This window comes from Flavobacterium sp. LC2016-23, assembly GCF_009674775.1.
Taxonomy (GTDB): Bacteria; Bacteroidota; Bacteroidia; order Flavobacteriales; family Flavobacteriaceae; genus Flavobacterium.
Map to the genome: position 1 here is coordinate 57,672 of NZ_WKKE01000023.1, position 49,198 is coordinate 106,869.

A 49,198-nucleotide genomic window follows, 5' to 3' on the forward strand; every position below is an offset into this window, starting at 1 on the left:
TCTTTTTATTTCAACAGTGGCGATCTTAGTAAAAGAACCCGGAGCTTTATCTGTGGTGGAAGCGTAAACATCTAAATTATTACTGGAGTCAAATATTGATTTTTGTGCGTTTAAGATTAATTGCATTCCGCCGCTGTAAAAAGACAAATCAACTGCCGGAGCAATTGCCCAGTTTTGCTGTGCGCGCCCAAGAGACTCAAGAGTTTCCATATTGATATTATAAGTACCTAATATCTTGTAAGTGCCTTCTATCGGAGCATAATTTTCATCTACCTGAAGATCGGTACGCGTAATCCAATTAACGGCATCTCCATCCCTATCTAATAAAGTCCAGTCAGACACATCCGAATCCTCAAAATCATCTTCCCATATAGTAAACTGAGCAGATGCGATTCCGGAAACAAGCATAAAAGCTAATACAAGTAATTTTTTTTTCATTTTATAATAGTTAAAAACAAAGGCTGCCTAAAAAGTGAGGACAGATGCATACCAACACTGCACACGAACATATCCTCCTTTTTAGTAAAAAAACAATAAACACACTTTTTAGACAGCCCCGTTAGGTTATTTTATAATTATACTACTAATTAGAAATTAGTAAATTTTGTCCAGGTGTCTGTCCAGTTTTGCTCTGTCTTAAATGCACCTGTAGCTCCTGCTAAGTTTAAGGTACCAAGATTAAAAAATGGTTGTGTTAAACCCCATGAATCAGCAACAGCAGCAGTAGATGAAGGAGAACTTCCTAAACCTAAAGATGTTCCAACAGGCAATACAGGATTTGTAAAAGCATGTACTGATAAAAGGGCTCTTGTCGAGTTAGCAGGTAATGAAGGAGATTCCCATCTGATTCCTGTAACATATCCTGTAACCGTAACATTTCTAAGATTGATTTCTCCTAATCTGCGTACGTGAATAGCATTTTCATAAAGTGCTCCACCTGTAATTGAGTTTGCTCCTATAATAGATAATTCAGAAATTACAGGTTTTGTGATAAGCGTAGTAGATGTACCTGTTGCGTTATTATCTAATTCGATACCGTTTGAATCCGGGTTTCCACCGCTTAAACTGTGTGTAGAATTTGTATCAGCAATAGCGATTGCTTTAGAAATAGTACCTGTGTAACCAAAATCAAAATCGAAGTTGTCATCATCCGGTGCAAAAGAAACTAAATGGCTTGCATTTACTGTTCCTCCGAAGAATTCAAATGAATCGTCTCTTCCGTAAGATACCTGAACGTGATCAATAACAGTACCGCTACCAACACCACCACAAGTTAAACCATTGATTTCAACACCTGTAGCTGCATCTAAGATACGACCTGCATACTCGATACGAACATAGTTTAAAGCTCCTGCATTATGAGCGTTGTTTGTTCCTCCATAATAAAAATCAGACGGTGTTGGCTGATCTCCTAAACCTTCAATAATATTAGTAGTTACACCTGTATTTACCTGAGCATCTCCTAAAAGAACAACTCCGCCAAAATCTCCGGGAGTTGCTGTTGTAGCAGCATTTCCGTCTAACAAATTATAACTTGTAAAGATAACCGGCGCTGTTGCAGTACCCTGAGCATCAATCTGACCTGTTTTAGTAATTACTACTACTCCTGTAGCTCCACCGCCTGCTAATACTTTAGCTTTAATGAAAGTTCCAGGCTGGATAGTTAATTTTGCTCCTATTACACGAACTACTCCACTTACTTCCCAAACTCTGTCGTTTGTCCATGTAGTGTTAGTCGTAATGTTACCACTTACAGTCTGTACTGTAGTTGGATAACCTGAATAATCTGCGCTGGCAGATTTCATTGCAAATGAAGAATCAGCACTTGCTTCATCATTTTGACAAGAATTGAAGAAAATAATGGCAATCGCGAACAAAAAAACTTTTTTCATGATAACTGAATTTTGATTAACTTTGCTGCTTATATTTTACACTTGAGGTCTTTGGGGAGAGCAGCAAATTTTCTTCCCTCTGACCTTTCCTTTTGGTAAAGTCTTTTATAATAAGCTTCCGCTTTACCGCCGGAAACTTATCCCTGGTTATTCTTCTTTCACTTTAGGGATCAGGTGAAAGGATTCTTTCTCTTCTAATTGGAAACAAATACTACCGCAAATATTAGAGAACGTGAAAATCTATTGTACCATTCTGATCCGCTTTCCGGTCTGGTTTTTTTCGCAGATTATGTACGTCTGAAATGTTTAGTAACTACCTGTAACCTTTTTTCAAAGAAATTAATCCGGAGAATGATTTTATTGATATTAAAAAATCTGTCGCCCTTTATATACATTAGATTTCAATAGCCGAAAAAATCACATCAAAATTTATCCTTAACGTTTTCTTAATTTTAATAGTCTTTTATTGTTGAAATCGGCAATCTAATGTTACTAAAAAGAATAATTCATAGAAAAGCTGATGGTTCTTCCGCTCCAGGCCTTAAACTTTTTTTGATCGATAAAAGGATCGTATTTATCTGTTGCTCCTGCACCAAGCCCTCTTTGATCTCTTGGATTGGATCCAAATTCGACATCATTAATCTTCGAATAACTATTGAAATTATTGTAGGTCTCGATAGCCGTATCAAAAAGATTTTTAACGCCTAATTTGATTTCTAAATTCTTTTCTTTAAACAACTTGTAACTAACCTGAGCATCTGTAACCGCATAAGGCATGCGTATTTCCTCTGCCTGATAATCAAATCCCACTAAAATATACTGATCGCCAATCGCATTGTGTCTCACACTAAATCCAAAACGTTCTCCTATATAATCCAGACCCAAATTATAATTGTAAGGCGCCTGACCGTATAAAGGCCGGTTTGCTTCATAAAGTCCTCCCGTACCATCAATGTTTACATATCCGGTAACCTTCGTATCATTGAATGCCGCATTCCCGCACAGGAATATTTTCTTTAAGAGATCACCTTCACCCAGAAAGGACAGGTTTTTATAAATTTCAAACTCCACTCCGAAAAGTTTAGCGCTTTCGGAATTCATATTGAAAATGGTACGTGAACCTCCGTCGTTTCCAATTTGTGTAACGCCTTCTATTGGTTTTTTGATGTTTTTATAATAGATTCCAAAGGAAAGTATCTCGCCCTGGGAAGGAAACCACTCGGTCTTGAAATCATAATTATCGACTATAGTCGAAACGATACCGCTTGTATAATTCAGCACTTTTGCATCGCGCAACGGATCGTAATACGGCATGTTTAATCGCTCTGAAAATTGCGGACGCAGTACCGATTTGTTATAACCCAGCCTCACATTCATTTTATTGGTCGGGCTTATCGTTAGATTTGCCGAAGGAAGATATTGCCAGACATCATCGTCTTTTTGTACGGTTTCAAAACTCCCCGAATTATCAGACTGGCTGGCAATCTGGGTGTATACATAGCTTTCGGCACGCATACCCCATACGAATCGTATGTATTGGCTAATTTTGTTATCGAGCATTAAAAAAGGAGAATGAATTTTAACATCTCCTATATATTCGTTACCGTAACTGGCAATTCTGTTCCAGCCGAAACTGCCCCATCGATAATACGAGCCGTCGAGCAGTTGTGAAATAGGAAAATCAACAATAGCTTTGTCAGTTCCCTGCCCTACTACATTCAATGCGGAAGATTCCTGTTGATTGGTCGCTTTTTTATAGGTGCCGAAATAACCTGCCTTAACATTATTTTTAATAGATTCTCCAATAGCAAAAGCATAATTAAAATTGATCCCTACGTTATAATCTTTTTCATTGTTGGTGAAATTGGATCTTTTAAATACATCCGGGTCAGAATTATAGATTTGCTGGTACAGCTGCACGTCATCACCCACTTTTCTTCTGTTACTGGTCAGGAAAGTAGCATCTTTGGTATCTTTTGAAGTATTGGCATATGCTCCAAACCAATTGATTTCGAAGTTTTCAAAACGATGATTTCCTTCTATTTTATTTTGAATGAAAGTCTGGTAAATCGGATAATCTGTTTCTTTTGTTAAAGGCAGATATGTTCCGTTTACAATTCCTTCGATATTTCCGGCATAGAAATTCCAGCCCGTAATTTGCGTCAGCTGATTGTCATACATATGCATGTAGGTATTACGGGTGGTAATTTTATGTTTTCCCAACTGAATCCCCGCATTAAACATCCCCCCCAGCGTAGAATTGAAGTTATACGAAGCACCTCCATTTTTATATCCGTATCTTTTGAAAGTCGAATACCCGTTGTCTTTCTCCGGTGTAAATTCAGAATTGGTCATATAGGTTCCTCTTTCGGTATGATCAATTTTTAACTGGTCCTGGGTATTTTTAAAAATCAGGGAACCCACAAAACCAAATTTGTTATTGTCCTTTAATTCATAGACACGGCCTAGTGCAAATTGCATTGAAGTTCCCGGTGCTGCATACGTCTTATAGGTTGTAAAATTGTCCTGCGTAAACCTTTTGGATTGTTCTAAAAAGGGTCCTGACGCTGCTTCAGTAGTAGGCACAGCGATATTAACCAAACCGGAGGGATAGGTTCTGGTACCATCATCAAATCCGATATAATCATTTGCTCCTTCCTGTTTGGTCAGGCGATCCTTAAAAGTGCTTCGGCTGTTGTAGGAAGTTCCGATACTGAATGTCATAAAATCTTTCTTCGGAATATCTTTGGTTTTTACCTCTACATAACCGCCGGCAAAATTGGCATTCATATCCGGAGTCGCATTTTTGCTGACCACAACACTTTCTACCATCGCGGTCGGAATAATATCAAAATTAAACTGTTGCTGGTTTGGATCGGTACTCGGAAGATTCACCCCATCCATAACCGCCTGGTTCCAGCGTTCCCCCATCGAGCGCACGACTACATATTTATCATCAATTGTCGTGACGCCCGTAATCCTTTTTAAGGTACTTCCGACATCTTTGTCCGGGGTTCTGGCAATTTGTTCTGCAGAAATACCATCCGAAAATTGAGCTGCCTTTTTTTGCTGCAATAGCATTCCTTCTGTAGAAGCAGTCGCTTTCTGAAAGGTTTGAGTGATGACTACTTCGTTCAGTGATTCAGCATCATCTTTTAGCACTACATTCAATACGGCATCCGATTCAGCGGAAACTTTTATATCTGTAATTTTCTGCGTCTGAAAGGAGACATAACTGATTTCCAGTGTATACGCTCCCTCTTCTAAGCTAAAAGAGTAATTTCCATCAAAATCGGAAACCGTGGTATTTCCCGTCTCCACTACTTTTACCGAAGCGCCCGGTAAAGCAAGACCATTTTTATCGACCACTTTTCCCGAAATACTGCCCACTTTTTTGGTGGAAGCTATTTTTTTATTGACGGCAATATTGGTGTTGTTTCTTCTGAAATTTAAATTGGTTAGTACCTGAAGTTCCTGTAGTATAGCATCGATAGTGACATTGTCTTTTTTAAGCGTGACAAGCGGTTTACTAAAATCGATGTCTTTTTGATAAATAAAGCGATAAGGTGTCCGGGATTCTAAATTTTCAAAAATATCTTTTGGTGACGCATTTTTGAAATCTACTGACACAGTGCCAGATTGTGCATATATCTCTGCTGTACCGAGAAACAGGCTGAAAAACAGAATTTGTACGGCAATTGAAAATTGCCTGAAAAAATCGCTCATAAGTAATTAATTTGTTTTAGGTGTGTATCGTTTATTTTAATAAGATGTAGTTTTCTTGTGCGGAAATTGCAGATTTATCTGCTCATGATATAGGTGTTATTACCAGCAGGTTTTATGGTTACTTCTAAAGCAAAAGCAATGGTCTGTAGTATTTCCGGAACGCCCTGTCTGGTATCCAGGGTTCCTTTTAGCTGCAGTAATTTTAAATTTTCACTGGCATATTGCAGCGTAAAAGCGTGATCTGCCTGCAGCTTTTGTATAACAGTAACCAGACTTAATCCGTCAACATCCAGAAGTGCTTTTTTCCATTCCGGTTCCAAAACCGTTATTCTGTGCTTTTTGAGCGTCTTATTTTCCGAATTAAATAAGGCTGCATACCCTCTTTCTAAAAAAACAGCATTTTGGGAGCTTTCTACTTTTACTTTACCCGTCCTTACATTTACTTCCGCTATTTTTCCGTACGCTTTCACATCGAAAGAAGTACCCAGAACAGTCGTTTTAATAGCACCGGAGCTAATAATAAAAGGCCTTGTGGTATCCCGGGCCACTTCAAAAAAAGCTTCTCCTTTTAATTTTACGATTCGTTCGTTGGCGGCAAAATGTTCCGGATATTCAATTTGGGTATTTTCATTGACCCAGACTTTTGTTCCGTCCGATAAACGCAACAATCTGATATCCTGAGGAAACGTCTGAGTGACCACTTTTGGAGCTGTAGAAAAATCTAATGCAGAAAAAGACTGATAGCCTGCAATAGAAATAAAAAGAATAATACAGGCCGCAATTGCTTTTTGATAATTACGTCTTCGTTTTTTAATTGTGGCATTCTGAATCCTGTTCCACATCCTGAATTTTATTTCATCAGAGAATATCCCTTTCTGCGGCAACGCATCCCATTCTTCACGTAGTCTGTTCGATTTCATTATGTATCCGTAAAATTAATTGTACAGGGAAAATCCTCAATAGCTCCTGCTTAACTACATTAGATTATTCTGCTTCAAAAAATCACGGGGGTATACCACACTTAACGTTTTGTTAATGATTAAAAAAGACAAATACAAACAACCCGTTAATAAACAGCTACTTACTAAAAAAGGCTTCGGAATTAGTTACATTTAATTTACATAGGAGCCACTATTTTAAACCATTGCCTGATACTTCATACGGGAATAAAACAGGGAGGTGAAATAAAAGTAATTTCTTAATACTGATTGATGAATAGTAAAGCAAACCAGTAGAGTTCATAGCTTTTTACCGAATTCTTTTTGAGGTATTGCAGTGTTTTGGAAATCTGATTGGCCACGGCACTTTGGGACATGCCCATTTCCAGTGCAATTTCCTTATAACTCATTTCTTCAAACTTATGAAGGGTAAAAATTTTTCTTCTTTTCTCAGGAATCTGCTGTAAGAGCATTTCTAATTTTTCCATTTTCACGGAAATATTCTCGTCAACTTCATCCGAACTGTCCAGTTCTTTTACCAATTGCAGGTACTCAACCGAAATAATTTTATTTTGTTTTTTATACCATTTTGAAATTTCCTGTTTACTGCTCTTAAACAAAATAGCATCCAGGGCTATTCCCGGTTCAATTTTAGCACGATATTTCCAGAGATGAATAAAAACATTTTGGGTAATATCTTCGGCATCTGCGAGCTGGGCTGTATATTTCTTTACAAAACAAAATACCTTGAAATGATATAGCTCATAGATTTCCTTAAAACAAGAATCGTCTCCATCGCGCAATCCGGTGATCAAAATAGTATTCATAATGCAGTTTTAAAATAGGTAAACAATCCTTACAAAATTATCTTAAACTAACATCCGTTATTTTACCCGCTTCGTCATTTAATGATTTATTAATATTTGATCGCGAACGGGCACTCATTTTATAACACAAAAATAATTTGTCCTGCTTCCGTAAAAAGAGCTTTCTAAACTGCTGCGTTTTATGCGACTTTTCCTTTAATTTTATTGGGATTCCTTCTTTATTTGATAAAGATTTAAAGCCCGGGCTTAATTGTTTAATATTCCAACCTTTTTGTCTAATTTAGCACGACATAAGCAATACAGCGTATTTTCTTGTAGTATTGTGAACAACAGCACACTAATAATTTAGTTAATTTGAAAACTATGAACACATTTGATTTTGGCATTGTCGGTCTCGGCGTAATGGGCCGTAACTTACTTTTAAACATTGCCAGCCAAAAATTTGCTGCAGCAGGATTAGATTTAGATCTGGAAAAGGTCAATTCTCTTCAACAGGAAGCTGATGCGGAACATACACTTGAAGCAACAACAGATGTCAAACATTTTGTCGGACTTATACAGCGTCCAAGAGCCATAATGCTATTGGTTCCTGCCGGAAAACCGGTTGACAGCGCCATTCAGAGCCTGCTACCTCATCTTGACGAAGGCGATATTATAATTGATGGCGGTAATACTTACTTTACAGATACGGATCGCAGATTCCTCGAATTATCGACTAAAGGAATCCACTTCTTCGGTATGGGAATTTCCGGAGGTGAAAAAGGAGCCCGATTCGGTCCAAGCATGATGCCCGGAGGCGATAAAAAAGCCTACGAAAGACTTCGCCCAATTTTTGAAGCTATAGCAGCCAAAGTGGAAGGAGAACCTTGTGTAGAATATTTAGGAAACGGATCCGCAGGGAACTACGTTAAAATGGTTCACAACGGAATCGAATACGGAATTATGCAGCTCATTTCTGAGATCTATGACCTTATGAAAAGAGGGTATAAACTCGATGAAGATACGATTCAGAAAACTTTTGAAGAGTGGAACGAGACTGATCTTAAATCTTACCTGATTGAAATTACAGGCCATATCCTGAAACAAAAAGACGATAACGGTCAAAGACTGATCAACCAAATATCGGACTGGGCGAAATCAAAAGGAACCGGAAAATGGACTTCCCAGAATGCCATGGACCTGCAGGTTCCAGTGCCGACCATTGATGCTGCCGTAGTAATGCGCGACATGTCTAAAAGCAAACCTGAAAGAATTGAAGCAGCAAAGAAACTGATCTGGGATAATGATCCGGCAGCTTTAAATACTGCAGAAGCTGTTGCTTCACTAAAAGAAACTATGTTTTTTTCTATTCTGATTACGTATGCTCAGGGACTGGCTCAGCTGAGAACAGCATCTAAAGAATACAATTACGAATTAAACCTTGAAACGGTTACCAAAATATGGCGTGGCGGCTGTATCATTCGTGCCAATGTGCTGGAGGATTTCCGAAAAGCATTTGCAGGAGATGCCAACTTGCCCAACATCCTTTTAGATGACAATATTGCTGCAAAACTGAATGAGAGCCAGGCCGGAATCAGAAAAGTGATTCAGTTTGCCGTACAGAAAGGATTACCTGTAGCCGGACTTATGAATTCTCTGGCTTATTTTGATGCTTACCGATCTGAAAATCTTCCTACCAACCTAATCCAGGCGCAGCGCGACTATTTTGGAGCGCACACCTACGAACGTATTGATGCCCCTGGTGTCTTTCATACGGAATGGAACGATTAAGAACCTTTAAGCGACGCAAAAATGAGTAATATAAAAAAAAGCAGCCCTACTATTATTGTAATTTTTGGGGCATCGGGTGACCTCGCCAAAAGAAAACTCTTTCCTGCCTTTCAAAATTTGTTCCTTGATGGAAGAATGCCAAAAAAGTTCGAGATTATAGCACTGGGGAGAGCTGAAAAAAGCGATGAAGAATTCCGCAATTACGTCCTGGAAAATTTAAACACGTTTTCAAGAAAAGCGGCAAGCTCCTCTGAAGAAACTAAAAATTTCATTTCACATATCACGTATCTAAGACATGATATCGACAAGGAAGAATCTTATCATGAATTAAATTCGAAATTAAATACTATTGATCAGCTTTTCGGGATCCGTGCCAATCGTCTTTTTTACCTGTCGATTGCACCTTCCTTTATCAGTACCATTTCGGTTTATATCAAGAAAATAGGATTGACGCCTAATGTCGATCAGGACCGCATTATTATTGAAAAACCCTTTGGTTACGATAAAACTTCTGCGATTGCACTCAACGAAATGCTTTCACAAACGTTTAAGGAAGAGCAGATTTACCGCATAGATCACTACTTAGGCAAAGAAACCGTTCAGAATATCCTTGCGTTCCGTTTTGGAAATTCTATGTTCGAGCCTTTATGGAACCGCAATTTCATTGATTTTGTCCAGATTACCGTGGCCGAAGAAGTGGGCGTTGAAGAACGCGGCGGATTTTATGAAGGAGTCGGCGCTTTGAAGGATATGATACAAAACCACCTGCTTCAGATTTTATGCATGACGGCTATGGAAGCGCCGGCTTCATTAGGAGCCGATGATATCCGAAACCGTAAAGCAGACGTTTTGCGCTCTATTCGACGCATCAAACCGGAAGAAGTGGATCATTATACCGTAAGAGGCCAATATGATGCCGGTTTTATAAAAGGGAATCCTGTAGCGGCATACCGTCAGGATAAAGGAATTGCACCGGATTCGAATACGGAAACGTATGTGGCCATGAAAATATACCTGGACAACTGGAGATGGCAGGGAGTTCCGTTTTATCTGCGTTCCGGAAAAAGAATGCAGGAAAAACAGTCTTCGATTATCATTCAGTTTAAGCCTGTTCCCCATTCCTCTTTTTCGTATGGCAATGAAGGAATGACGCCTAACCGACTTATTATTAATATTCAGCCGGCAATGGATATCAAGCTGCAATTTATGACCAAAAAACCAGGCCTGTCGCTTTCGTTGCGACCTGCTGAAATGGTCTTTGATTATTTTCAGTGTTCTACGATGTCACCGGAAGCTTATGAAACACTACTGTCCGATGCGTTGGCAGGAGATCCTACCCTATTCATGCGTTGGGATCAGGTAGAACAGGCATGGGATGCAATCGATACGATTCAGGAAGTGTGGAAAAATAATGCCCCTGTTGATTTTCCGAATTACAAAGCCGGAAGCTGGGGTCCTGAAGCTGCAGATGAATTGCTGGCCAGACAAGGACATGCGTGGGTTTCGAATACAGCAACCGAAAACGAAAAAGTTTAAAATGATACAGATATTTGATACTATAGAAGAAATTAATAGCGCAGCAGCAGACATTTTTGTAACGTCTGCTCAAAAAGCAATACAGGAAAAAGGTCAATTTTCGGCTGTACTTACAGGAGGTTCATCGCCAGCTGGCATTTACCGCTTATTGGCTTCACCTGATTATAAAACAAAAATAGACTGGAGCAAAGTTTATATTTTTTGGGGTGATGAACGCTGGGTTCCGCTTGACGATAATCTTAGCAATGCAAAAATGTCTTTTGATACGCTTTTAAGCCATGTGCCAATTCCGCAGGAAAATATATTTACCATGTATGAAGATGGTATTTCTGCTGAAGATTATGCCGTGAAATACGAACAATCCATCAGAACTATTTTAGGCTCTGAGGGAAAATTTGACCTGATTTTACTGGGAATGGGAGACGATGGCCATACAGCCTCACTGTTCCCGGGCGAAGCCGTTTTAAATGAAAAGGAAAAATGGGTAAGCGCCTACCGTCTTGAATCCCAGAATATGCATCGTATTACGCTGACTGCCCCGCTGATCAACAAAGCAGAGCAGATTGTCGTAGTTGCTTTTGGTGAAAAGAAAGCACATGCCCTGAAAGAAGTATTGCACGGAGCATACAATCCAACTACCTATCCGATGCAGTTGATTCAGCCTGTTTCAGGAGAACTATTATTCCTTGTGGATAAAAGTGCTGCGGGCAAAGCTTAATACACTTCTTATGTACTAAAAGGCAAAGGCTTAACATGATAATAAACGAGTTAGATATCTCAATCAGGATATTTAACTCGTTTTTTTATGCTTCAGAGTCCGCTATCAGGATTGTTTTTTGAAAATTTTACTGTTTCACTATTTCGTAATTTAAATGACCGTACCTATTGCACAGTAATCATAAAAGTTTTTAATTTAGATAAGATTAAACCCGTCGGTTGTCATTCACAGCTAGATAAAAGTATAAATTGAATAAAACATCTTTATTCTTTTAAAAATCATTGTCACCCTGAGCGAAGTCGAAGGGCACCCTGAGCGAAGCCGAAAGCTTTTTTACAGGAAAGGGGCTTCGACTCCGCTCAGCCTGACACCACTTTGAATTACAAACAACAAGTTAAGATTAAAGGACTATTATTTCGTCTGTACTTATTGAAAGCAGCCTTACATTTAATAGCTGTTTACAAGAAGATAAACTCAAAAAATAAAATTTAAAAACCATGCAAATTAAAAAATCAGACAAACAAAAAGAAGAAGAAAACGAACTGGTACTTTCTTATCTGACGATGCGAAATTTAATTGGCTTTTCGGGGATATTGCTTCCGCTCATTTTAGTTCTGACAACCCGGGGCGAAATAGGCGAAAAACTTGTCGAGCCCTCCATCAGCGACTATTATTACACCAGCAATGGAGATGTACTGGTGGTGCTTCTGAGTGTACTGGGCGTATTTTTATTTACGTATAATGGATACAATATTGTAGAAAAAGGATTAACTACCCTGGCTGCCTTTTGCGGTATTGGTGTTGCCTTTAGTCCAACAGCAACCACTACTGCCCGCTCTTCCAGTATCCATATTGCTCAAGAAACTGTTCCGATGGTATTTGGAATTGAGAGGCATTTTATTTTTGCCGGTTTATTTTTTATTTCTTTGGCGATTATATCATTAGTCTATTTTCCAAAACTAAAAGACAATGAAAAGGTGGCTACACCACAAAAAAAGAAACGAAATGTTATCTATATTATTTGCGGCTGGGTTATCATTGGCGCTATTGTATTGCTTGGCGTATATTTTACTTTAAAGCCCTCGTTTCTAAAAAATGTTCCGGTGGTGTTTATTCTCGAAACGATAGCTATAGAAGCGTTCGGATTATCGTGGATTACCAAAGGGCAAACCTTATGGCCGGACTACGAGCATTATTTGAAAAAAGGGTATCATGATCTCAAAGCAGCACTGAAATAAACCTAAAAAAACATCTGACACGCATGTTGTGTGCCAGATGTAATCACAAATCAACCTTCAATTAAAATTTTATTTCACTACATACGAAACAGTATCTGCTTCGCAAAGCCTGAAATAGCCAAAAGCAAAATTACTGGCATCAGTGGTGTTAACAATATTTCCTCTGATATTACCGGGAGGAATTGAGAACGGATTTCCGCCATAGCCTTCTAAAATTAAATTCATATAATTATAAAAGTTTTTAGAAATACCACGATGGATAATCTCAACAGTGTTTCCCGGCTTCATATCTTCATCCGAGAATCGTGTATTTATTTCATTCCCGTTAAATAATTCGTCACTAGTCAGCTCATATTCAGGATACAGCAGAAATTGGCTTTTATAATCGGTAAGATAAAAATTGACCTGATCAGCAGGATCTTTATAATAAAAAGTAAGTTCGATTACATCTTCCCCACCAAAATCAGGAACCGTTTTTTGTTCTATTTTATCAATTGGGGTGACCGATGTCAGTTTTTCGACAGCTGTAAAACTTTGTCCTTCTGCGGTTACGTACAGTGTGTAATCCGTATTGAGAACCGGAACAAAATTGGTACATACATAAGAACCCGGTTCTGTTTCATTAAATGTAAAAACAGTACCCGTGCTGTTCTCCACTCGTACCTGTGCTCCGGAAACTTTTGGTGTCGTATTATTATAGTACGGAGCCGTTTTAGTAATTTTTATAACCTGTTCATTACCAGTTGTTCCTTTTTTCCAGATGATTTCGGCATCTATGACTATTTTGGGTGCACCGCTTTCCAGATCAAGGTTTACGACATCTTCACAAGATGAAAAAATTAGTATAAAGAGAAGGCTGAATAAAGTAAGTGCTTTACTTTTAAAATTATAGTTTTCAATCCTTTGCATATTCATTAAAATTTAAAATTATAGGAAATACCCGGTACTATACCAAAAATTGACAGTCTTCTGGTTTCATTGGCTCCTGTATCTTCATTGGTGGTAAAAGTCATGGAAGCTGCATTTTTTCTGTTGTAGACATTATAAATGCTAAACACCCAATAGCTTTGCCATCCTTTCTTTTTATCGGGTTTAGGAGTATAGGTCGCTGCAAGGTCTAAGTGATGAAAGACCGGCAGCCTGTTTTCATTTCGAAGCGAATAATTAGGAATATTGATCCCTCCAAATTCATAATATTCATTCGCATACGTTACCGGCTGACCCGACTGCAGGGAGAAATTAGCGTTAAAAGACCACTTTGGATTGTATTCATAACTTCCAACAATACTCAGATTATGCAGCTTGTCGTATCCGGACAAATACCAGTCGCCATTGGCGATTCCGGGCTCTTCTGCTGTTCTTCCTGGTGTTTTTTGTTCTGCCCTTGATAAGGTGTAGGAAATCCATCCGGTAAAATCTCCGGTATTTTTTCTAAATAATAATTCCATACCGTACGATCTGGCTTTACCATTTAAAATCACCTGCTCTATATCGTTGTTCGCCAGAATGTCGGCACCGTCAATGTAGTCGATACGGTTTTGGATTTTCTTATAAAATAACTCTCCTTCAAAAGAATAATCACCGTCTTTAAAATTTCTAAAATACCCTGCAGCATACTGATCCAGCAGCTGTGGTTTTGTAAAAGGTCCGCTTGGTGTCCAGATTGTCGTTGGCAGCGGAGACTGGGTATTGGACAACATATGAATGTATTGTGCCATTCTGTTGTAACTGACCTTAACCGAATTATCATCATTAAAAGCATACGATACAGCTACCCGCGGTTCCAGGTTATTAAATTTGCTAATCGTTTTTCCTTTTCCGTAAGCGATACTTCCGGTTGGGGTTCCTTCCTGATAAATATGATATAACGGATTATACACTACCGCATTACCATTTTCATACGTATTGATATTTTCATCGCCTAAACGATAAAACATACTGTAACGAAGCCCGTAACGAAGGTTCAGTTTCTTTGTAATCTGGTGCTCGAAATCCAGATAGGCCGAGGATTCTAAGGCATATTTTTTATCCAGTTGCTTATAATTGAATTGCGAATCAGGGCTCGTAGGCTGCACGGTACCCGGATTAAAATCATAATACTGACCATCAATTCCGTAGTTTAGCTTTAACTTTTCTGAAACGGTATGATTCCACGTATATTTAAGACCATAACTGGCAATTCTGTTGTCCCACTCAAAGTTTTCGCTCTGCAGGCCCAGATTAAATTTATAATCACTGTAGAAAACAGACAAATTGGTATTTACCTTATCCGAAAATTTATGCTTCCAGCTTAAGATTCCCATTGTATTTCCATAAGTACTGGCAAAACGATCGTTGATGTCGAAAACATCATTTCCGAAATATCCGGAAAAAGAGATTGTATTATTGGCGCCTAAACGGTAATTCAGCTTCGCATTCAAATCATAAAACATGGCTGAATTTTTGTTGTCTGCCAGCTTTAAAAATAAATGGGCATACGAAGCACGTCCTGCAATAATAAAAGAACCTTTTTCTTTCTCGATCGGTCCCTGTACCAATAAACGGCTTGAAATTAAACCAATACCACCGTTAACCTTGTAGTTTTCAAAATCCCCGGTTTGCTGGCTGACGTCAAGGACAGAGGAAACGCGTCCTCCAAATTTAGAGGGAATACCGCCTTTGTATAAATCTAATCCATTTACAACATCGGCATTAAAAATGGAAAAGAAGCCAAACATATGAGAGTCGCCATATACCGGGGCACCATCCAGAAGAATCAGATTCTGATCGGCTGCTCCTCCGCGAACATTAAAGCCCGATGAAGCTTCGCCTGCATTCGTAACCCCCGGCAGTGTCAGGATTGATTTTAAAGGATCCGGCTCGCCCATAGCTGCCGGAATCCTTTTGATTTCCTCCATAGAAAGTTTATTGACACTCATTTGGGTATTTCTGACATCAACAGCCTTACTGTTGGTGATAATGACCTGTTCCAGTTCCTGAGTTTCTGCAGCATCCATATAAAAATTGATCTTTGCATCCTCAGCAACCGTAATCTGTTTTTCCTTATTTTTTAATCCCAAATAACTGATCAGAACGGTATAATTCCCTTTGTCCAGTTCTATGGAAAACTTTCCATCAGCATCGGTTGTACCTCCGGACGAAAGTTCTTTAATAAAAATATTAGCTCCTATAACAGGCTGCCTGCTCTGATCAAAAACCTGACCGGTCAGCTTATTTTTTTTTTTAGAGGCTTTTGCTGCTTTTGGTTTGACAAAAATATTGTTGCCCACAATTGAAAACCGGACAGATGCAATTTTATTCAGCTCTCCGATCAGTTTCTCTGTTTCGATCTGTTTAAAGGCCTTTTTTTCTGTAAAATATTTTTGGTTTGTATCGATCTGGTCGGTAAAAGCAAATTTAAAATCGGTCTGATTTTCAATTTGCTTCAGGAATTCTTTTAATGTAACTGTTTTATCGACCGTTACGGTTACGTTTTGAGAAAACATACTCCAACTGAGTAAAAAAAAGCATGCTGAAATTATATGCTTCATGAAATTTTGTATTTTTGAATATTATTAAATGGGAAAGCACTATGCTTTCCTGACTATGAGGAGGATGTGTAGTTTCGCGGCTAGTGCATCCTTTTCTTTTCTACTGAAAAGTAATCTGTTTTAAGGCTTCATTTACTTCAAAGTTTAGGTTATACATTTCTGATATTAATTGAATAATTGTTTTTAAGTCTTCTTTTTTATTGATGCGAACTGTAATACGCTGGTTTTCATATTCCTCCGGAAAAATCACTTTATAGCCATAATTATTCTGGATGTACCTACTGACAACCGTTAGTTTTTCGTTTTCAAAATCAGTAAACCTGTTAAATTCGGTTACTGCCGGTGTATTGTCCTTTCCATAGGTAAATGTCTCACCGGGTACCAGTATCCATTTTTTATCCTGATCGTCGACACTCATTTGAACACTTCCTTCATAAAGCGCTACCTCTACCCCATTTTTCGTATCGCTTTTTACGGTAAAAGAAGTTCCTAAAACGGTAGTTGTCGTTTCGTTGCAAAAAACCTGAAAAGGATGATTTTTGTCTTTTTTTACTTTAAAGTACGCTTCTCCTTCGACTTCAATTTTTCTGTTGATTGAAAAATCAGCTGCGTATTCAATTTTAGAAGCCGGACTTAATTCAACCCTTGAACTATCCGGTAAGAATATGGTTTTTACTGTAGCGGTGGTGTTTTCAACAACATTTCCGGCAATTGAATTGTCGTTTTTCAGTGGATCCTTCAATAAATAAATTCCGGTAGCCGTCAGCATCACAATTACTGCTGCAGCCGCCGCATATTTACGCCATGCAACGTTTTTTTTCTTTGGAGGAAAAACCCCGGAACGGAATGCTTCCCAGGAATCTTCTTTTGTCTTATCAGTATGTGCCATGGGTTTCTCCTCCCATATCTTTCTTAATTCCTCATCCATTTTATTCTCATCCATATCTTTGGGGCGTTATAGTTTTTGACAATGAAATCCCTGCTTCTTAAAAACACCATATACCATTTCCTTGATCTCCCTGTTGGTCTCAATTTTAAGAATATGATACCCTTCTGTATCAAAATTCATGATACAATCAGAAATAACAAATTGAAGGAGTTTTACAAGATAGCTTGCCTCCTCTTTTGTCCTAACATCTGTTTTGTAAACTTCTATATCCATTTCTATGGTTTGTTTTTATAGATAACAAACGAGAACGGAAAAGTTCCTAATGGTTTTCGATTTTTTTTCGAATAAATTTACTGGCAAGATAAATATGATTGGCAATCGTCTTCTCGGAAAGATCCGTAATTGCTGCGATCTCCTTATAGCTAAGGTTTTCCAGTTTGTGTAATGTAAATATTTTTTGCTGCTGTTCGGGAAGCTGATTGATGAAAGTATATAATTTTTCTTTTCTTTCCTCAAAATTTCCGGTATCAATAACTTCGTCTGCCATTTCCACTTTCAAAGGATGAAGCTGAATTATTTTATTTTCCCTGTTGACGTGGTTGATGATAATATTCCGACAGATGGTAAACAATTGTTTATCTAACAAAACATCTTCATGAAGTAATTCCCTTTTATCATAAAGTCTTAAAAAGGTTTCCTGAACAAAATCCTGTGGGGTCAGGACGGAAAAATCAAATCGTCTGGCAATGTGGATCAGTTTATCATAGTAATTGACATAGACTTCTTTGAAGGCTGCTTCATTACCTTTTTTTAAACGTAAGATAAACTTTCTATTGTCCATAACTTAAATACGATGACTACTCTAAAACTTAATGCCTTCACTATTATTGTGTTTTAAAATTCAAAACTGCAAATTTAAAACAAGGAATCCTTGGCATCACCTGGTCTGCTTTACTACTGTAGTAATTTGCAAAGAACCGTAATTTAATCCTATATTTTAAGTATGCCGCGATAAAGTTTTTAGCAATGGCAGCTATTGAAACGCTTTTGATTAGTAGTCACTTTTAAAAATATGTTACAGACCAGAAAGAAGATTTAGTAAAGATCCCGAAACAATTTTTTAAACGGTTTTAATGCCAGCATACGAGGTCTATTTTTATTTTAGTTTGTCCACAACACCGCATTCGCCTGCGCTTCCAGCCTGATTTTTTCACCTGTAGCCCTAACTTGTACCCTATGAGCACCCGCGGCTAAATCAAGAGGTTTTTCTATTCTCCACAAATGCGTACTGATGGTTTCCGGCTTTGGAAATTTAGATATTTTCATACTGTCATATCTTCCCTGACTTTGCAGGTAATACTGTTTTTGCACATTGGGAGAAATCCCTTCGTATTTTGTCATTTCGATCCAGTTTCCTTTATCAAAACGGATGTACACTTTTGTAAATTCATCTGCTGCAAAGACATTGGCATAAATAAAATTATCGTTCAGGATGTTGAGTGTTGTGTCCCATTCATTTACTTTCGGAACTGTAATATCTATTTGTTTTCCATCAGGGGCTCCGGAAACTTTGTAATTGTAGGTATAGCTATCCGGAGTTATTCCGACGGTCCAATACCCTTTCGGCGTGCCGTCATACATTAAGGCAAACGGAATCTGATCCAGATCATGCGGCCCTTCCCACCACGAACCGCAAACGGCTCCGGCCACTAATTCATGAATGGGCTGTCCTGTTTCCCTCGCAAAATATTTATGGTATTGGGTATGCGTATGTCCGGCACTAATCAATACGTTTTTAAAAGGTACTAACGATTTGATGATCCAGTCTTTATCTTCCATCTCCTCGAGCGGAATATGCATGAATAAATGGATTGATTTAAAATTACCTTTTTTTGCTGCAATCAGATTGGTGATGAATTCCTTTTGCATTTCATCAAGTCGGCCTACATATCCTTTTTCATTAACGGGATAAATGTTATTTATGACCAAAAACAATTGTGTTCCGTACTCAAAAGCATAATAGGACGGACCAAAAACACTTTCGAAAGCTTTATCCCTGTCCTGAAAAGCGGTTTCTTTAAAGTTCAGATCGTGATTTCCAATAGTATAAAAAACGGGAGCTCCTATAAGTCCCAAAGTCTCGGAAAGCGGTTTAAAAATGTTTAAATTATCAAAAGAAAGATCCCCAAGCGGCACTATAAAATCAATTTCCTGATCCATTAATTCTTCCGTGACCAATTTTCCGACATGATGAATATCGTCCATAACATCTACCTGCGTATCTCCTAACAAAACCACTTTTAAATCTTTACTTTCTGCATTGGGAATCAGGGGAAAATTATAATTTTTTGCCTCTTTTATTTGATCAAAAGGCACATAAAAGGCAACACTATTTTGTTTGTTTTTCTTCGAAATATAGTTTTCCGGTTTAATGATAAAAACGGTATTCCCTTCTGTTTTTGAAATCGTATATTTTCCTTTCGAATTGGTTCGTACAATATCTTTACCATTAGAAACCAAAACATTAGACAACATTACCTCATCTTTATCAGGAATATCATTTTTGTTTGTATCCACAAAAACCACTCCCGATATTTTGTCGTGCTGCTGTCCAAAAATAAACATACAGCTGCAGGATAGTACTACAGTTAAAATGATTTTATTCATAGCTATTTTTTAACGGAAATTAGAAGTTCATAAAAAACCACAGTTTTATAATTTTCATTGTAAAACTGCGGTTCCTTTTTTTGAAAAACTGTTATTTTGTTCCTAATAATTGTATTATTTTATTGTAAATGTCAATGTTCTGATACACGCCCATAAAATTCTGAGCTCCGGGACCGTAGGCAAAAACAGGCACCGTTACCGAGGTGTGGTCGTTGGTACTGAAACTTCCGTGTACATAACCTTTTTCGATACTGCCGTCTATTAAGGAAAGCCCGCCGGTTTCGTGATCGGCTGTTACAATCAATAAGGTATCCGGATTTTTATCTACAAACTCCATCGCCTGCCCCACCAAACGGTCAAAATCCAGCAATTCACGCACGACATATTCTACATTATTGCTATGACCGCCGTAATCAATCTGAGCGCCTTCAGCCATGATAAAAAACGGATTGGATGTTTTAGAAAAGACAGCTGTAGCTTTTGATAATGATTTCGCTAAAAAATCGCCTCTTCCGTCTTTTCTCGAAACTACAGCAGCATTTTCTAATACTATAAAACGGGCATTACTGATCGTATCCAAAGAACTGAAGTGATCTGAAAAAGTATAGCCTTTTTGCTGTAAGGCTTCCGCCAGATTTTTACCGTCTTTTCGGGATCTGAACTGGTTATTTCCTCCTCCGATTAAAATATCAGACGGATTGGATAAAAAATCTGCGGCAATTGCTTCATTATAACTTCTGTCCGACTGATGCGCATAAAAAGCAGCCGGTGTAGCGTCTGTAATATCACCACAAGAAATAATAGCGGTTTTATACTTTTTCTTCGCCAGTAGCTGCGTTATGGACTCCAATGGTTTTCCTTTTTCATCGACGCCAATAAAACGGTTATTGGTCTTATGACCGGAAGCCATAGCAGTGGCTCCTGCTGCCGAATCGGTGATGTAACTATCTGAAGATTTGGTAATCGAAAATCCCTCTGTCGGAATATTAAACATGTTTAATCTTCCTTTGTTGGCCGTGTACCCTGCATAAATCTGGGTCAGTCCCATTCCGTCACCAATAAGAAGAATCACATTTTTCGGACGCTTATTTTTTGGAAATACCGTACCATTTTTAGGAACATAGGTTTCGTAAAATTCGGTGTTCTGATAAAAAGTAGATTTAATGTTTTTGATGAATTGTGTCAATGCCGAAGTATTATCCGTCGCGATGTAATCTACATGCAGATTCATTAAAGTCATCCACGTATTCACATTATCCTGTGTCGACCAGAATCGGATTTTTTTATTTTCATCGTGTACTTTTTTAATGATGGCCTGTATTTTCTCGGAATCGTCCTGGGTTAATACGCCTTTGCCATTCCAGACAGTCAGTTCCTTCAAATCCTCACTAATCATTTCTACTTTTGAAAGCTCCTCTGCAGTATAGGTTTCGTTGAGTCTTCCGTCAAAATAAATAAAGGACGGATACTCCTTCCATTTTGAGGGAGCCGGCCTGTTGCCGGAAATAATAACTTTAAAATTTTTGTTTGAAATGAGTTCCGGAAAAGCATTTAACTGTTCAATGATTACTTTTAAAGTGGTCTCTGCATCCGACTTGATATCAATCATTAAAATTAAAGGCTTACCGCTTTTATACGCTTTGCCGCCCAGCGCTTTAAATTTCAGTAAAAGCGGCTCCAGATAAAGGTTTCGAAGTGAATTGGCGGGATTGATTTCCTGCGAAGTATGGGCCACAATCAGATCGTTTTTGACCAGAAAAACATCGGCTTCGATAACACCGGTTTCATTGGCATAGGCTTCATAAAAAGGAAGCGGACTAGCGTAATCATTATGAGAATGAATATTAACAGAACTGTATTCTTGTGCCTGAGCGAAAAGGCAAAAATGGAGGCAAAAAAGGGCGATTATTTTTTTCATTTGTGCTAGTGTTTATTCTTTTGAAAAGCTGTAGATAAACTTCAACAAAAAGAACATAAATTATTGATATTCATAAAAATACATTTCAATTCTTACAATAAAAAATGTATGTATTTGTATGGTGAAAACACAAACCAGTCCTTTACTAAAAGACTGGTCTGTGGTTATTGATAAGTCATTTGTTTTTTGTTACGACTGCAGACTGCTTTAAGCCTGCAGCGTAAAAAAAAACAAACTAAACGAAACTACTATTTACCAGCCTTTATTCTGAAATAAAGCGCCTTTGCTTACTGCAATTTCATCTGGCGGTATTGGCCATACATGGTGAATGGCAGGATTAAAATTACGGGCAGGATAAATCACTGTTCCGTCATAATGGTGTAACGGTTTTGCGTAGGTCGCCTGCGCATCGCCCCAACGTACTAAATCGTAATGACGGTCGGTCCATTCTCCCGCTAACTCACAACGTCTTTCTCTTTTCAGATCAGTCATGGTAGCTCCCGAAATACTGGCAAGACCTGCACGGTTGCGAATCATATTTATTTCGGTATCTGCATTCTGCCCTTTCATTAATTTTGATTCCGCCAGCATCAGGATCACATCAGCATAACGCAATAGTGGTACATTCAGTGCTGTTGACGGTTTATCACCGTTGGCATTTACATAACGAATGTCGATTCCTCCAGAGTTCGTTTTTGGATAACCGAAAGGCTCCATATATTTTTTAAACTGATACCCCGTTCTGTTACTTGAACTCACGACATATTTCCCTACGTTAAAAGTTGCTAATTCACCGAAGTACATAAACTGATCGCCTTTTTGTAAAATCGTGGCAGTACGTCTTTTATCAGCAGGGTCATAAGCATCAAATAATTCTTTGGTTGGGTAAAAATTTCCCCAGCCGTTGTAAACTCCCCAGCCTTTATCTTCCAGGCAAACTCCGGGAAAGATCGATCCAAGTGACGTATTCTCAGCACTTGAAGTAACCGACCAAATGTATTCTGAAGACCAGTTATTCTTGATTTTAAAGACATCTTCAAAATTAGGAAGCAACGCATGTTTACCACTGTTTACGATCATGTTGGCATATTTGATCGCATTGTCCCAGTCTTTTGCATAGAGATACGTACGAACTAAATAGGCCCAAGCCGCAGTTTTGTGCGCACGTCCGTAATTGTCTGTGGTCAGTTCATTAAAATAAGGCAGCAAGTCGGCCGCTTTTTGCAAATCAGCCGCGATATAAGCATAATTTTCTGCTACATTTTTTGCACGCGGTACATACACATTAGTTGGGTCATTTCGATCCTGAATCGGAATTCCGGCGCGATCATCGCCATAGTGATAGGCCAATTCTAAATGCATGACAGCATGGTTGAAATACGCTTCACCCAGCATCATGTTTCTCGTTTTTTCATCTAATGCAATGTTTGGAACATTACGGATTACGTCATTACAGCGTTTCATGACTTCGTAATGCAGCCTCCAGATATCTTTCGTATCGGATTCTGATCCGTCTACGATGAAATTTTTAATACGTTCTGCATTTTGTCTTGGTTTGGTTCCGATATCATCACTGGCATTATTCAGCCAGAAAAAACCACGTCCATACATATTATCATCCGAATACAAGGCATAAATAGCATTTACGCCTGCCTTTGCATCTGCGGGTGTTTTCCAGAAATTCCCACTCGAAGGAGCTCCCTGAGGCACCAGATCAAGTTCGCTTTCGCAAGCTGTCGTACCTAGCAGCATGGTAAAACTCAATAATAAAATACTTATTTTTTTCATTTTGTTTGTTTTAATATTTTTTAAAAAGTTGCGTTTACACCGGTCATATAAATTCTTGAAAGCGGATATTTCCCTAAATCCAGACCGAAATTGTTCAGTCCAACTTCAGGATCCATTCCCGAGTATTTAGTAATTGTGAAAAGGTTTTGGGCGGAGATAAAGAATCTCAGGTTTGCTTTTCCGTGTAACCAGCTGTCTTTAACCGTGTAACCAATAGCCACATTTTTCAATCTCAGGTAATCTGCCTTTTCAATATAAAAATCAGAGATTCTTCCGAAGTTATTGTTGTTGTCCGTTGCTGAAAGTACCGGTATTTTTGTATCTGTGTTCTGCGGTGACCAGGCATCTTTCGACTCTGCCAGCAAATTGTACCCCGGGAAAGAACCATTCAGACCCGTATATTTTACAGCATTAAAAACACTGTTACCGGCTGCTCCGCTTAAAAAGATATTCATATCAAAGCCTTTATACCTGAAATTGGTATTTAAGCTGAAGGTTGTTTTTGGAAAAGGATTTCCTAATACGACCCTGTCATTGTTATTGATCACACCGTCTCCGTTTACGTCTTTAAACTTCATGTCTCCCGCAACGGCATTCGGCTGATAGACTACACCTGATTTGTTTACATATGCTTTTGCTTCTGCAGTACTTTGAAACAGTCCGTCTGTGGCATAGCCGTAAAAGGCTCCTACCGGGCTTCCTACCTGATAGATATTCGCTAAAGGCAAACTACGAACCCTGCTTATATTAAGCGGCTCCAGGGAAGTTAAATCATCTTTGATGGAAACAATCTTGTTGTGTAAAAAAGCAGCATTTGCTGTCACATCAAATTTAAATTCGCCTCGTGTTTTCTGATACGTAAGACTTGCTTCAAGACCTTTATTTTCTACATCACCTGAATTTACGATGCGACCTAATGGTGTTCCTGCCACTCCCGGCAGCTGATCGCGAACCAGCATGTCTTTGTTGGTCTTTTTATAAACATCTACAGAACCTGTAAGTGTATTGTTGAAAAGGCTGAAATCCAAACCTAAGTTGGTTTGCTCGGAGCTTTCCCATTTTAAAGCCGGATTTGATAATTCGCTTTCGGAATACCCGTAATTAATCACCGGAGTAGAGCCGATTAAAGCAGAAGTCTGGTTTAACGGTACACTAAACTGGTAAGGTCCAAGGTTTCCTAAATTTCCGATTTCTCCCCAGCTCGCACGTAATTTTAAATTGTTTACTGTTGACGTCATGTTTTTCATAAATCCTTCTTCAGAGATCAGCCATCCTGCAGAAACAGAAGGATATACTCGCCAACGGTTGGCTGACGTCAGTTTTGAAGTACCGTCACGACGCACAATTCCGGAGAATAAATACTTTTGATTAAAATCATAATTTAACCTTCCCACATAAGAAGAAATAATCTCTTCTGACATTCCCGCTCCCAACTGTTGAATTAATTTTGCATTCAGTAAATAACGTTGTGAAGGATCTTCATTATCAAAGCCTGTACCCGATACACTGTAAAAATCTCTTTTCGTGTCCTGATAAGTATATCCTGCCAAAGCTTTAAAATTATGTTTCCCAAATGATCTATCGTACGAAAGTGTCTGCTCACCCAATAAATCGGTTGTAGTAGAAGTCGTTTGCGTTAATCTGTTAAAGTCAAATACTTTACCCGGCTCTGTAATCTTCACCGTAAAATCTTTGTAATCATTCTGGATTCTGGTATATCCCCAGTTGGATTTAATTTTCAGGCCTTTAATAATTTCCCATTCCGCATAAGGATTGATCAGTATCGTTGAAATTGGATTGCTGTTATCCAGTCTTTTCAGATACGCCACCGGATTGATTACGTCCCCGTACGACCCTATATATTTCTCCGGAACCCCACCAAATTGTCCGGAACCGTCTTCTCTGTATACTGTTGCATTTGGCGGATATAAGATCGCTCCTAAAATGGCCCCTGTATAAGCACTGGAAGTGTTGGCGCTCTGACCATTCGTTAAGGAATACGTCAGGTTTTCTCCTATGGTAAAATTGGGTGCCAGCTTGAAAGAAGAATTTGCTCTTGCGGTATAACGGCTTGCATCTGTATTTAACAGGATTCCTTCGTTTTTACGGTAACTTCCCGACAGGAAGAAATTCGATTTTTCGGTTTTTCCGTTTACCGAAACAGACAAATCCTGAATTTCACCTGTCTGAAAAATTTCATCCATCCAGTTGGTTTTAGTGATTCTGGCAGTAGGTTCAAATGCCGGATCAAAAGCAGGTATTCTTGGTAATCCCGCGTTATCCCTGGCCGTGTTCATCGCGTCTGCATATTCTGCGGCATTAAGTACTTTCAATTTTTTGGCTACACTCTGAAAACCTCCCTGATAGTTCACATTTACATTCAGACGCTCCGAAGTTCCTTTTTTAGATGTAATTAAAATCACCCCTCCGGAAGCTCTTGCTCCGTAAATGGCTGCTGAAGCCGCATCTTTCAAAACACTGATCGAAGCAATATCATTTGGGTTAATCGTATTCAGTGAACCACTGTAAATAATTCCGTCCAGTACAATTAAAGGCGTTTCTGCATTTAGCGAACCAATACCACGAATATTGATGGTAGGTTCTCCTGTAGGGTCACCTCCATTATTAATAACCGTAACACCAGCTACTGTACCCTGAAGCAAATCGGCAGCAGAATTATACGTTCTGCTCGAGGTTTCTTTCATCGAAACAGATCCTACAGCCCCTAGTACTTCATTCTTTTTGACACTTCCGTATCCCATTACCACCACTTCCTGTAATTGTTTTACATCGGCGGCTAATTTGACATTCAGGTTCTTTTTGCTCTCCGTAACTTTGATTTCCTGCGTAACATAACCCACATAGGAAAAAATCAGCAAAGCTTCAGAGGAATTGATTTCCATGGTAAACGTTCCGTCAAAATCGGTCGTTGCCGTTGCACTTGACCCTTTGTCTTTAATGCCTACTCCCGGCAAAGGCATCCCGTCATCACCGCCAAAAACAGTTCCGGATACCGTAATTTTGTTTTGTCCGGCATCGCTGATTTTCTGATTTCTCTTAATAACAATGTTGTTGCTGATAATTTCATATTTCAGAAAAAAACTGCTGCAGATCTTATCCAAAGCATATTCCAGCGTTACATCGTTCAGTTTTAAACTTGCTTTTTGATTGGTATTGATCTGATTGGCTTCATACATAAAATGTACATCAACCTGTTTTTCAATTTTTTGGAGAATGTTTTTTATATTTTCATTTTCTACTTTTAATGTTATTCTTTTATCCATATCGACATTTCCGGCTTTTGCCGTTACTCCGATAAAAAATAAAGCAATGAACAGAATTAATTGAGGCATAACGCCTTTTTTAATGCTTTGACACTTTGCGACGTACCGCATTTGTTTTTCATTCATAATGGTGTTGTTTTGATTTTTTTTTGATTGTTTGTGTTTATTGTTAGGTAAGGCTTTGCGTCTATTGAATTCTGTACACTCCCGATTCGATTTTATAATTGGCATTGATGATATTACACACCAATCCGATGACCTGCTCCGCCGGAAGTTCCTTGAAGTAGGCACTTATCCTGAGCGCATTGAGATTCTTGTTTTCAATGGAAATGGCAACATTATAATTGCGGTTGATCGTTGCTATAACCTCGGGAAGAGGTGTATCCTCAAAAACGATAATATTTTTTCTCCACAGTGAAATGGAGTTCATCGGAATATTAATGAAGGCATGCAGGCTGCTGTTTTTCGATTTGAAAACAACTTTTTGGCCCGGCGTTACATACACGTTCTCATCCGTTACCGTCGATTTCACATTTACTCTTCCCGTGAGAACTGAAACTTCCTGTGTGGCCTGGCCCGGATAGGCCTGCACATTAAAACTGGTGCCCAGTACTTTGGTATCCATCTTGTCTGTGTGAATGATGAAAGGATGCTTTTTATCTTTGGCAACATCAAAAAAAGCTTCCCCTGTTAAATACACTTCACGGGTGTCCCCTTTAAATTTACTCGGGTATTTTAAAAGGCTGCCTGCATTAAGCCAGATCTGTGTTCCGTCGCTTAGTGTTATTTTGGTATGTTCGCCCGGTTTTGCGGCATATTGTCTGGTGGTGATGGTTTCTGAATTCAAAAAGAAGAATCCCGTTAATCCGGCTGCAAGCAAAAGAGAAGCTGCCATTATCCAGTTTCTGCTGTTTAGGAAAAATACCTTATCTGATTTTTTGATCGCTCTGATTTCTTTTTTAAGTTTTGAAATATCCGATGCAATAACAATCCCTTCTGCGGATATTTCTTCCGGGTTATCGTACCAGTTGTTCCACATTTGCTTTCCTTTTAAAGAAGGCTTACCTTCTAAAAAAGATTTTATATCTTGATGTAATTTCTCAGGCATTATAATTTTTTATAGCTTTAATAATAAGTCTCGGGAATTCCGGTTTCAGGTAGGCGCTCCAGGTTACGCTTTTGTTAAGAAAATAAAAGAGGGCCGGGAGTTGAAATCTCGTTTTAGTTAAAATCACCCAAATAAAGTCGCATGAATTTTAAAGCATAGCTAATATGATACTTCACGGTCTCATGCGAAACATTCAGTTCTTCTGCTATTTCTTTATTGGAATATTGTTTGAAACGGCTCAGGATAAAAACCTCTTTGGCTTTTTTAGGCAGTAAGGAGGTCGCTTTGTCTAAAGCTTCCTGAAGTTCATCATGATAAATAGATTCTTCGGTAGTATTATCAGATTCTTGAAGAGAAGAATTTCGATCGGAAACCTCCTTAATATATTGATCATTCACCATATTGGACCTGATGTAATCCAGCGTCACATAACGTACTGAAGTATACATATAGGCCGAAAACTTTTTCTGAATGATTAGGGTTTTACGTCGCTCCCAGATCGTGGTAAAAACTTCCTGAACAATCTCTTCCGAAATTGGAATCGATTTCATTCGCTGGTAAACGAAGCGGACCAGTACATCTCTGTATCGGAAATACAATTCATCAAAAGCTCTGTCTTTTCCTTGTTTCAATAATTCAACAAGCTCTTCGTCAGTGTATTTTTTATACATAATACATCACTTTTGCCGCAGTTGCCAAATAAACGGTTTTTCGTAAAAAACAGGATTGGATTGTTTTTCTGCAATGTATTCTTACTCTAAAAAACGACATATATACAAGTATTGGGTTCTTATAATATGTCTCCAAAATTAGTCCTGAGGGTAGGTCAAAAAGGTTACGTTTACATTAATAAAAAGGTCGGATTACTAAACATATTATTAACATTCGACCTTAAATGTTATCCCAATGTGGCGGGGCAGAAAGAATAAACTTACTTATGGATAAAGTATAACCGGAGTTAAAAATAAAACTCATGAATCTGAACTATTTTACTGCTATTACCCTACGGCCAAATTGATTTATGAAATAAGGAATAAGGAACAAACCGCATTTAAAACTGTTGTACGCACAGTTTAAAATTCTACAAAAAAGGCTTCGAAATTTTCGCACAAAAAAACAGGTACTTATACGCGATTCTAAAAAATAAATCTTTAATAACTTCGATGGCAAATCTTTCACTTAAGAAGTACGCTAAGAAACATTTAAAGTACAATTAGTTTAAATCATTCGGATGATAACGAACAATTTTAAAACTGATTAACAAGAGATTATCAAGTAAAATATTGGATTCAAAACATTTAAATTCTTTATAAAATAAATATCTAATTTATAAAACTACAAATTATGTTTAATTCTCCCGTACTGGATACTGCCATTGGTTTGGTTTTTATATTCCTGATATACAGCTTACTTGCCACTTCCATAAATGAAGCTGTTTCTACCCTCTTTGGATTGAGAGCCAGAATGCTCAAAAAAGGAATTGTCGAGAGCATGCTGGCCAATAGCCCACGCAAAAAATGGCTTTGGCTGGATACAGCGAAAAGAATTGGTGAAACTATTTTAGAGCCGTTTAAATTAATTATAGGTTACAAACCAATTCCAAATGATAAATTGGGTGATAAATTCTACAATCATCCCTTAATAAAAAATTATGGCTACAGCAATAGAAATTCGATTCCTTCCTATATATCCAAAGAAAATTTCTCGACAATATTAATTGAAGTCTTAAAGGATTATTGGGAAAAACACAAAGAAGCTGTCATTAGTTATGCCAAAGAAAAAAAAACCGATCTAAATCTGGAAGAAGCTCCGACTATTACAAAAATCTATTATTTGGTCGAATATCTACTTAGTGATGATGCCCTAAATTTAAAAGCTCAATTCAAAGAAAAACAAATTGATATTGACGAAGAAACCCTTCAAATTCTTCAGCTTCATTTAAAGAAAAGCTACTTAAATCTTGAAATATTTACTAAAAAAATTGAAGGATGGTATGACGACAGTATGGACAGAATTAGCGGATGGTATAAAAAACAGGTTCAGCTGTGGTTATTTTGCATAGGATTGACCATCGCAATTTGTTTTAATGTTGATATCATCGAAATTGCCGGTAAAATAAGTACCGATAAAGACGCCAGAGACAAATTGGTAGAAATGGCCATAAAAGAAGCCGATGCATTAAAAGATGACCCCCGAGTACAAACCTTGCAAACGAATTCTGAAAAAAAAGACAGAATTGGGAAACAACAACAACAACAACAACAACAACAACAACAACAACAACAACAACAACAACAGGAATTAAACGATTTACTCGAAAAATCTAAAAATCAAAGGGATAGCATTAAAAAAGAACTAAATGGAAGAATTAAAGATGCCAACAATTTACTGGCTGTAGGCTGGGGTGATTATGGTTTTAAAAAGGATAGCCAGCAGTATCATAAAAAATATCATTACAGTTATAAACAGATTAAAGATTCTATAATCAGACAAGACCACATAGTACTAAAAGCAAATGATACCCTTGCATTATATAAAAAGGCATTTAACGTCTTATACAAATCGAAACAATATAGAATAAAAACCCACTATATTTTAACCAATTTCTACAAAGGAAGGAAACCATTAGGCTTTTTACTACTGGCATTCGGTGTATGTTTAGGTGCTCCGTTCTGGTTTGATTTATTACAAAAAATTATTAAAGTCAGGGCTACAGGAAAAAAAGAAACTACCGAAAATAGCGGAAGCAATACAGTAACAGAAAACCTGCCCGTTCAGGTAACAGTGAACAACAATACTAACCCTGAAGCAGTAGGATAGCCATGGAACGATATATAGTAATTGTACCCCGACTTAATGTGCGCAAAGCTCCTGTAACGGAATTTACAGATCAAAATATTTCGCTTCCTACGGTTAGTAAAGGAGTGATATTGAATTTGGAGGAATACAAAGATGTTCCTAACCCCAATTTAGGGAAATGGTATAAAGATAGTCATGGACAGTTTTATTGGGGAGGCGGATTGAAATTAATGGATCCTGCATTAGCTTCTGATGCATCTCTCAATGAGTATCCATGGTGGCTAAAAAACAATTTATACTCAATCCCTGATTTATGGAAAGAAAAAAACGAAACCAAAGTCACTATTGCTTTATTAGATACAGGTATTAATGAACATATTGATTTTAATTTTAATAACATAATCGGATATAATTATCTAGAAAACACGCCAAATTATAAAACAGATGTCCATGGTCACGGAACTCACCTTGCGGGTATTATGACTGCACAGGGAAAAATATCTTATGGTGTTGCCCCTACCGCTAATTTATTTGTTGCAAAAGTTTGTGACAATCAGGGAAGACCTGTATTTAGTGCTGTAAAAGAAGCACTTGAAAATATACTAAATGAAAAAAATGGCGCGAAAGATATAGACATTATTAACATGAGTTTTGATCTGGCTGTGGGTAAAAAAGATGTCGTAAATATCAAACTGAAACAGGAAATTGAAGAACTGATAAAAGAAATTGCAAATAAAAAAAAATGTCTTTGTGTTGCAGCTTGTGGCAATTCGGGTGAATATTTTGATTTACCGCTTGAGTATTCTCCTGCTTATCTGGACGAAGTAATTTCTGTCGGGGGATTTAAAGAAAATTTTAGTCGTGATCCGATTTCTAATAAATCCGTTAATTTAGATATACTAGGGCCTTCCAGTGGCATTATTTCATTGAAAGGCAAAAATGAAGTGGTAATAGATGGCGGAACGAGTCAGTCTGCTGCATTTGTAAGTGCAGTATGTGCTTTAGGCATTCAAAAACTCAAAAGCAAAGACATGTACTCTGAAAAATTACTAAAAAACCTTTTGTACAAAACTGCCAAAATACTGCCCGGCCAGGTACCCATTGAATATGGCCACGGTCTAATAAATCCAAATTATTTTATCTCACTCCTGTAAAAATTGATTTTATGAAAAAATATCTTTTAATCATCATTATTATGTTGTGCAGCATAGCTGCAAAAAGTCAAAATGCATACTACGACGCGATTACATTAAGGCAATATATTGTAAAGGATGCCAACACCGGAGAATTAAAATTTATTGATCCCGCAAACAGTACAGATCCCGATATCAAAACAAAAATTGATGAATATTTTAATTTAATTAATAACAATTATTATAATTCAAAATACAAATCGCCAAAGAGTTTGCATAGCATGTTAGGCAATTCAGCCAGCCCTGACTATAATCCCTTTTTGGAAGAATACTTATATCCTGCAGCCTCACTGAGCGGAGAAACAGATCAGAGAGGTCCGTCTCAAAAATTTAACCTGACCGCAATAGGCAAAACCGATGTTACCAAATTTGCCGATGGTCTTGCACAATTTATAGTAGACCGAACCAAAAAAGAACTGCAGGCTGCCTTTTTTGATCGCTTTGCAGAAGAATTAAAAAATAAGAAATATAAAGATATACAAATTCTTTTCCCTGCTACTTTTCAAGTTATAAAGCATTTGCCAGACATTATCTACAGCTATGAACCCTATATTGAACAACTCAGAGAAGCTTTTGGTATTGATTTAGCGGCTATTTATCCGCATTTAGAATATGTTTTAAAAAATGGTCAGTACTCCGGGTTTTTTAATAATCATCTGGAATTGAAATCCATTTGCCTAACAGCGCTTTACTATGCGAACGGTCTCAAAAAAGGTACACATATTGGTGTTTTATTACAAGATTATGATCCCTCTAAATATCAATTTAGCGACGCAGAGACAGACACAATTAAAAATAATGCTATTCAGTTCATTCAGGAAGTATCAAAATCACTGCGAACTAATGAAGTCGGTTCTAAAGAATACTGGGTAAAAGCAGAAGATGTAAAAAAAATGATGGATGATCCTGTTACTTTCAATATTTATTTGGGGCTGTTGTACCAAAAAGTATCTTCCATTAATGTTAGTTATACTGGAAATATAACCTATAAAAAATTGATCGAAAATGCTGATGATGCTAAGAATTTTATAACGGCATTAGTTTCTGCAATTGAGGATGCTCAGGAAGAATTAAAAAATATTCAAAAGGCAGATGCGACTATTGAAGAGTACGCTAAATCATTTACTGCTGCCACAAAAGTACTCAGAGTCTTTAAAGACAGTCCCTTTATAATTGATTTCTGCAATACCAATTTCAAAGATGAGGAAAAAAATAAAATTACCCAATTTTGGGAATATTTTGATACGATTGTTGATGGTTCAAACGCTGCTTTTTCTTTGTATACCAATATAAAAGCAAAAAATTATAGTCTGGCAATGGGTAATGCAACAACACTTTACCGATTGCGGTTTAACCCCGAAGTTTTAGACAAAAAGAATCAAAATATAAAAAAAACAGTAAACCAGATTATAGATTTCCTTAACGAAAAAGGAGCTTTTATAGCTGCTGTCGCTAAAGCTCAAAACTCTACTGAGGTTTATAGTGCTATTGATAAAATTGCTGCACCGGTTGGCAGTTCCAGAGTAAAACGATTATCCCATACCAACGTAGCAGTCAATGCCTATTGCGGCTTCTTTTTGGGACGAGAAATTATTGATGATTTACCTTCCGACGGTAAAGATATCAATACTTATGGCTTAACTGCCCCTGTTGGTTTCTCGTTTAGTAAAGGAAATAGCTTTTTACCCTGGCCTTTTCATAAGATCATACCTGCTAAAGGCTGGTCTTCTAGTCTTTTTGTCTCGGTAATTGACCTGGGGGCTATCGCAGCCTACAGATTTAGCAATGAAACCACAGAACAGGTTCCTACAATACAATTAGCCGATATTTTTTCACCTGGAATTTTTTGGTCAGTTGGTATTCCAAGAACCCCCATATCCTTAAGTCTTGGAGGGCAAGTTGGTCCCAATCTAAGAAAAGTAAATGACACTACAAATGATTATTCAAAAAACACGTACTACAGGTTTAGTTTTTCTGTTGTAGTTGACATACCACTACTTAATCTCTACACCAAGTCTAAATAAAAAACACATTTTATTAGTACTAAAATAAATTCAGTACTCTTTCAAAAAATATAAACTATTGTAAGGCCAATTCCGAAGATAATTCGGTTTTGGCTAAACAATTATCTTTTAAAAAATTGCTAAAATTCCTAACTCCTTTTTATATAAAAATAGTAGGGAATCTGATTTTGTTTAAAATTTTATTTTCAGAAATAATTTATTGTTTCAATGCGCGTCATTACTTTATTTCCCCCAGGTCAGGTAGCAGCTTCCAAAAGTAAAACCGGCACCGAATGCGGTAAATAATAATCGGTCTCCTGATTTGAAATCATTTTGAAAGTCCCATAAACACAAAGGTATCGTCGCGGCTGTTGTATTGCCGTATCGTTCTATGTTTACTTTTACCTTTTCCATGGGTACATTTAGGTTATTGGCCACTGCATTTATGATCCGGATATTGGCCTGATGCGGTATCACCCAGTCAATATCTTCTACTGCTAAATCATTGCGATCCAGAATTTCATTGCAGGTATTGGTCATGCTTTCTATAGCATGTTTGAAAACGGTCTTCCCGTCCTGTTTTACAAATTGTTCGCGGTTTTCTATGGTGTCTTTATGAAAAGGTTTCAGAGAACCTCCCCCGGAAACGGATAGAAATTCGCTGCCCATTCCGTTTGTTTTTAAAACAAAATCTTTTAGTCCGTTATTTTCGGAAGGTTCCAGTAATATGGCACCTGCGCCATCTCCAAACAAGATACAGGTATTTCGGTCTGTATAATCGATAATCCTGCTCATGGTATCTACACCAACCACAATTATTTTTTTATGTCTTCCTGATTCTATTAAGGATGCTGCTGTTGATAAAGAGTATAAAAAACCACTACAGGCTCCGTTAAGATCAAAACCCCAGGCATTTGTAAGTCCTGCTTTATGACATACTACGGGAGCAGTCGGGGCAAGTAATTTATCTGGTGTTGCTGTTGCTACTATTAAACAATCAATTTCTGAAGGATCTGTACCCGAATTTTTCAGCAGGTCATTTATCGCTTCTATAGCCATATCTGAAGTTGCTTTTTCAGGATCGGTCAAAATACGTCTTTCTTTTATTCCGGTTCTCGATACAATCCATTCATTAGAGGTATCGACCATTTTTTCAATTTGGTAATTATCTAGTACCGTGTCTGGAACATAGCCACCTACTGCAGTAATGGCTGCTAAATTATTTTTTGTCATTGCTAACGAATGTTGTTTTTTTATTGCAGAAGTCTGCAAATGTAAAAGTACCCCTACCGTTTTTCCTAAAATTTTCAGAATTCATATAAATGGTTTTATTAAGAGCCATATTATTCCTATTTTAAAATTTTAACAGCTATTTTTTTATTAACAAAATTTAATATTGATATAAAAGCCGAAAGCATTTTTGCAGATTTACCGGGAGGTAATAACCTGCAAAGGTATAAAAAAAGTTGATTAAGCCATGTTTTTTTATGGCTTAATCAACTAAAAAGAAATAGGACACGCATAAGGGATTCAATTACTCAGTCTTATTCATCAGTTAGAAACCCGTTTAATACGCATAACATTTACCGGATCGACCAACAGTTCATCAATCCTTTTTGCAAAACTCTGAAAATGATCGGATTGAATATGTGCCTCAAATGCGGCTTCATTTTCAAATTCTTCACTCATATAAAAAGTTCCCTCTTTAGCGTAATCTTCATAAAGTATATATTCCGTACAGCCCGGTTCTTTTCTGGTAGGTTCTATTAAGTTAAGCAATGCGTCTTTTAATGCTTGATTTTTACCTGGTTTCGCTTTTAAGTGGGCAATGGCCCTAAATGTATTTTTCATGATTATTTTTTTTTATCCTAATAATGCTGTGCCGCTTAACAATCTGTCCACCAAACCATAACAGCCAATCAGGATGATAATGAGGTAACCAATGGCCAATAAAATCAAACATCTGAAAATAGACGGCCAGTATGACAGGCCTATATGCTGTTGCTGATTTACCATATAAATTGCAGTAATCGCTTTGTTAAGTGTATTCCAAAACCAAACTAACAACGATGTTATTCCAACGAAGAATAAATTGATCAGTATAAATTTCAATTCGTAATGAGCAAGCAACAGGTCAACAAGAAAAACAATTCCAATGATCACTGAGCTAATAACAGCCATCCTACTTGTTACTTTAAACCATTTAAACATGTATTCTGTTTTTAAAAATTAAAAGTCGGATCAAAATGATTTAGCCATTTCCGGATTGCAGGTTTTTATCGGTAGCTAATCAGGATTATTTATTATATTGTTCCTCTGAATTATCAATTGGAGTATTCGGGTCATTCTGTATCAATCTTGCGATATCATCTTTTCGCATGTAGACTACTCCTGACTTCGTTTTGGTATATTTTATAAACTGTTCCATTGCATTTACAACAGCCGGAGATCCTCCAATACGATCATGAAAACTAACAGACATCATTCTTCGTTTTGTAGCGCCTTCTTTATAGAGCTGATCAAATTCTAATTTTAACTGATTTAAAAATTGATCCGGACTCCAGTGTTTCCCTTCAATATTTACGATATCGTTGTTACGAAGTGTGTATGGAATCACAACAAATCTTTTTCCATTTACCATGGTGATAAAAGGTTCATCATGGCTCAGATCATCGATATGGTATAAAAAACCAAGCTCCTGAAGTACTTTTAGTGTATTGGGCCCTCTTCTCAGCCAATTGCTATTATATCCTACCCCTCTTTTTCCTGTTATGGCTTCCACAGTATCAATTCCTTTTTTTACAAAGGCCAATTCATCAGCATAACTTTTATTCCATTGGTTGTCCCACGTCATACCGTGTGCTGCAATTTCATGACCCTGATCGGCAATTGCTTTTGCCACTTCCGGGTATTTTACTGCTGCTTGTCCAACCACATGAGAAGTTACTTTGATATCGTATTTTTTCCATAGATCAAGCATGCGATAGATGCCTTCTTTCCCTCCGTACCGGAACCAGCTGTCTGCCGCCAAATCAGGCTGTCCTTTGGGCAATGGGTTTCCCGAAAAAGGGCTTTCTGCGCCTTCCGGCTGTCCGCCGGTTTCGAATTGCATCGATACTGAAATTACTAACTGAGCACCATTTGGCCAGTAACTTTTAGACTTTTCTTTCGTCTGACTGATTCCTATACAAGAGGCCAACAACAAAACCATTGCTAACAAACCTCTGACAGATACGTGATTTTTCATGTCTTTTTTTATTATTTGTAAGACAAAATTAGAACTACAGCCCTAATTATTCAGGTAAAAATCAATTGTAATTTTGTAAAAATCAATTCCCTTAATCCGGATAAATAATAAAATAAAGATTACAAAAACAGGCCTCTGCAAATCTTTTTTTCAGGATTCTTAATCGGGCGAATAAGCCGCACCCGGGCTTACACCTCTGTACTTTTTGTACAGTTTATTGAAATGACTCGCATCTGTAAAACCTAGTTTGGCGGCTATTTCATTAATGTTCAGGCGACTGTTTTTAAGTAATTGATCGGCAGACTTCAGCTTCGTTTGTATAATGTGCTGCTGAATCGATACCCCGCTATGCTTCTTTACATAAATACTGATGTAATTGGGCGACATTGCGAAATGCTTTGCAATATTTTCGACACGCATTTTTTCGGCGTCCAGTGCATACAACCGCAGATAACCCAATATTTGATTCAGTCTGTCGAGCTCGGTATTACCCGGACATTTTTCACCATATGCAGTTGTTGAATGACTTCTGGCGAGCATCATCATTATTGCTCCGAAAAGTTCAATCACCAACTCACGACTGTAGGTACAGGTTTTTGTAAATTCAACTACTAAAATCTGTACTAAATAGTTCAGGTGTTTTTTATCCTGAACATCCTCTACCAGGCTGCCGTTTACAGAAGCGGCATTTTGCAGAAAAGTTTTAATCACTTCCATCCATTTTGCCGTTTTCCCTCCTTCTAATTTTTCTATAAAAAGTTGTTCTGTAAATTTTATAAATACAAAATGTGTTTGCTCTTCCAACTTGAAATAATGGGAGTCTTCCGGTCGTAATAAAAAAACATCTCCTTCTTTATATGGAAAAGATCCCTCATTCAGAAAGTGATGTCCACTTCCCTTTTCAATAAAAATAAACTCATAAAAATTATGTTTATGAACCGGAAAATCCCATCGGTCAAGTTCCAGTCGAAAAACATTTAAAGAGTAATAACTACTAAAACGTTTCATATGCCGTAATAATTTTTTACAAAAATATAATGAAATTATACAACAACATTCCCTCAGTTTCCATTTGTTTTGTCCTCGTTACCCGGAAAAATAAAATGATGCCTGCTCTGTTACTTCAGTAAAAATCTTTTCCTTACCGACATCGGAATTACATCTCCGTTGCTCATTGTAAGAGTAGATACTTTTCTTGATGCGATTTCATTTTTAGCCACCAGGTGCGAATAATGTATCCTTATAAAATTATATCCCTCCAATAAGTCTTCGTAATATTTAATGTTTTTTGACACTGTAAAAGACCTGTCTTTCAAAACAAAGATGGTATAAGCGCTATCTGCCTCAAGCCTGATAATATCTTCAATATTAACGTAAAGCGTTTCATTTAAAACACTAAGGGCCAAACGGGGCTTATCCCTGTTCCTGTTCGTTAAAAAATATTCGATCAGAACACGGCTGCTTAACCTTTCTTTTGCCTTGACTATTGCCTTCGCAAGTTCTTCAGGATCAATAGGTTTTAAAACGTAATCAATTGCATTAAATTTAAAAGCCTTTATCGCATGGGTGTCGTAAGCAGTAATGAAAATAATTGAAAAATTAATATGTGGAATTTTTGACAGTAATTCAAAACAATCCCCGTCTGAAAGCTGAACATCCATAAAAACAAGGTCGACGTTGGTCTTTTTAAAAAAGATCAGACTTTCAAAGACACTCGGGATTTTAGCACAGATTTTAAAATCCGGCTCTAAAATAGAAATCATCTTTTCTAAAGCTGCAGCTGCCGCTATCTCATCTTCTATTATGGCTACTTTATACATTTTTTTACGGTGTATTTAAATTCGATTTTAGTTCCTTCAAAATCCGGTCTTGACATGATTGTAAAACTATTCAGATCATTGGTATTATGGATGGAAAGCCGTGCTTTAAAAATTTGCGTGGAATGCAATTTATCATCTTTAATCACCTTAAAACCAACTCCGTTATCTGTAATACGAAACCCTATTTTTTTCTTTGAAATAGTAAATATCTCTATTTTCAGAATTCCAAATTCCTTAATTCCCTTGAAACCACTTTCAATCGCATTTTCTACAAAAGGCTGTAATAGTAAAGGGGGAATTAATACACTGCCTGTTTCAACCTCTCCGTAATCTATAAAACAGTCAAATTTTTGCCCAAATCTCATCTTCTGAACTGATATGTAATTTTTCAGTGCATCAAGATCCTCTTCTAAAGTGATATATTCTTTTTGCGTGAAATCGAAATTCTGTCGGATCAGTTTCGCAAATTTTGCCACATGAGAAGCTGATTCCAGAATATTGTTGTCCATCATTGAATTCTGAATGGCCACAAGCGCATTAAATATAAAATGAGGATTCATCTGCGACCTTAGTACTTTTTGTTCCAACTGTAAAGCGGCCTGTTCCTGTCTCAAAATCTTTTTACGGTAATACCCGTATAAAATAAGCGCTATTAGTAACAGTATTACAAACACAATGATTCGTTCACTCTGAAACAGTTCCTTTTCTAGTTGGTTTTTATCCCTTAGAAGCCGGATCGCCTCTCCCTGAAATTTAATCCTGGCCTGCTGGGTCGTTTTATCGATCAAGTCTCTTTTTTCTAAAAACCGGACACTCTTTAATTCCTTTAATTCTAATTTCCGATAATACAATGCACTGTCGTGTACTGATTTTTTTTCATGGCACTCAGACAAAATTCCGTATAAACTTTCCTGATCATTTAGAAAATAACTATTCCCCGGATAGTAATGCAAAGCTTTTTTTCCATAATAAAGCGCACTGTCAGTGGCGTTTTTTCTAATAAAAACAAGTGCCATCCTTTTATTTATAGTTGCTTTTAAGCCCGGCAAATCGGTATTTAAAACATAGCCTCTTGCGGCATATTTTTTTGCTTTCTTTAAATAAAAGTAGGCGCTGTCGTAATTTTTTAAATCAATAAATACCGCTGCGATATTGTTGTAAGTGGCAGCATGCAAACTATAGTTTTTATGCAGATCGTCATTCTTAAGTGATCTCTTAAAATATTTCAGCGCCTCCTGTGACTTTTTCTGCCGCCGCAATATTCGCCCAAACTGATTGTATACTTTTGATAAATTGACATTATATTTAATTTTCCCGGAATGTTGAATTGTTTTCCTCAGATAGTACTTTGCTTTTTCGTAAAAATCTAAATTATTGTAATATTTTGCCGTCTGGAGATAGCTGTCTGATAAAACTTTTGAGGAAGGTGCCCATTTTTCGAGTTCCAGATTGTTTTGAAGAATTACCTCCAGGGCCATTACAATTTTATCGCGCTTAAAATAGTATTCGGCATTGATCATATTCACAATACCGTTCTCAGGATAACACTGTTCACCTTTACACATACGAAGTGCTTCTTTCATTTCCGCTTCAGCCAGCGCATCAGCTCTTTTTGATGCCATAAATTCTGCCGATTTTGCATAAACCAGTTGTCCTGTCTTGGGAAATCCGCGGTATCTCTTTTTGAGCTGCTCAAGCTGGTCTTTACACCAGGAATAGCGCTCTGTCTGATGTCCCTCAATAACACTATCGATTGCTTCAAAATTTAAATCCGATTGGCTGTATCCCTTTTTAGGCAACAAAAAGAGAATGGTAAAAAACAGAAAAAGAACAGACTTACTTCTTATCATATTCCGAAATATTAGCATGTACTGAAAAACATCTTAAATATATTACTTTTTTAACACTAAAACACTAATTAACAACATTATACAAAACAAAAAAGATTAAAACTTCAACTCTCTTATTTAACATTTTATTATCTTGGCACTAAAAGGTATGAAATCCATATAGAAATTATTGTCTGAATATTTATAGAAGCCCCATAAACAGTAGTTATTTTTTACAAAGAAAAGACCAAACAAATATTTAATGCAAAGCGATTGATAACTGTAGGGATTTAATTGATAACTGTTTTTTTATGTAGAGCAATGTTCTTAAAAGTGAACGATACTTTTAGTTCATCTTTTACCACAGAGTAAATTCAAACTTTTCTGTTGTAATGACGCAGTACAAGGAAGTTAAAATAAAACAGAGGATACAAAATCAATTGATTAAAACAATAAAGAGGATACCTCTTATGCAATGCTGATTTCGTAAGAATACCACAACCTACTTATACATCATTACATAAAGAGAATCCTCCTTAAAGAGACCTTTGCTACTATCACAAAAGCAAGGTCGGGTTATTAATCCATAATTAAACTTTTTTCTCCAAATCCTTTTATTTAAAAATCATGGCAGTCCATTTAGTATTTCAAAGTCACTTTGGAGAAAGTGCTTACTTACTTCTCTTTTTACTTTTTGTATACGAAAAAACAAGTCCTGTGGTTGTGTAAAAATCCCCGTAACCCTGTCTTTAATTTTAAAAATCAATGCTCTCTTCTTACTTGTTCTGCTATACAACTCCAAACCAGTGCAAAACATTTAAATACCTGAATACCTTCAGCTACAAAAGAACTGAATTCTTACTTCATAAGATTTCTGCTAATCAATCCTCTGCGTAGGTATAAAGGTAAATTTGGAAATCGTTTATAAGTTCCTGTTTGCATCTTGACGTGTTTATCACATTAATATCTTTTATACTTTCAAATTGATGCAGCAGTTCCTCATTAAAACTACAAACTACTAACGGCACTCCTTTTCTGTAAATCTTCATAAAATCAAATAAATTCTTTTCCGAATAAAGTACAAAAAAAGCCAGCAAATATTCTTTTTCAAAACTCTCAAGATCGAAACTATTGTCAAATTTTTTAAATATTTTAAAGTCGTATACTGCTCCAAATATTTTAGTTAGAAATCGTGAAAAACCATGTTGATTGTCATAAATCAATACTTTACTATTTTCCATATTATTGAATTTTTTAAATTATTTCTATTTTTTAAACCTGTAAAAAAAAAACAGTTTCAGGAACATTTTCAGTAAAGATGAATTTTCAAAACACCGAACCCTACTAATTGATAACTGGGCACTTTCAATTGATATTCGTTAAAAACAAATCCATTTTAAGAGCGAAAACAATTAAAAAAAAATCATTTCAGTTAAAACAGTATTCTTAAAACTATTTTTTACAGATTGAGCAACAATCACGTACTGAAATAAAAGGTCAGGTTCATCAAAAACTTATTCTTTCTCCAAATAATTGACCAGGAATCTGCCCGTTAATGATACCCCCCAATATCAAGAAACAAGCAGAAAACCTGATGCAATAAAAAATGAAAAAGTTGAAATTATGCCGTCATCAATAAAACATAATAAAAATATCATTCGACATACACCAAACGATTTTGATTTCTCCAAAAACACAAACTTTTCATTAGTATTTTTATAATAGTCCGGCACAATTTCAACCTTTCATTCTAACATTTTTCAATTTGAATAAAACGGTTTGCTTGTCAGAAATTTAAACTTATATTAGCCATATCTTCTATCCGATTTTCTGCCGGTCAGTCAACTTCTTCTGAGATACTAATGCGAAAATACGATCCAATAAATGTAATTTCCAAAACCGATTGATAACTGTAGGGTTTCAATTGATATCTGAAGATTTTTTAGTCAAATTATCGGTTTTGAGCTGTTGAAATTCAAAAAACAGCACTTCTGCTGCAGCTCCAAAAATGCAAAATGCAACTTCTTTTAAACACTTCATGGATTGAAAATCAAATCTGCTGATGCAATAAATACTATAATAAAATGTTTATATAAATTAGGTATTAAAGCATTTCGATGTACTACCTGATTGTTTTTATTTATTAATTATTTAGAGAATTATGAAAAGGATATTGTTTTTAATTATAGTAATTGGCGTTTCACTGCAAGTACAGGCACAGGATGAATTGAATACTAAATTTAAGTCGATCCCGGCTAAGGAATCGAAGGTTAAAGAGGTGATTCCTCCAAAAGAAATTTCTCCCAAAGTAAATCCGCCCGCTGTTGTCGAAAAACCGGATCCGCTGAAGATCGATCCGAAAGAACTCTTTAAGGATACCAATCTCTATAAACCAGATTCCAATACGAATGAAGTGGCCTACAGACGAAACCAATACTTAGGAGGTTTCAGGACGAAATCATTTACATCTGCGATTCGTTATCGCGATGCTGCTTTTGTAGACGGTGATAAAATTAAGGTGTACCTGAATGATAAAGTAATTGAACCTGAAGTTGGTCTGGATGGTGAATTTAAAGGATTCAAAATAACTTTGGCAGAAGGAATGAATAAGATAGATTTTGAAGCCTTAAACGAAGGATTTGCTGCTCCTAACACGGCCCAATTTGAAGTCTATGATGATAAAGGTGCTGTTATTTATTCCAGCCAGTGGAATGTGGGTACCGGATATAAAGCTACCATTTTACTGCTTAAAGAATAAAGTCTGCCAATCAAATTAAGACATAGAAAAAGGGGAAGTGAAATAAATCACTTCCCCTTTCTATGTAAACTAATCTTTAAAATTAAAATTATTTGGCCACTTTTTTAAATCTCATCATCGGAACATCTCCTTCAATTAAATTTAGTTTCCCGTCTTTATCAATAGAGTAGCTTGTTATTTTTTTCATTTGCTGCAAAAATTGCTGCTCTCCTCCACCATCACAAAACATCATTGTTGTCGGGCCCGGTTCGCCGAAAGTTAATGCTGTTCCGTTTAAGGTATAAGGTGCGCTGTAACCATTACATCCGTTATTTCCAAAGACTTTTGTCTCTTTCTGGTCAAAAGTAATTTGTGGTTTTTTATTCGGATACAATCCTTCAAAGGCAATTCTTGGTCCTGAAATGTATTCCAGTTCCCAGGTTGTATCAAAAAGTCCGGCGGTACTTTTTACTTCTTTAGATGCCATACAGGAATTAAATAATAAAACTGAAATTGAAACGATTGCGATTATGTAGTTTCTCATAAAAGTGTGTGTTTTTAATTAATAAAATTTATTTTTTGAAGATTAAAATTAGGTTCTAAAACTCTAAAATCATTTTCTGAAAATTACTTTCTCAATATTCGTGCCCGATTGTACTCTTAACTACTTTTTTGGATATTTAATATCGAAATATAATACAGACGCGATCTAACATTTTTTTTCCCCTCCTACAATTTCAGGAATTTTCTTCATCCGTTTGTTTTCGCCTGTTAAAAACAATTTTTAAACCATCCCTTCTTTTTTTTTCTTTTTTTAAAACTAGTCCGGGCTTCTCAAAAAGAGTCGCGAAAAAATATAAGAAAAAAATTAATAAAAAAAAACCAAAAAAATATACAAAACTCATTTATAAAGGATTAACTTTAGGGTAAATTAATTGAAAGATTAATTAGACTACAAAAACAGGTATTTCTACGTGCTTCTACAAAGGGGCAATAAAGTAGATTTGTTACAATAAAAACTAAACAAAAACTATTATTAATCACTTTAATCACTTTTTATTATGGAAGAATTTATCGGAGTTGTAAAACTTTTTGCAGGAAATTTCGCACCAAGAGGATGGGCGCTTTGCAACGGACAAATAATGTCTATCGCTCAGAATACTGCTTTATTTTCAATTTTAGGTACAACGTACGGAGGAAATGGGCAAACTACATTTGCATTACCGAATTTACAGGGATCAGTAGCTATTGGTGCTGGAAACGGTGGTGGTTCAAATTATGTTTTGGGTGAGGTTGCAGGTACTCCAAATGTGAGTATTTTAACAAGCAACTTACCGGCTCACGTTCACGGAGGTCCTGGTACTATAGCTGTAAGCAGTGCAAATTCAACTGATTCAACACCCGTAGCAGGAGCTTCTATAGCCATACCGGGATCCATTGTATCAAGAGCATTTGCCCCTACATTAGGTTTTGCTACAGCAACTCCGAATGTCAACCTGGCAACCAGCATTGTTACTGGCGCAACTGGTAGTAATATTCCGATCTCTATAATGCAGCCTTATTTGGCCTTAACTTACATCATTTGTCTTGAAGGTATTTTCCCTTCCAGAAACTAAACCTTAATCTCTTTCTTTTAGGTTATATGACCATTGTGGTATTTCACTAAAATCATATACTAATTGAATTTCAGAGTAAGCACTTAGATTATACATGGATACAACACAAAAAGGATTTGTAATATAGGATTCAGCAGTTTTTAACTCAATATCCCCGAATATTTTAAGTTCTGTAAAAATGCACACATCCGGGTGCTTGCTAAAATCGGCAGGCAGCTTATAAAAAAAGCTTTCAAATGTTGAACTTTTATTTTCGCTGCCAAAATGTTCTTTGTTTATTGTAAATAATCTATCAACAAATACATTGTCAGTATAGGGCTGCATTTCGTTGCGGCCCTTTACTTCATTAGTGTTTTTGAGATATGGCTCATAAGCGAAAAAGGTATAGGCAAGATCAATCCTTATTTCTTCGGGAATCAATAGGGCATCAGAAGTCAATTGCCTCACAATATTTTTTGTAATGGCCACCTGGGGCTCACGGGTAAGTGCGTAATGCATTGTTTCGGTAATGGCAAGATCGATAACAAAATCTGTTGGCTTGGTATACGTAATGGCATTTGCTTCTATTAGTTGCAAATCATATTCCAGAAGGCCAATAACGGATAAGAAGTTGTGTACAGATTGTATGGATTCGACGTTGATGTCTACTAAAACAGCTTTAATTCTCTCTTTATCAAATAATGGAAGTAAAGGCAGAATTAATGTTGCGTAGGGGCCACATCCTGCATAAAGGATATTAATGCTCCTTTCCGGAAAATCCAGGCATAATTTCATTAAAGCTTTGTAAACACCTTTAATAAAGAAAACGGTACGCAAATAATCATCAACACAGTCAGCAGCGCCTGAACTGGATAATGCAAAACCGCCTTTAATAAGGGTTTCATTACTTTCCGGATTCTTATGTGTCGCCGTTTTTTTGTAAAAATCAGAAAGCTGTTCCGCCCACTTTACATGCTCAGGAACAGTCTCTGATGCGATGATAGATTTAACAATAGATATAAGTTCCTGTTTATACATACTTTACAACTTTAAGAATCCTTTTTTTTAAAGTTAGAAATATAAGTTAAAAATATAATGCAACAATACTATCAGATCAATTTAATCTCAATGAATTATGAAAAAACTTTACTTATTATTAATTTTTCTGTTTTTTGCAATCCCGCATATCGGGGCGCAAACTACCGAGACATTTGAAACTGCTACCAACAATGCAAGTAGTTTTACAAATGGTACTAAAACATTTAACTTAACCAGTAGTTATCTGAGCTTTAAAGTCTTCCCTCTTGCAAATGGGGGGTACAATGGCTCAGGCAAATTTATTCAGGTTGAAGACTCAGCAGGACCAGAAGGTTTAGGTCAGACAGGTACTATTTCTGATGCTACAGGAAGCTTTAAGCTTAGTAGCTTATGGATTTATGTAACCGGTAATGCCGCTTTTACTCCGGGTGTCACCAGTAACGGTCTGGCCGGTTCCATTACTTTTAGAGGTAAACTTGGCGGAGTTACACAGTTTACGGTAGTCAAAAGTACGAGTGGCGCTTCTGTAGGTACTGCTCTTCCGGGTAATGGATTTATACAAATCAATTTCGCTACCGAAGGAGGATCAGACAATACAGCTGTAATCATCGATCAGCTTGAAGTTCAATTAAGCAACAATTATGATTATTTTGCTATTGATGACTTTAGATTTGCAAATGGTGCAGTAGCACCAACGGTTACAACGGCTGCAGCCTCAAATGTAGGTGCAGTAAAAGCAACGCTTGGCGGTAATGTAACTGCTGATGGCGGTGATCCTACTATAGAAAGAGGAATTGTTTGGGCAACCACAACAAATCCTACGATATTAAGTAATAAAATACAAATTGGTACTGGTACCGGAATCTTTTCCAATACAGTTGGAACATTTCCTGCATCTACTCTTATTTATTATAAAGCTTATGCCAAAAACTCAGGAGGAACGGGTTATGGCGCTGAACAAACCTTTACAACCGGAGCTGCTTTAAGTACTTCGTCGACACCACAAACAAACGTTTCGTGTAATGGAGGATCTAATGGAACAGCTACAGTAAATGTAACAGGCGGAAAAACTTCTTACTCCTATTCCTGGGCACCTGCAGGAGGAACGGGCGCCACGGCAACAGGGCTAAGCGTAGGGAGTTATACAGTAACCATTACGGATGCTGAAGCAACTCAGATAACAAGAAATTTTACGATAACACAACCACCAGCTATTAGTCTGGCCACAGGGGCAAGTACAAATGTATCCTGCAACGGAGGCTCGAATGGTACGGCAACGGTTATACCATCCGGAGGAACAGGTACTGGTACGTATACGTACTCATGGAGTCCATCTGGCGGTACAGGAGCAACTGCTTCCGGATTGGCTGCGGGTTCTTATACCGTAACTGTTACAGATGCAAATAGCTGTCAGGCAACCAGAACATTTACAATTACACAGCCTCTTGTAGCTCTTAATGCGACTGCAGGGAGTCAAACTAATGTTTCCTGTTTTAATGGTACTAATGGTACAGCTACAGTAAGTCCAACAGGAGGAACTCCTTCTTATACCTATTCCTGGTCACCATCTGGCGGAACTGCTGCTACAGCTTCAGGATTAGCGGCAGGAACCTATACGGTAACTGTTACAGATGCGAATAGCTGTCAGGCCACCAAAACTTTTACCATTACACAGCCTTTATCAGCTCTTGTAGCTTCGGCTTCAGCCCAAACTAATGTATCCTGCAATGGAGGTACTAACGGTTCAGCTACAGTAAGTGCAACCGGAGGAACTGCCGGATATACTTATTCCTGGTCGCCATCTGGCGGAACCGCTGCTACAGCTTCGGGATTAGGTGCAGGAACGTATACCGCAACCGTTACAGATGCTAACGGATGTACTGCAACACAAACTTTTACCATTACACAATCAAGTGTTCTTATAGCTTCACCAGCAGCACAAACCAATGTATCCTGCAATGGAGGTACTAACGGATCAGCCACAGTAAGTGCAACTGGCGGAACTGCCGGATATACTTATTCCTGGTCGCCATCTGGCGGAACTGCTGCTACAGCTTCAGGACTAGGTGCAGGAACGTATACCGCAACCGTTACAGATGCCAACGGATGTACTGCAACACAAACTTTCACCATTACACAACCAAGTGTTCTTATAGCTTCACCAGCAGCAAAAACCAATGTATCCTGCAATGGAGGTACTAACGGATCGGCCACAGTAAGTGCAACAGGCGGAACTGCCGGATATACTTATTCCTGGTCACCATCTGGCGGAACTGCTGCAACGGCTTCAGGACTAGCTGCAGGAACATACACCGCAACTGTTACAGATGCCAACGGATGTACTGCAACTCAAACTTTTACCATTACACAACCAAGTGTTCTTATCGCTTCAGCCGCAGCCCAAACCAATGTATCTTGTAATTCAGGTTCTAACGGATCTGCTACCGTAAGTGCAACCGGAGGAACTGCCGGATATACCTATTCATGGTCACCTGCAGGTGGAACTGCTGCTACGGCTTCAGGATTAACTGCTGGTACTTATACAGCAACCGTTACAGATGCTAACGGGTGTACTGCAACACAAAGTTTTACCATTACAGAACCTGCTACTGCTCTTACAGCTTCACCGGCAGCACAAACCAATGTATCCTGTAATGGAGGTACTAACGGTTCAGCTACAGTAAGTGCCACAGGCGGAACACCTTCGTATACCTATTCATGGTCGCCATCCGGTGGAACTGCTGCTACAGCTTCAGGGCTAGGTGCAGGAACGTATACCGCTACCGTTACAGATGCTAACGGATGTACTGCAACACAAACTTTTACCATTACACAACCAAGTGTCCTTATAGCTTCACCAGCAGCTCAAACCAATATATCATGCAATGGAGGCACTAACGGGTCTGCCACAGTAAGTGCAACTGGCGGAACTGCCGGATATACTTATTCCTGGTCGCCATCTGGCGGAACTTCTGCTACAGCTTCAGGACTAGGTGCAGGAACCTACACCGCAACGGTAACAGATGCTAACGGATGTACTGCAACACAAACTTTTACCATTACAGAACCAACTGTCCTAATAGCTTCAGCCGCAGCCCAAACCAATGT

The 49,198-nt window shown here is 37.4% G+C and carries 36 protein-coding genes (1 of these 36 running past the window's edge); 10 read left to right on the top strand and 26 right to left on the bottom strand.

Going from position 1 to position 49,198, the window contains the following annotated elements:
- The 5 genes from GJU43_RS18310 to GJU43_RS18330 all read right to left on the bottom strand — a co-directional run.
- Nucleotides 1–438, bottom strand: the 5' portion of a protein-coding gene (locus GJU43_RS18310) for a T9SS type A sorting domain-containing protein (RefSeq protein ID WP_154342683.1). The gene continues 408 nt to the left of window position 1, outside the view; the window shows 438 of its 846 coding nt (coding positions 1–438); it begins with the start codon at nt 436–438; its stop codon lies off the left edge, out of view.
- A 149-nt stretch (nt 439–587) separates the two neighbouring features.
- Nucleotides 588–1,892 carry a hypothetical protein gene (locus tag GJU43_RS18315; RefSeq protein WP_154342685.1) on the bottom strand — a complete coding sequence of 435 codons (1,305 nt, stop codon included), beginning with the start codon at nt 1,890–1,892 and terminating at the stop codon, nt 588–590.
- A 492-nt stretch (nt 1,893–2,384) separates the two neighbouring features.
- Nucleotides 2,385–5,618 carry a TonB-dependent receptor gene (locus tag GJU43_RS18320; protein ID WP_154342687.1) on the bottom strand — a complete coding sequence of 1,078 codons (3,234 nt, stop codon included), beginning with the start codon at nt 5,616–5,618 and terminating at the stop codon, nt 2,385–2,387.
- A 74-nt stretch (nt 5,619–5,692) separates the two neighbouring features.
- Nucleotides 5,693–6,538: a FecR family protein gene (locus tag GJU43_RS18325; protein ID WP_154342689.1), complete on the bottom strand. Its 846-nt coding sequence runs from the start codon at nt 6,536–6,538 to the stop codon at nt 5,693–5,695.
- A 278-nt stretch (nt 6,539–6,816) separates the two neighbouring features.
- Nucleotides 6,817–7,383: an RNA polymerase sigma factor gene (locus GJU43_RS18330; protein ID WP_154342691.1), complete on the bottom strand. Its 567-nt coding sequence runs from the start codon at nt 7,381–7,383 to the stop codon at nt 6,817–6,819.
- Nucleotides 7,384–7,746: 363 nt separating this feature from the next.
- Between GJU43_RS18330 and gndA the strand changes: the two genes are divergently transcribed.
- The 4 genes from gndA to GJU43_RS18350 all read left to right on the top strand — a co-directional run bounded on the left by gndA (nt 7,747) and on the right by GJU43_RS18350 (nt 12,645).
- On the top strand, nt 7,747–9,153 hold the full coding sequence (gndA, locus tag GJU43_RS18335) for an NADP-dependent phosphogluconate dehydrogenase (protein ID WP_154342693.1): 1,407 nt from the start codon (nt 7,747–7,749) through the stop codon (nt 9,151–9,153).
- Between the two features lie 21 nt (nt 9,154–9,174).
- On the top strand, nt 9,175–10,689 hold the full coding sequence (gene zwf / locus GJU43_RS18340; protein WP_154342694.1) for a glucose-6-phosphate dehydrogenase: 1,515 nt from the start codon (nt 9,175–9,177) through the stop codon (nt 10,687–10,689).
- Nucleotide 10,690: 1 nt separating this feature from the next.
- Nucleotides 10,691–11,407, top strand: a complete 717-nt coding sequence (pgl, locus tag GJU43_RS18345) for a 6-phosphogluconolactonase (RefSeq protein ID WP_154342696.1) — start codon at nt 10,691–10,693, stop codon at nt 11,405–11,407.
- A gap of 497 nt (nt 11,408–11,904) precedes the next feature.
- Nucleotides 11,905–12,645 (top strand): hypothetical protein, encoded by a 741-nt coding sequence (locus GJU43_RS18350; RefSeq protein WP_154342698.1) that lies wholly within the window; start codon nt 11,905–11,907, stop codon nt 12,643–12,645.
- 69 nt (nt 12,646–12,714) lie between these two features.
- On the opposite strand, the gene GJU43_RS18355 is transcribed toward GJU43_RS18350, so the two are convergent.
- The 11 genes from GJU43_RS18355 to GJU43_RS18405 form a co-directional block, all read right to left on the bottom strand.
- On the bottom strand, nt 12,715–13,554 hold the full coding sequence (locus GJU43_RS18355; protein ID WP_154342700.1) for a DUF4249 domain-containing protein: 840 nt from the start codon (nt 13,552–13,554) through the stop codon (nt 12,715–12,717).
- A gap of 5 nt (nt 13,555–13,559) precedes the next feature.
- On the bottom strand, nt 13,560–16,175 hold the full coding sequence (locus tag GJU43_RS18360; RefSeq protein WP_154342702.1) for a TonB-dependent receptor: 2,616 nt from the start codon (nt 16,173–16,175) through the stop codon (nt 13,560–13,562).
- 100 nt (nt 16,176–16,275) lie between these two features.
- Nucleotides 16,276–17,118 (bottom strand): FecR family protein, encoded by an 843-nt coding sequence (locus tag GJU43_RS18365; RefSeq protein ID WP_154342704.1) that lies wholly within the window; start codon nt 17,116–17,118, stop codon nt 16,276–16,278.
- Between the two features lie 12 nt (nt 17,119–17,130).
- Complete coding sequence (locus GJU43_RS18370) at nt 17,131–17,337, bottom strand: hypothetical protein (RefSeq protein ID WP_154342706.1); 207 nt, start codon at nt 17,335–17,337, stop codon at nt 17,131–17,133.
- 46 nt (nt 17,338–17,383) lie between these two features.
- Nucleotides 17,384–17,905, bottom strand: a complete 522-nt coding sequence (locus GJU43_RS18375) for an RNA polymerase sigma factor (RefSeq protein WP_154342708.1) — start codon at nt 17,903–17,905, stop codon at nt 17,384–17,386.
- A gap of 320 nt (nt 17,906–18,225) precedes the next feature.
- Nucleotides 18,226–19,731, bottom strand: coding sequence for a calcineurin-like phosphoesterase family protein (locus tag GJU43_RS18380; RefSeq protein ID WP_154342710.1), 1,506 nt, complete (start codon nt 19,729–19,731; stop codon nt 18,226–18,228).
- 91 nt (nt 19,732–19,822) lie between these two features.
- Nucleotides 19,823–21,649, bottom strand: a complete 1,827-nt coding sequence (locus GJU43_RS18385; protein ID WP_154342713.1) for an alkaline phosphatase — start codon at nt 21,647–21,649, stop codon at nt 19,823–19,825.
- Nucleotides 21,650–21,901: 252 nt separating this feature from the next.
- On the bottom strand, nt 21,902–23,437 hold the full coding sequence (locus tag GJU43_RS18390; RefSeq protein WP_154342714.1) for a RagB/SusD family nutrient uptake outer membrane protein: 1,536 nt from the start codon (nt 23,435–23,437) through the stop codon (nt 21,902–21,904).
- Nucleotides 23,438–23,457: 20 nt separating this feature from the next.
- Entirely contained in the window at nt 23,458–26,790 is a 3,333-nt protein-coding gene (locus tag GJU43_RS18395; protein WP_229655080.1) for a SusC/RagA family TonB-linked outer membrane protein, read from the bottom strand.
- Nucleotides 26,791–26,908: 118 nt separating this feature from the next.
- Nucleotides 26,909–27,829 carry a FecR family protein gene (locus GJU43_RS18400; RefSeq protein WP_154342718.1) on the bottom strand — a complete coding sequence of 307 codons (921 nt, stop codon included), beginning with the start codon at nt 27,827–27,829 and terminating at the stop codon, nt 26,909–26,911.
- Nucleotides 27,830–27,942: 113 nt separating this feature from the next.
- Nucleotides 27,943–28,500, bottom strand: a complete 558-nt coding sequence (locus tag GJU43_RS18405) for an RNA polymerase sigma-70 factor (protein ID WP_154342720.1) — start codon at nt 28,498–28,500, stop codon at nt 27,943–27,945.
- A gap of 673 nt (nt 28,501–29,173) precedes the next feature.
- On the opposite strand from GJU43_RS18405, the gene GJU43_RS18410 reads away from it, so the two are divergent.
- From GJU43_RS18410 to GJU43_RS18420, 3 genes are read left to right on the top strand one after another with little or no spacing between them, the layout of a single operon-like run.
- On the top strand, nt 29,174–30,649 hold the full coding sequence (locus tag GJU43_RS18410; RefSeq protein WP_154342721.1) for a hypothetical protein: 1,476 nt from the start codon (nt 29,174–29,176) through the stop codon (nt 30,647–30,649).
- Between the two features lie 2 nt (nt 30,650–30,651).
- On the top strand, nt 30,652–31,782 hold the full coding sequence (locus GJU43_RS18415) for a S8 family serine peptidase (RefSeq protein ID WP_154342723.1): 1,131 nt from the start codon (nt 30,652–30,654) through the stop codon (nt 31,780–31,782).
- 11 nt (nt 31,783–31,793) lie between these two features.
- Nucleotides 31,794–33,845: a hypothetical protein gene (locus GJU43_RS18420; RefSeq protein WP_154342725.1), complete on the top strand. Its 2,052-nt coding sequence runs from the start codon at nt 31,794–31,796 to the stop codon at nt 33,843–33,845.
- 222 nt (nt 33,846–34,067) lie between these two features.
- Here the strand turns inward: GJU43_RS18420 and GJU43_RS18425 are convergent, their stop codons facing one another.
- The 8 genes from GJU43_RS18425 to GJU43_RS18460 all read right to left on the bottom strand — a co-directional run bounded on the left by GJU43_RS18425 (nt 34,068) and on the right by GJU43_RS18460 (nt 41,961).
- The gene (locus GJU43_RS18425; RefSeq protein WP_154342727.1) at nt 34,068–35,057 is read right to left on the bottom strand and encodes a beta-ketoacyl-ACP synthase III; all 990 of its coding nucleotides are present in this window, start codon (nt 35,055–35,057) and stop codon (nt 34,068–34,070) included.
- Nucleotides 35,058–35,375: 318 nt separating this feature from the next.
- A complete protein-coding gene (locus tag GJU43_RS18430) occupies nt 35,376–35,675 on the bottom strand; it encodes a putative quinol monooxygenase (RefSeq protein WP_154342729.1) in 300 nt (99 codons plus the stop codon).
- A gap of 12 nt (nt 35,676–35,687) precedes the next feature.
- The gene (locus tag GJU43_RS18435) at nt 35,688–36,005 is read right to left on the bottom strand and encodes a hypothetical protein (protein WP_154342731.1); all 318 of its coding nucleotides are present in this window, start codon (nt 36,003–36,005) and stop codon (nt 35,688–35,690) included.
- Between the two features lie 115 nt (nt 36,006–36,120).
- Nucleotides 36,121–37,071: a polysaccharide deacetylase family protein gene (locus tag GJU43_RS18440; RefSeq protein ID WP_154342733.1), complete on the bottom strand. Its 951-nt coding sequence runs from the start codon at nt 37,069–37,071 to the stop codon at nt 36,121–36,123.
- Between the two features lie 159 nt (nt 37,072–37,230).
- Complete coding sequence (locus GJU43_RS18445; protein WP_154342735.1) at nt 37,231–38,079, bottom strand: AraC family transcriptional regulator; 849 nt, start codon at nt 38,077–38,079, stop codon at nt 37,231–37,233.
- 110 nt (nt 38,080–38,189) lie between these two features.
- Complete coding sequence (locus GJU43_RS18450; RefSeq protein ID WP_154342737.1) at nt 38,190–38,891, bottom strand: LytTR family DNA-binding domain-containing protein; 702 nt, start codon at nt 38,889–38,891, stop codon at nt 38,190–38,192.
- Nucleotides 38,879–40,741 (bottom strand): histidine kinase, encoded by a 1,863-nt coding sequence (locus GJU43_RS18455; protein ID WP_195760063.1) that lies wholly within the window; start codon nt 40,739–40,741, stop codon nt 38,879–38,881. Before GJU43_RS18455 ends, GJU43_RS18450 begins: the two co-directional genes overlap by 13 nt.
- 860 nt (nt 40,742–41,601) lie before the next feature.
- Complete coding sequence (locus GJU43_RS18460; protein WP_154342741.1) at nt 41,602–41,961, bottom strand: hypothetical protein; 360 nt, start codon at nt 41,959–41,961, stop codon at nt 41,602–41,604.
- A gap of 920 nt (nt 41,962–42,881) precedes the next feature.
- Here GJU43_RS18460 and GJU43_RS18465 point away from each other — a divergent pair.
- Nucleotides 42,882–43,478: a hypothetical protein gene (locus tag GJU43_RS18465; protein WP_154342743.1), complete on the top strand. Its 597-nt coding sequence runs from the start codon at nt 42,882–42,884 to the stop codon at nt 43,476–43,478.
- Between the two features lie 88 nt (nt 43,479–43,566).
- On the opposite strand, the gene GJU43_RS18470 is transcribed toward GJU43_RS18465, so the two are convergent.
- Complete coding sequence (locus GJU43_RS18470; protein WP_154342746.1) at nt 43,567–44,001, bottom strand: META domain-containing protein; 435 nt, start codon at nt 43,999–44,001, stop codon at nt 43,567–43,569.
- A gap of 517 nt (nt 44,002–44,518) precedes the next feature.
- Between GJU43_RS18470 and GJU43_RS18475 the strand changes: the two genes are divergently transcribed.
- The gene (locus tag GJU43_RS18475; RefSeq protein WP_154342748.1) at nt 44,519–45,073 is read left to right on the top strand and encodes a phage tail protein; all 555 of its coding nucleotides are present in this window, start codon (nt 44,519–44,521) and stop codon (nt 45,071–45,073) included.
- A gap of 3 nt (nt 45,074–45,076) precedes the next feature.
- Here the strand turns inward: GJU43_RS18475 and GJU43_RS18480 are convergent, their stop codons facing one another.
- Entirely contained in the window at nt 45,077–46,090 is a 1,014-nt protein-coding gene (locus GJU43_RS18480) for a hypothetical protein (RefSeq protein ID WP_154342750.1), read from the bottom strand.
- Nucleotides 46,091–46,187: 97 nt separating this feature from the next.
- On the opposite strand from GJU43_RS18480, the gene GJU43_RS18485 reads away from it, so the two are divergent.
- Nucleotides 46,188–49,198, top strand: a 3,011-nt coding sequence (locus GJU43_RS18485; protein WP_195760064.1) for a SprB repeat-containing protein, incomplete at its 3' end; no start/stop codon positions are given.

What these genes read in the sequence shown, in the direction of transcription:
- GJU43_RS18315 (WP_154342685.1), bottom strand. Translation starts at nt 1,892, where the DNA reads ATGAAAAAAGTTTTTTTGTTCGCGATTGCCATTATTTTCTTCAATTCT.
- GJU43_RS18320 (WP_154342687.1), bottom strand. Translation starts at nt 5,618, where the DNA reads ATGAGCGATTTTTTCAGGCAATTTTCAATTGCCGTACAAATTCTGTTT.
- GJU43_RS18325 (WP_154342689.1), bottom strand. Translation starts at nt 6,538, where the DNA reads ATGAAATCGAACAGACTACGTGAAGAATGGGATGCGTTGCCGCAGAAA.
- GJU43_RS18330 (WP_154342691.1), bottom strand. Translation starts at nt 7,383, where the DNA reads ATGAATACTATTTTGATCACCGGATTGCGCGATGGAGACGATTCTTGT.
- gndA (WP_154342693.1), top strand. Translation starts at nt 7,747, where the DNA reads ATGAACACATTTGATTTTGGCATTGTCGGTCTCGGCGTAATGGGCCGT.
- zwf (WP_154342694.1), top strand. Translation starts at nt 9,175, where the DNA reads ATGAGTAATATAAAAAAAAGCAGCCCTACTATTATTGTAATTTTTGGG.
- pgl (WP_154342696.1), top strand. Translation starts at nt 10,691, where the DNA reads ATGATACAGATATTTGATACTATAGAAGAAATTAATAGCGCAGCAGCA.
- GJU43_RS18350 (WP_154342698.1), top strand. Translation starts at nt 11,905, where the DNA reads ATGCAAATTAAAAAATCAGACAAACAAAAAGAAGAAGAAAACGAACTG.
- GJU43_RS18355 (WP_154342700.1), bottom strand. Translation starts at nt 13,554, where the DNA reads ATGCAAAGGATTGAAAACTATAATTTTAAAAGTAAAGCACTTACTTTA.
- GJU43_RS18360 (WP_154342702.1), bottom strand. Translation starts at nt 16,175, where the DNA reads ATGAAGCATATAATTTCAGCATGCTTTTTTTTACTCAGTTGGAGTATG.
- GJU43_RS18365 (WP_154342704.1), bottom strand. Translation starts at nt 17,118, where the DNA reads ATGGATGAGAATAAAATGGATGAGGAATTAAGAAAGATATGGGAGGAG.
- GJU43_RS18370 (WP_154342706.1), bottom strand. Translation starts at nt 17,337, where the DNA reads ATGGATATAGAAGTTTACAAAACAGATGTTAGGACAAAAGAGGAGGCA.
- GJU43_RS18375 (WP_154342708.1), bottom strand. Translation starts at nt 17,905, where the DNA reads ATGGACAATAGAAAGTTTATCTTACGTTTAAAAAAAGGTAATGAAGCA.
- GJU43_RS18380 (WP_154342710.1), bottom strand. Translation starts at nt 19,731, where the DNA reads ATGAATAAAATCATTTTAACTGTAGTACTATCCTGCAGCTGTATGTTT.
- GJU43_RS18385 (WP_154342713.1), bottom strand. Translation starts at nt 21,649, where the DNA reads ATGAAAAAAATAATCGCCCTTTTTTGCCTCCATTTTTGCCTTTTCGCT.
- GJU43_RS18390 (WP_154342714.1), bottom strand. Translation starts at nt 23,437, where the DNA reads ATGAAAAAAATAAGTATTTTATTATTGAGTTTTACCATGCTGCTAGGT.
- GJU43_RS18395 (WP_229655080.1), bottom strand. Translation starts at nt 26,790, where the DNA reads ATGCCTCAATTAATTCTGTTCATTGCTTTATTTTTTATCGGAGTAACG.
- GJU43_RS18400 (WP_154342718.1), bottom strand. Translation starts at nt 27,829, where the DNA reads ATGCCTGAGAAATTACATCAAGATATAAAATCTTTTTTAGAAGGTAAG.
- GJU43_RS18405 (WP_154342720.1), bottom strand. Translation starts at nt 28,500, where the DNA reads ATGTATAAAAAATACACTGACGAAGAGCTTGTTGAATTATTGAAACAA.
- GJU43_RS18410 (WP_154342721.1), top strand. Translation starts at nt 29,174, where the DNA reads ATGTTTAATTCTCCCGTACTGGATACTGCCATTGGTTTGGTTTTTATA.
- GJU43_RS18415 (WP_154342723.1), top strand. Translation starts at nt 30,652, where the DNA reads ATGGAACGATATATAGTAATTGTACCCCGACTTAATGTGCGCAAAGCT.
- GJU43_RS18420 (WP_154342725.1), top strand. Translation starts at nt 31,794, where the DNA reads ATGAAAAAATATCTTTTAATCATCATTATTATGTTGTGCAGCATAGCT.
- GJU43_RS18425 (WP_154342727.1), bottom strand. Translation starts at nt 35,057, where the DNA reads ATGACAAAAAATAATTTAGCAGCCATTACTGCAGTAGGTGGCTATGTT.
- GJU43_RS18430 (WP_154342729.1), bottom strand. Translation starts at nt 35,675, where the DNA reads ATGAAAAATACATTTAGGGCCATTGCCCACTTAAAAGCGAAACCAGGT.
- GJU43_RS18435 (WP_154342731.1), bottom strand. Translation starts at nt 36,005, where the DNA reads ATGGCTGTTATTAGCTCAGTGATCATTGGAATTGTTTTTCTTGTTGAC.
- GJU43_RS18440 (WP_154342733.1), bottom strand. Translation starts at nt 37,071, where the DNA reads ATGAAAAATCACGTATCTGTCAGAGGTTTGTTAGCAATGGTTTTGTTG.
- GJU43_RS18445 (WP_154342735.1), bottom strand. Translation starts at nt 38,079, where the DNA reads ATGAAACGTTTTAGTAGTTATTACTCTTTAAATGTTTTTCGACTGGAA.
- GJU43_RS18450 (WP_154342737.1), bottom strand. Translation starts at nt 38,891, where the DNA reads ATGTATAAAGTAGCCATAATAGAAGATGAGATAGCGGCAGCTGCAGCT.
- GJU43_RS18455 (WP_195760063.1), bottom strand. Translation starts at nt 40,741, where the DNA reads ATGATAAGAAGTAAGTCTGTTCTTTTTCTGTTTTTTACCATTCTCTTT.
- GJU43_RS18460 (WP_154342741.1), bottom strand. Translation starts at nt 41,961, where the DNA reads ATGGAAAATAGTAAAGTATTGATTTATGACAATCAACATGGTTTTTCA.
- GJU43_RS18465 (WP_154342743.1), top strand. Translation starts at nt 42,882, where the DNA reads ATGAAAAGGATATTGTTTTTAATTATAGTAATTGGCGTTTCACTGCAA.
- GJU43_RS18470 (WP_154342746.1), bottom strand. Translation starts at nt 44,001, where the DNA reads ATGAGAAACTACATAATCGCAATCGTTTCAATTTCAGTTTTATTATTT.
- GJU43_RS18475 (WP_154342748.1), top strand. Translation starts at nt 44,519, where the DNA reads ATGGAAGAATTTATCGGAGTTGTAAAACTTTTTGCAGGAAATTTCGCA.
- GJU43_RS18480 (WP_154342750.1), bottom strand. Translation starts at nt 46,090, where the DNA reads ATGTATAAACAGGAACTTATATCTATTGTTAAATCTATCATCGCATCA.